Annotated in this window: 55 protein-coding genes (1 of these 55 running past the window's edge); 10 read left to right on the top strand and 45 right to left on the bottom strand. The window is 37.0% G+C overall.

Going from position 1 to position 57671, the window contains the following annotated elements; genetic code table 11:
- From cysT to PQ474_RS00260, 4 genes are all read left to right on the top strand, one after another.
- Positions 1-460, top strand: the 3' portion of a protein-coding gene (gene cysT / locus PQ474_RS00275; RefSeq protein WP_273839488.1) for a sulfate ABC transporter permease subunit CysT. The gene continues 389 nt to the left of window position 1, outside the view; 460 of the gene's 849 nt are visible here — the last part of the coding sequence; its start codon lies off the left edge, out of view; the stop codon is at positions 458-460.
- 11 nt (positions 461-471) lie between these two features.
- Positions 472-1377 carry a sulfate ABC transporter permease subunit CysW gene (gene cysW, locus PQ474_RS00270; protein WP_273839486.1) on the top strand — a complete coding sequence of 302 codons (906 nt, stop codon included), beginning with the start codon at positions 472-474 and terminating at the stop codon, positions 1375-1377.
- Positions 1374-2447, top strand: a complete 1074-nt coding sequence (locus PQ474_RS00265) for a sulfate/molybdate ABC transporter ATP-binding protein (protein ID WP_273839484.1) — start codon at positions 1374-1376, stop codon at positions 2445-2447. The genes cysW and PQ474_RS00265 overlap by 4 nt, the downstream gene beginning before the upstream one ends.
- A gap of 67 nt (positions 2448-2514) precedes the next feature.
- Positions 2515-2700 (top strand): YezD family protein, encoded by a 186-nt coding sequence (locus PQ474_RS00260; RefSeq protein ID WP_273839481.1) that lies wholly within the window; start codon positions 2515-2517, stop codon positions 2698-2700.
- Between the two features lie 200 nt (positions 2701-2900).
- Here PQ474_RS00260 and PQ474_RS00255 read toward each other — a convergent pair whose 3' ends face one another.
- Positions 2901-3302: a hypothetical protein gene (locus PQ474_RS00255; protein WP_273839480.1), complete on the bottom strand. Its 402-nt coding sequence runs from the start codon at positions 3300-3302 to the stop codon at positions 2901-2903.
- A gap of 287 nt (positions 3303-3589) precedes the next feature.
- Here PQ474_RS00255 and PQ474_RS00250 point away from each other — a divergent pair.
- A protein-coding gene (locus PQ474_RS00250) for an IS3 family transposase (RefSeq protein ID WP_273839478.1) occupies positions 3590-4926 on the top strand; the annotation gives its coding sequence in 2 pieces (ribosomal slippage) (positions 3590-3974 and positions 3974-4926; 1338 coding nt in all).
- A gap of 115 nt (positions 4927-5041) precedes the next feature.
- Here PQ474_RS00250 and PQ474_RS00245 read toward each other — a convergent pair.
- The 20 genes from PQ474_RS00245 to nikA all read right to left on the bottom strand — a co-directional run bounded on the left by PQ474_RS00245 (position 5042) and on the right by nikA (position 25979).
- Complete coding sequence (locus tag PQ474_RS00245; RefSeq protein WP_273839476.1) at positions 5042-5800, bottom strand: ATP-binding cassette domain-containing protein; 759 nt, start codon at positions 5798-5800, stop codon at positions 5042-5044.
- Positions 5801-5820: 20 nt separating this feature from the next.
- Positions 5821-6585 (bottom strand): ABC transporter permease subunit, encoded by a 765-nt coding sequence (locus tag PQ474_RS00240; protein ID WP_273839474.1) that lies wholly within the window; start codon positions 6583-6585, stop codon positions 5821-5823.
- 17 nt (positions 6586-6602) lie between these two features.
- The gene (gene ssuD, locus PQ474_RS00235) at positions 6603-7715 is read right to left on the bottom strand and encodes an FMNH2-dependent alkanesulfonate monooxygenase (RefSeq protein WP_273839472.1); all 1113 of its coding nucleotides are present in this window, start codon (positions 7713-7715) and stop codon (positions 6603-6605) included.
- 16 nt (positions 7716-7731) lie between these two features.
- Positions 7732-8724: a sulfonate ABC transporter substrate-binding protein gene (locus PQ474_RS00230; RefSeq protein WP_273839470.1), complete on the bottom strand. Its 993-nt coding sequence runs from the start codon at positions 8722-8724 to the stop codon at positions 7732-7734.
- 626 nt (positions 8725-9350) lie between these two features.
- Entirely contained in the window at positions 9351-10148 is a 798-nt protein-coding gene (locus PQ474_RS00225; protein ID WP_273840266.1) for an ABC transporter permease, read from the bottom strand.
- 17 nt (positions 10149-10165) lie between these two features.
- A complete protein-coding gene (locus PQ474_RS00220; protein WP_273839469.1) occupies positions 10166-10981 on the bottom strand; it encodes an ABC transporter ATP-binding protein in 816 nt (271 codons plus the stop codon).
- 23 nt (positions 10982-11004) lie between these two features.
- Positions 11005-12060: an ABC transporter substrate-binding protein gene (locus PQ474_RS00215; protein ID WP_273839467.1), complete on the bottom strand. Its 1056-nt coding sequence runs from the start codon at positions 12058-12060 to the stop codon at positions 11005-11007.
- 71 nt (positions 12061-12131) lie between these two features.
- Positions 12132-13493, bottom strand: coding sequence for an LLM class flavin-dependent oxidoreductase (locus PQ474_RS00210; protein WP_273839464.1), 1362 nt, complete (start codon positions 13491-13493; stop codon positions 12132-12134).
- 242 nt (positions 13494-13735) lie between these two features.
- Positions 13736-14272 (bottom strand): NADPH-dependent FMN reductase, encoded by a 537-nt coding sequence (gene ssuE, locus PQ474_RS00205; RefSeq protein ID WP_273839462.1) that lies wholly within the window; start codon positions 14270-14272, stop codon positions 13736-13738.
- Positions 14273-14794: 522 nt separating this feature from the next.
- Positions 14795-15271 carry a FixH family protein gene (locus tag PQ474_RS00200; RefSeq protein WP_273839460.1) on the bottom strand — a complete coding sequence of 159 codons (477 nt, stop codon included), beginning with the start codon at positions 15269-15271 and terminating at the stop codon, positions 14795-14797.
- 262 nt (positions 15272-15533) lie between these two features.
- Positions 15534-16910 (bottom strand): sensor histidine kinase, encoded by a 1377-nt coding sequence (locus tag PQ474_RS00195; RefSeq protein ID WP_273839458.1) that lies wholly within the window; start codon positions 16908-16910, stop codon positions 15534-15536.
- The gene (locus tag PQ474_RS00190; RefSeq protein WP_273839456.1) at positions 16907-17593 is read right to left on the bottom strand and encodes a response regulator transcription factor; all 687 of its coding nucleotides are present in this window, start codon (positions 17591-17593) and stop codon (positions 16907-16909) included. Before PQ474_RS00190 ends, PQ474_RS00195 begins: the two co-directional genes overlap by 4 nt.
- A gap of 3 nt (positions 17594-17596) precedes the next feature.
- A complete protein-coding gene (locus tag PQ474_RS00185) occupies positions 17597-18568 on the bottom strand; it encodes a hypothetical protein (protein ID WP_273839455.1) in 972 nt (323 codons plus the stop codon).
- A 204-nt stretch (positions 18569-18772) separates the two neighbouring features.
- Positions 18773-20128, bottom strand: a complete 1356-nt coding sequence (locus tag PQ474_RS00180) for an MATE family efflux transporter (protein WP_273839454.1) — start codon at positions 20126-20128, stop codon at positions 18773-18775.
- Between the two features lie 128 nt (positions 20129-20256).
- Positions 20257-20763, bottom strand: a complete 507-nt coding sequence (locus tag PQ474_RS00175) for a GNAT family N-acetyltransferase (RefSeq protein ID WP_273839452.1) — start codon at positions 20761-20763, stop codon at positions 20257-20259.
- Positions 20764-20956: 193 nt separating this feature from the next.
- Positions 20957-21727, bottom strand: a complete 771-nt coding sequence (locus PQ474_RS00170; protein WP_273839451.1) for an ABC transporter ATP-binding protein — start codon at positions 21725-21727, stop codon at positions 20957-20959.
- Positions 21724-22542 carry an ABC transporter ATP-binding protein gene (locus tag PQ474_RS00165; protein ID WP_273839449.1) on the bottom strand — a complete coding sequence of 273 codons (819 nt, stop codon included), beginning with the start codon at positions 22540-22542 and terminating at the stop codon, positions 21724-21726. The genes PQ474_RS00170 and PQ474_RS00165 overlap by 4 nt, the downstream gene beginning before the upstream one ends.
- The gene (nikC, locus tag PQ474_RS00160; protein WP_273839447.1) at positions 22539-23387 is read right to left on the bottom strand and encodes a nickel transporter permease; all 849 of its coding nucleotides are present in this window, start codon (positions 23385-23387) and stop codon (positions 22539-22541) included. The genes PQ474_RS00165 and nikC overlap by 4 nt, the downstream gene beginning before the upstream one ends.
- Positions 23387-24337, bottom strand: coding sequence for a nickel ABC transporter permease (gene nikB, locus PQ474_RS00155; RefSeq protein WP_273839445.1), 951 nt, complete (start codon positions 24335-24337; stop codon positions 23387-23389). The genes nikC and nikB overlap by 1 nt, the downstream gene beginning before the upstream one ends.
- 79 nt (positions 24338-24416) lie before the next feature.
- Positions 24417-25979, bottom strand: a complete 1563-nt coding sequence (gene nikA / locus PQ474_RS00150) for a nickel ABC transporter substrate-binding protein (protein ID WP_273839443.1) — start codon at positions 25977-25979, stop codon at positions 24417-24419.
- Between the two features lie 218 nt (positions 25980-26197).
- On the opposite strand from nikA, the gene rpsN reads away from it, so the two are divergent.
- Both rpsN and PQ474_RS00140 read left to right on the top strand, forming a co-directional pair.
- The gene (gene rpsN / locus PQ474_RS00145; protein WP_273839440.1) at positions 26198-26467 is read left to right on the top strand and encodes a 30S ribosomal protein S14; all 270 of its coding nucleotides are present in this window, start codon (positions 26198-26200) and stop codon (positions 26465-26467) included.
- Positions 26468-26483: 16 nt separating this feature from the next.
- On the top strand, positions 26484-27524 hold the full coding sequence (locus PQ474_RS00140) for a GTP-binding protein (RefSeq protein ID WP_273839439.1): 1041 nt from the start codon (positions 26484-26486) through the stop codon (positions 27522-27524).
- A gap of 120 nt (positions 27525-27644) precedes the next feature.
- Here PQ474_RS00140 and PQ474_RS00135 read toward each other — a convergent pair whose 3' ends face one another.
- From PQ474_RS00135 to PQ474_RS00115, 5 genes are all read right to left on the bottom strand, one after another.
- Positions 27645-28436, bottom strand: coding sequence for a TIGR03943 family putative permease subunit (locus tag PQ474_RS00135; RefSeq protein WP_273839437.1), 792 nt, complete (start codon positions 28434-28436; stop codon positions 27645-27647).
- 39 nt (positions 28437-28475) lie between these two features.
- On the bottom strand, positions 28476-29471 hold the full coding sequence (locus tag PQ474_RS00130; protein ID WP_390186131.1) for a permease: 996 nt from the start codon (positions 29469-29471) through the stop codon (positions 28476-28478).
- Positions 29472-29616: 145 nt separating this feature from the next.
- Positions 29617-30588 carry a CobW family GTP-binding protein gene (locus tag PQ474_RS00125; protein ID WP_273839435.1) on the bottom strand — a complete coding sequence of 324 codons (972 nt, stop codon included), beginning with the start codon at positions 30586-30588 and terminating at the stop codon, positions 29617-29619.
- Between the two features lie 121 nt (positions 30589-30709).
- Positions 30710-31243 carry a dCTP deaminase gene (dcd, locus tag PQ474_RS00120; protein ID WP_273839431.1) on the bottom strand — a complete coding sequence of 178 codons (534 nt, stop codon included), beginning with the start codon at positions 31241-31243 and terminating at the stop codon, positions 30710-30712.
- A gap of 19 nt (positions 31244-31262) precedes the next feature.
- A complete protein-coding gene (locus tag PQ474_RS00115; protein ID WP_273839428.1) occupies positions 31263-32462 on the bottom strand; it encodes a GTP-binding protein in 1200 nt (399 codons plus the stop codon).
- Positions 32463-32619: 157 nt separating this feature from the next.
- Here PQ474_RS00115 and PQ474_RS00110 point away from each other — a divergent pair, with 157 nt between their 5' ends.
- The gene (locus PQ474_RS00110; protein WP_273839424.1) at positions 32620-32961 is read left to right on the top strand and encodes a hypothetical protein; all 342 of its coding nucleotides are present in this window, start codon (positions 32620-32622) and stop codon (positions 32959-32961) included.
- A 367-nt stretch (positions 32962-33328) separates the two neighbouring features.
- Positions 33329-34510: a GTP-binding protein gene (locus PQ474_RS00105; protein ID WP_273839423.1), complete on the top strand. Its 1182-nt coding sequence runs from the start codon at positions 33329-33331 to the stop codon at positions 34508-34510.
- 273 nt (positions 34511-34783) lie between these two features.
- Here PQ474_RS00105 and PQ474_RS00100 read toward each other — a convergent pair whose 3' ends face one another.
- The 9 genes from PQ474_RS00100 to PQ474_RS00060 form a co-directional block, all read right to left on the bottom strand.
- Positions 34784-35173 carry a (2Fe-2S) ferredoxin domain-containing protein gene (locus tag PQ474_RS00100; protein ID WP_273839422.1) on the bottom strand — a complete coding sequence of 130 codons (390 nt, stop codon included), beginning with the start codon at positions 35171-35173 and terminating at the stop codon, positions 34784-34786.
- 63 nt (positions 35174-35236) lie between these two features.
- Positions 35237-35959: a class I SAM-dependent methyltransferase gene (locus PQ474_RS00095; RefSeq protein WP_273839419.1), complete on the bottom strand. Its 723-nt coding sequence runs from the start codon at positions 35957-35959 to the stop codon at positions 35237-35239.
- 62 nt (positions 35960-36021) lie between these two features.
- Positions 36022-37023 (bottom strand): ABC transporter substrate-binding protein, encoded by a 1002-nt coding sequence (locus PQ474_RS00090; RefSeq protein WP_337956287.1) that lies wholly within the window; start codon positions 37021-37023, stop codon positions 36022-36024.
- Positions 37024-37038: 15 nt separating this feature from the next.
- Positions 37039-38103 (bottom strand): methyltransferase domain-containing protein, encoded by a 1065-nt coding sequence (locus PQ474_RS00085; RefSeq protein ID WP_273839415.1) that lies wholly within the window; start codon positions 38101-38103, stop codon positions 37039-37041.
- Between the two features lie 56 nt (positions 38104-38159).
- The gene (locus PQ474_RS00080) at positions 38160-38933 is read right to left on the bottom strand and encodes an ABC transporter ATP-binding protein (protein WP_273839412.1); all 774 of its coding nucleotides are present in this window, start codon (positions 38931-38933) and stop codon (positions 38160-38162) included.
- Positions 38930-39925: a FecCD family ABC transporter permease gene (locus PQ474_RS00075; RefSeq protein WP_273840262.1), complete on the bottom strand. Its 996-nt coding sequence runs from the start codon at positions 39923-39925 to the stop codon at positions 38930-38932. The genes PQ474_RS00080 and PQ474_RS00075 overlap by 4 nt, the downstream gene beginning before the upstream one ends.
- 288 nt (positions 39926-40213) lie before the next feature.
- Positions 40214-41209: a CobW family GTP-binding protein gene (locus PQ474_RS00070; RefSeq protein WP_273839410.1), complete on the bottom strand. Its 996-nt coding sequence runs from the start codon at positions 41207-41209 to the stop codon at positions 40214-40216.
- 277 nt (positions 41210-41486) lie between these two features.
- Positions 41487-42644 carry a nucleoside recognition domain-containing protein gene (locus PQ474_RS00065; protein ID WP_273839408.1) on the bottom strand — a complete coding sequence of 386 codons (1158 nt, stop codon included), beginning with the start codon at positions 42642-42644 and terminating at the stop codon, positions 41487-41489.
- Positions 42628-43806, bottom strand: a complete 1179-nt coding sequence (locus PQ474_RS00060) for an NAD(P)/FAD-dependent oxidoreductase (RefSeq protein ID WP_273839406.1) — start codon at positions 43804-43806, stop codon at positions 42628-42630. The genes PQ474_RS00065 and PQ474_RS00060 overlap by 17 nt, the downstream gene beginning before the upstream one ends.
- A gap of 336 nt (positions 43807-44142) precedes the next feature.
- On the opposite strand from PQ474_RS00060, the gene PQ474_RS00055 reads away from it, so the two are divergent.
- Complete coding sequence (locus PQ474_RS00055; protein WP_273839404.1) at positions 44143-44496, top strand: hypothetical protein; 354 nt, start codon at positions 44143-44145, stop codon at positions 44494-44496.
- A 366-nt stretch (positions 44497-44862) separates the two neighbouring features.
- On the opposite strand, the gene PQ474_RS00050 is transcribed toward PQ474_RS00055, so the two are convergent.
- From PQ474_RS00050 to PQ474_RS00005, 10 genes are all read right to left on the bottom strand, one after another.
- Positions 44863-45831: a CobW family GTP-binding protein gene (locus PQ474_RS00050; protein WP_273839401.1), complete on the bottom strand. Its 969-nt coding sequence runs from the start codon at positions 45829-45831 to the stop codon at positions 44863-44865.
- Positions 45832-45841: 10 nt separating this feature from the next.
- Positions 45842-46357 carry a MogA/MoaB family molybdenum cofactor biosynthesis protein gene (locus tag PQ474_RS00045; RefSeq protein WP_273839400.1) on the bottom strand — a complete coding sequence of 172 codons (516 nt, stop codon included), beginning with the start codon at positions 46355-46357 and terminating at the stop codon, positions 45842-45844.
- A gap of 18 nt (positions 46358-46375) precedes the next feature.
- Complete coding sequence (gene sufU, locus PQ474_RS00040; RefSeq protein ID WP_273839398.1) at positions 46376-46828, bottom strand: Fe-S cluster assembly sulfur transfer protein SufU; 453 nt, start codon at positions 46826-46828, stop codon at positions 46376-46378.
- Positions 46829-47288: 460 nt separating this feature from the next.
- Positions 47289-49121 (bottom strand): IucA/IucC family protein, encoded by a 1833-nt coding sequence (locus PQ474_RS00035; protein WP_273839396.1) that lies wholly within the window; start codon positions 49119-49121, stop codon positions 47289-47291.
- A gap of 25 nt (positions 49122-49146) precedes the next feature.
- Positions 49147-50340, bottom strand: a complete 1194-nt coding sequence (locus PQ474_RS00030) for an MFS transporter (protein ID WP_273839395.1) — start codon at positions 50338-50340, stop codon at positions 49147-49149.
- The gene (locus tag PQ474_RS00025; RefSeq protein ID WP_273839393.1) at positions 50341-51705 is read right to left on the bottom strand and encodes a lysine N(6)-hydroxylase/L-ornithine N(5)-oxygenase family protein; all 1365 of its coding nucleotides are present in this window, start codon (positions 51703-51705) and stop codon (positions 50341-50343) included.
- Positions 51674-52252, bottom strand: a complete 579-nt coding sequence (locus PQ474_RS00020; protein WP_273839391.1) for a GNAT family N-acetyltransferase — start codon at positions 52250-52252, stop codon at positions 51674-51676. Before PQ474_RS00020 ends, PQ474_RS00025 begins: the two co-directional genes overlap by 32 nt.
- The gene (locus PQ474_RS00015) at positions 52239-54077 is read right to left on the bottom strand and encodes an IucA/IucC family protein (protein WP_273839390.1); all 1839 of its coding nucleotides are present in this window, start codon (positions 54075-54077) and stop codon (positions 52239-52241) included. The genes PQ474_RS00020 and PQ474_RS00015 overlap by 14 nt, the downstream gene beginning before the upstream one ends.
- A 15-nt stretch (positions 54078-54092) precedes the next feature.
- Positions 54093-55643: a pyridoxal phosphate-dependent decarboxylase family protein gene (locus PQ474_RS00010; protein ID WP_273839388.1), complete on the bottom strand. Its 1551-nt coding sequence runs from the start codon at positions 55641-55643 to the stop codon at positions 54093-54095.
- 2 nt (positions 55644-55645) lie between these two features.
- Entirely contained in the window at positions 55646-57022 is a 1377-nt protein-coding gene (locus PQ474_RS00005; protein WP_273839386.1) for an aspartate aminotransferase family protein, read from the bottom strand.
- Positions 57023-57671 lie beyond the last annotated feature (649 nt).

Genomic DNA, 57671 nt, shown 5'->3' with positions numbered 1-57671 from the left:
AGGTCAATACCTTACTATTCTTGGAATAAAAGTTGCTTTTACACCTTTAGGGATTGTAGTTGCTTTAACGTTTATAGGTCTACCCTTTGTTGTAAGAATGGTTCAACCTGTCTTACAGAATCTCGAAAAAGAAGTGGAAGAAGCTGCCGCTAGTCTTGGAGCTAATCGTTTGCAGACCTTTATGAAAGTGATATTACCGGAAATCATCCCTGCTTTAATGACCGGATTTGCACTGGCCTTTGCACGCGCACTTGGAGAATATGGTTCGGTTGTCTTTATATCAGGAAACATGCCGATGAGTACGGAGATCACCCCACTGTTAATCATGACAAAACTTGAACAATATGATTACGCCGGGGCTACTGCCATTGCGGCAGTCATGCTCATCGTTTCTTTTCTACTTTTATTAGTTATTAATTTATTACAATGGTGGGCAAATAAACGCCATATCAGAGATTAGGAGGTAATGTTATGGCTGGAAATGTCCCTCTCCAGACTGAAAAAGGCGTAAATGTATCGACCTCAAGACAAGCAACTACAGAATCTAGACTTGTTCGCTGGTCTTTAATAACGACCGCTTTATTGTTTTTATTATTTGTTCTTGTCTTACCTTTGGTAACCATTTTTGTCAAAGCGTTTGAACAAGGTGTAGCCGTTTATGTAGCTTCTGTTACAGAACCAGATGCGTTGTCGGCTATAAGATTAACGTTACTGGTCGTCGCTATTGTTGTCCCTCTTAACTTACTATTTGGTATTGCTGCTTCTTGGGCCATTGCCAAATTTGAATTTAAAGGAAAAAACATTTTACTAACCTTAATTGATCTACCATTTGCCGTATCTCCTGTTATTGCAGGATTAATTTTCGTTCTACTTTTCAGTGCTCATGGCTTGTTTGGTCCATGGCTACTTGAACATAATATTAAAATTATTTTTGCTGTTCCAGGAATTGTTCTTGCATCTATTTTTGTTACCCTACCCTTTGTTGCTCGTGAACTGATTCCACTTATGCAAGCACAAGGCACAGCTGAAGAAGAAGCTGCACTCACTCTAGGTGCAAGTGGTTGGAAGACTTTCTTTAGAATCACCCTTCCTAATATAAAATGGGGACTATTTTATGGCCTTATTCTTTGTAACGCCCGTACAATTGGGGAATTTGGAGCAGTTTCTGTTGTATCGGGACACATACGTGGTCTAACAAACACGATGCCTTTACATGTTGAAATTTTATATAACGAATATCAATTTGCAGCTTCATTTGCGGTTGCTTCCCTTATGTCGATATTAGCACTCATCACCTTAGTCTTAAAAAATATCATTGAATGGAAATCAGCCAAAGAAGCAAATGGTTCAAATATAAACGGAGGAGCTTCCTTATGAGTATTCAAATTCAAAAAGTCACTAAATCTTTCGGTTCCTTTACAGCGTTAAACAATATTAATTTGGATATTCCAACTGGTGAGCTAGTCGCACTTCTCGGACCATCTGGATCTGGCAAAACTTCTCTTCTGCGTATTATTGCTGGACTAGAGGTGGCTAATCAGGGATCGATTCTTTTTGGTAAAGAGGATATCACGAATTCTGATCCGAAAGAACGACAAGTAGGATTTGTTTTTCAACATTACGCCCTTTTTAAACATCTCACGGTTTTTGAGAATATCGCCTTTGGTTTAAAAGTACGTCCAAGAAAAACCCGTCCATCTAAAGAGCAAATCAAAGAGAAAGTTAATGAATTACTAAATCTTGTCAAAATGGAAGGTCTTGCAAATCGTTATCCTGCACAGTTATCTGGTGGACAAAGACAACGTATTGCACTAGCCCGAGCACTTGCTGTCGAACCTAAAGTACTTCTATTAGATGAACCATTTGGTGCATTAGATGCAAAAGTAAGAAAAGATTTAAGGCGTTGGCTTAGAAGATTACATGATGAATTTCATATAACAAGTGTCTTTGTTACACATGATCAGGAGGAAGCACTAGATGTTGCTGATCGGGTTGTCATAATGAATGATGGGAAAATAGAACAAATCGGGACACCTGAAGAGGTTTACGAAAACCCAGAGACACCTTTTGTTTATAACTTCTTAGGGAATGTTAATTTGTTTAAAGGTAGAATCCAAGACGGTATAGCAAAATTAGGCAATATAGAAATTGAGACACCTGAATTTAAAGACAGGAATCTTTCTGAAGCCGTAGGATATTATCGTCCGCACAATATCAATATTGAACACGAGCGTACAAGTACAGATGCTATTCCTGTCATTGTTAACCACATTCACATGGTAGGTCCTATCGTCAATCTCGAACTAAAAAAGCAAAATGATAATGATTTTATTGAAGCTGAAATTAGTAAGGAAACATTCGGGCAATTAAATTTAAAAGTTGGAGATCTAGCTTATGCAACTCCTACTAATGTAAAAGTGTTTCTACCGGAAGACTTTGCTATATAGGCCTTTATAATAAGAAAATTAAATACTGACGATGAAGATTATAAATACTTAAAAGGAGGAATTTGAAGTGGATCAAAATTTTGAAGCTAAAGTAACTGAAATTGTTCATGCTTTAAAAGATTTAGAATACGGAACAATCGTTATAACGGTACACGATTCTCAGATTACTCAAATTGATATTACGGAGAAAAAACGTTTCGGTACCCAAAAGAAAAATATTGTAACAAATCAAGGGAAATTTAAACGTCAATAACATCTTTAAGAACAAGGGGAATAGTCTGTGACTATCCCCTTGTTTCCATGTTTACTTTTTATTAGTAATAAGTATCAATTGCTAGAGTGATTTTCAACGGGGTCACCAAAGGCACCTATTGAATCGTTGAGTAAATTACTTTAACACCGGTATTAGCTTTAATAACTGCTTTTCTATTTCACTCTCTATCCAACTATCTTTTAATATTTGTTTCTTTTTTGTTCTAGTACATTTATTTTTTTACTCGTAGAACCTAATCTGGCAACAATTGGCGTTAAGCAACACTCCATCACACTTAAATGTGCTTGAGTGCCTCCAACCACCATTTGAACAACTGTTTTCTGCTCAAAAAAATTAGAAGGAAATTGTTCTAGCAGGTACTTAATCTTTGTATAAGAAATTTTTAATGGTGGTATTACTAGAATAATAACTTCAGTTTTTTGAAGTATATCAACTATTCTATCAATGTTTAGCTGTTGATGAAGGTTTATGTGTTGAACCATAAAGCCATTGGTATGAAAAACTCTTTGCACATGGCTTGCTGCTATAGTACACCTAGAATGTTTCAAAGGGAAATGAATTATGGCTATTCTTCTTTTCAAATGAACTCCTCCTCTTCATTATCTTTTTCAAATAGCCTCTATAAGGGAACTAATTAGTATTAACAATAGAATTAAAGACAGCCAAAATAATTTACTAGCATGTTTCATACATACCACCATCCCTTACTTTTTAAAGCTAAATTTTAGAATACCTTCTCGATAAAAAAGACTCCGGCGTTATAATGTGTACCCTATAGAGTAGACACTTTGAAAAAAGGACTACTTTATAGGGTTCTTTTTTATATACTTAATTCATCTAGAGAGAAAAACGGAATTGGGGAATTTTAATGACTAAAAATTATTTTACAGAAAAAGAAATGCACGACCTATTTGTAAATCCTAATGTAAAGACTGTAAGTGATAAAGCAATTACCTATACAGATGAGTTTAGGAGATTATTTATATCAGAGAGTGAAAAAGGAAAACTTCCACGTCTAATTTTTGAGGAGAACGGTTTTAATATTGAAGCTATAGGTTCAGACAGAATTAAAAAAACGGCTAATAGATGGCGAACTGCCTATAAAAAGTCTGGAGTATTGGGACTTAGTGACTCACGCTCAAACACAACTGGAAGGCCGCTTCAGAGAGAACTTACGCTACAAGACAAAAATCGCAGATTAGAAGCTCAAGTTCAATTGTTAAAAGCTGAGAATGAGTTATTAAAAAAGTTAGAAATGATCGAAAGGGGGCTGGGCTGAAACGAGTAGTAGGTGCTGTCGAAATGAAGTTTATTTTAATTCGTTCTATTATTGAAAAGTACAAGCTTCGAAAAATGGTCAGTTTTCTATGTGATATTTGTGGAGTTTCACGTTCTGGTTATTATAATTATTACTCGATAAAATCAAAAGAACGGAGAAAGGCATGGGAGAAACAAGATAAACTCCTTAAAAAGAATATATTAAAGGCATTTAACTTTAAAAATCGTAAAAAGGGTGCTCGTCAAATTAAAATGACTTTAATGGGTCAGTTCAACCTTAACTACAACTTAAAACGTATACGACGACTCATGAAGAAATACAATGTTTTTTGCGCAATTAGAAAAGCTAATCCATACCGAAGGATGGCAAAAGCAACAAAGAAACATACTGTTTTACCTAACTTACTCAACCGCCAATTCAAACAAAATGCACCTGGAAAAGTATTACTCACAGATATTACTTACTTATTCTATGGTAATGGTAAGAAAGCATATTTATCAACGATAAAAGATGGTTCAACAAATGAAATATTAGCGTATAACGTTTCTGATCGCATTACTTTAGATATCGCAACAGACACTTTATTAAAGCTAAAAAATAATAAAAAAGTGAAGTTTCCAGAGGGGGCCTTCATACACTCCGATCAAGGATTCCATTATACAAACCCACTCTTTCAAAGGATGGTTAAGAAATATGGTTTAGGTCAATCCATGTCCAGACGAGGAAACTGTTGGGATAACGCACCACAGGAATCATTTTTCGGGCACTTTAAAGATGAAGCATATATTAAACCTTGTGAAACATTGGCTGAACTAAAACGTGAAGTTAAGAGTATTATGACTTATTACAATAATTTTAGATACCAATGGAATTTAAAGAAGATGACACCTATTCAGTATAGGAATCATCTTCTCAATGTAGCATAGTCTTTTTTTAAAGTGTCCTTTACAAAGGGTACACATTACTAAAGCCAGAGTCTCTAGGGAACTAGTCGACAAAGAAATGACATAACAATGCGTCACTCAAATATTAAATTAACGTTTAACTAGTTACTTGCTTATTACCTACTTGATTATCTAGCTGGTTATGTTCTAACACTCTATTTAAAATGGTATCTAGTATTTTTGTGAAAGCAGTATTTGTTCGGCTACGAGGCCTTGGTAAATTCACTTTATAATCTAGATGAATTTTCCCGTCTTCTATGAGGATGATACGATCTGATAATGCAACAGCCTCTTCGATATCATGAGTCACAAGGATAGCAGTAAATGATTTTCGCAGCCATAATTGTTCAATTAGCCTTTGCATTTCTAATCTAGTCAGTGCATCTAAAGCTCCTAAAGGTTCATCTAATAATAACAAGGATGGAGAATGGACTAGGGCTCTAGCTAATGAAACGCGTTGCTGTTGACCTCCTGATAAGACGGAAGGCCATTCATCCTTTCGATCTTCAAGATAAACATTTTGAAGAGCTTTTAAGGCAAGTTCCTGCCAATCCCCTCCTAAACCTAACCCTACATTTTGTAGTACGGTTTTCCACGGAAGAAGACGACCATTTTGAAACATAATCCTAACATCTTCAGGAATGCCTTTTACTTTCATTTTATTAATCATAATGTTGCCTTCTTTAGGTTTCTCTAACCCAGCAACTAAGCGCAAAATTGTACTTTTTCCACAACCACTTTTACCGACAATTGAAATAAATTCACCTTTTTGAATATCTAATTGTATATTCTTCAGTACATGTTTTTCACCAAAAGATTTACTAACATGTTGCATTTGTACATAGGGCTGCTTCATTCTTCATTCATCTCCCCTATTTATTTTTGATAATTAGGATTCCACTTTAAAAATCTATATTCTAATACTTTTGCCATCCAATCTGATAGCTTTCCAAGCGCGGCATATAAAATGATACTTAAAACGACAATGTCAAGTTGCATAAATTCTCTAGCATCCATTGCTAAATAACCAATACCAGCACTAGCAGAAATGGTTTCTGCCACGATCAGTGTTACCCACATAATTCCGAGACCAAACCTCAATCCAACTAAAATAGAAGACAATGCACCAGGCAAAATTATTTGCAAAAACAATTGCCCATTTTTAAGCCCATAACTCTTTCCCATTTCAATTAATTCTGGATCAACTGATCGAATCCCGTGAAATGTGTTTAAATAAATAGGAAATAACACACCTAAGGCGATTAGAAAGATTTTCCCTTCTTCTCCAATCCCAAACCATAAAATGACTAAAGGAATGAGAGATAAATGTGGAATGTTTCGTATCATTTGAATCGTTGAGTCAAAAAGGGTCTCTGATATTTTTGAAATACCATTTACTACTCCAAAAACAAACCCGATTGCACCTCCAATTAATAGCCCTAGTAATGCCCTCTGGGAACTAACAAATATATGTTCAAAAAGCTCACCATTAGATAACAGTTTAATAGTCGCTAAGCCGATATCTGACGGTGCCGGTAAGAATCTATTTGAGATCACCCCAATCACAGAAAAAATTTGCCAACACACTAACAATGAAATAGGAAGGGCCCAAGGAGCCAGCTTAGAAAAAATAGTGTTCATTCAAATCTTCAACCTTTCTACCTTGCAGCAATTCCCCCAAATGGACTTAACCACTGCTTATCGTTTTGTTGATTTTCTTGTTTAATGTCAAGCTTCGGAAATAATAATTCAGCTACCTGATACGCTTCTTCTAAATGTGGATAACCAGATAAAATGAAAGTATCAATTCCTAACTTTTCATATTCTCTCATCCGTTTTGCCACGACATCAGCACTGCCAACTAATGCCGTTCCAGCTCCCCCGCGAACAAGACCTACTCCAGCCCATAAATTAGGACTAATTTCCAATCCATTCCTATTCCCCTTATTCAGAGCAGTCATTCGCTTTTGGCCGACAGAGTCAAATCTAGAGAATACTTTCTGAGCAGCCTCTATATCTCCCTCTGTCAACTCACTAATTAGTCTATCAGCTGCCAGCCAAGCTTCTTCCTCAGTTTCCCTGACAATAACATGCAATCTTATTCCAAATCGAACCGTTCTTCCGGTTTTCTTTGCAACCTGTTTTACTTTTTCAATTTTCTCAGCAACTTGTGCAGGCGGTTCTCCCCATGTTAAAAACACATCAATATGCTGTGCTGTTACATTGATTGCCGCATCTGATGAACCTCCTATATAAAGTGGAGGGTACGGTTTTTGAATGGGTGGAAAAGCAATTTCACTTCCTACAAACTGAAAATGTTCTCCTTTAAAGTCACTTATCTTGCCACTCATAATCTCTCTCCAAACATGTAGAAACTCATCTGTTAGTTTATAGCGTTGATCATGCGGTAAATGAAGTCCATCTCCAGCTAATTCAACCGGATCTCCACCGGTAACAACATTAATTAAGAGTCGGCCGTTCGATAGACGGTCTAATGTAGCGGCCATCCTTGCTGCTACAGATGGGGAGATGAGACCAGGTCGAACTGCAACTAAGAATTTCATTCGTTCAGTAACAGAAATAAGAGATGAAGCTGTCACCCATGAATCTTCACAACTGACTCCTGTTGGTAAAAGAGCACCGTAATATCCTAAATGATCAACAGCTTGTGCAATTTGTTTTAGATAGGAAAAAGTAACTGGTCTGCCTCCTTTTGTCGAACCTAAATATCGCCCATCTCCATGAGTTGGAATAAACCATAAAATTTTCATTTACATCCCTCTTCTCTTATTTGTTTTCAATCACTGCATCATAAATATTTATTTCACTTGGAATTAAATCCAAGTTGTAAAATGTATCACCAATTGATTGTTGATCAAGTAATACTTCTTCTGTCACACGGCTTATTCCAAATTCTCTTCTTTCTAGAACTTTTTCCAGGATTGGTGCTTCTATGCTTACTTCTGGAGATAAAAATGCTGCAGCTTCACCAATATTTTCAGAAACCCATTGGTCAACCGAGTCAAGCTCCTCCAATATAATGGAAATAATTTCATCATTTACTTCAGCAAACGTTCTTTCGGCTAATAAAAATTCTCTATTTGCAACTAAGCCTTCGCCATCACGAAGGATTCTTGCTTCTAACTCAACCTCTGCTGATGCAAAAAACGGATCCCAAATTACCCACGCATCTACATCTCCACGATCAAAAGCTATTCTAGCATCACCAGGTGGAAGGTAAGTAACTTCAATGTCGTCTAGTTGCAATCCAGCATCTTGAATTGCTTTCACTAAAAGATAATGTACATTCGAACCCCTATTCAAAACCACTTTCTTTCCTTTCAAATCTTCTATTGACTTAATCGGTGAATTTTTTTGAACGAGAATTGCTTCTCCTTTAGGAGAGGCCGGACCATTTGCGATATAAACAATCGGTGCTCCTGCAGCTTGAGCAAAAATAGGAGGAGCTTCTCCTGTATGTCCAAAATCAATACTTCCAACATTTAATGCTTCTAGTAGTTGTGGTCCCGCTGGAAATTCAATCCATTCTATTGCAATTCCTTGATCTTTTAACCTTTCATCTAAATTCCCTTCAGCTTTTAGAATGTTTAGTGTGCCAAATTTTTGATATCCTATATGGACCGTTTCTATATTTGAATGGTCTGCTCGTGCTTCGATATTAGACCCTGAACTCCCTGTCTCTTTTTGTGCGGCACACCCTGTTATTAATGCAACATTTGAAATGAAAACAAGGAATATTATTTTTCTAAATAGATTCATTATAAAAACCTCCAGTTTAATGTTTTAATCTAAAAAAGACACTTCTCCACATACAAGGAAAAGTGCCTTCGGTTATCCGATCAGCAATGTGTATTTTTCTAACTAACTTCTATAACCTATAATTCATATCAATATACTATGATATATACAAAAAAAGTTACATCAATATTTTCTTAGCGTTTTTTCATATAATGATATCTCCTTTCAACCAAATACCCCAATATTTAGATAGGTTTTTATTTAATTTCAAAAAAAACTTTCATCCAATTCATATAAAAAGTTGAATGAAAGTCTCTAGTTATCTAGTCGACAATTATGATTATTTAATTAAACCAATAGAAATACTAGGTATTACACACAAAAATATATTTTTCCTTTGTTGGCACGATATTTTCGATCTTAAATAATAAAAGTATTTATTTATATGAATAATAAAGGCTAATTAAAAAGATGTCAATACTTTTTCTGATAATTAAATCAACTTCATTGAAGAATTCCAAATATATAGCAAGGTTATACATGAGAACTTGTCTTTAGGACCAGAAAAGAAACCAAGAGATGTGAATAACCTCTTGGCATAAGCTGAACTATAATGAACCCCAAATCCAATTCCTAATTTCCAATCACTACTGACCCACTTTCCATCGAGACAATCGTCTCTCTAACCTTAGAAGTAAGTAATTCACAAGCATTCCGATTGCAGAAATTGTTAATATCCCTGCGTACATATATGGAATCTGAAAGCTATGTTGAGAGTTAATAATCAAAAAACCCAACCCTGCTTTAGCACCAATCATCTCAGCAGCTATTAGAACCAAAATGGACGAAGCCGCGGGCAATATGACCTTTATAAAAAGTTTTATCGGAGTAATTGCCATTGATTTTGCTGATTTAATCAATAAAGGGTCCACATTTCGAACCGCACTAATGGTACTTATTAAAATCGGAAAAGTGCAAGCGTATATGACTACTGCTATTTTAGAGGCTTCACCTATACCTAATAATAAAATAAATACAGGTAAAATGGCCAATGCTGCTGTATTGCGAAAAGCTTCCAGTAAAGGATTAGCAAGATCTGAAAATAGTTTGAACCAACCTATCATAATTCCTAATGGTATTGCGGAAAGCACCGCTATTGTAAAGCCTATGATTGAACGAGCTAAGCTTGCCGTTATATGTTGAGCAAGTTGACCAGATAATATTAACTCATACCACCCGGTAGCTACTTGGGAGAAAGGAGGAAAGAAGGCAACCTCCACTAACCCGAATCTAGGTATTAATTCCCATGCGAGTAAGAGCAATATAATTGAGATTGTTTTAGTTAGTAATGTCGAAATCCATTTAGTGCTTTTTATGAAGAAAACCTCTGCGGATATACGCTCACGTTTTCTTATCATTTGAATCGTCCCTTCTGTTCGTGCCATCATTCATTCCCCCCTTATTAAATAATTTGCTTTTCATTATTTTGCGCTTTATCAACTTCTTCACGAAGTAGTGACCATATTTTATGACGATAAACACCAAATTCTGGTAAAGAACGGATGTCTTGTTTATAATCTAAAGCATTTAAAGGAATTTCTATAACTTCTTTAATTCGTCCTGGACTTGACGTCATAACAGCCACTCGTTGTCCAAGATAAACAGCTTCGTCGATGCCATGTGTGATAAAAACAATAGTCTTCCCTGTTTTTTTCCAAATGCCCAATAGTTCACTTTGTAATGTCTCTCGTGTTTGCGCATCTAGTGCAGCAAACGGTTCATCCATCATTAACACTTCGGGATTATACGCTAAACTTCTTGCAATCGCGATTCGCTGTTTCATTCCTCCCGAAAGTTCATGAGGAAAGCGATCTTCAAATCCATCTAACCCAACTAGTGATATATACTCTCTTGCAATTTGGATTCGTTCTTTTTTGGAGTAGCCTTTTAATTCTAAACCGAACGTAACGTTCCCTAAGGCTGTCAACCAAGGAAATAAAGCGTACTGTTGGAAAACAATTCCTCGATCTAATTCCGGTCCAGAAAGAGGGTTACCATCTAGTTTTATTACTCCACTATTTGCAGTTGTAAGTCCAGCTAACAAATCTAATAAAGTAGATTTTCCGCAACCGCTAGGTCCCACTATCACAAAAAACTCTCCTGCTTTAATATCAAGATTAATGTTGTCAACAGCAGTAAATTGCTTGATAGTTGCGCTCTTTCCTTTTTTACCCGGGAACGTTTTTGTTACATCCTGTATACTTATTTTTGTAGTCATCCCTTCAACCTCCCACTAACAAATTAGTTATTATATGGATTAAACTCATTTGTATAAATATCTTCAACTGAAAGTTTCCCAGGGTCTAAGAATCCATCTTCCTCAAGCCACTCAATCCAAACTTGAAATTCTGATTCTAGAATTAGTCCACCTTGTCCTTCTATTCCGACACTTTTCCAATATTGAACTAATTCTGTATCCTCATTTCGGCTCCGCTTCTCTATTATGCTTTTCATACGTTCTCTAACATCTTCAACTGGAGTTTCTCTTGCCCATTCAATGGCTTTTGCCATACCTTCAACAAATTTCGCAACGGTATTGGGATTATTCTTAATAAAATCATCTCGAAATACTAGGCTACCTGCGGTAAAAGAGCCAAATAAATCTGTATCTTTAAATAACGGATGAATGCCCCCTCGTTCTAAAGCCTTTTCCTTAATCACTCCTCCAAGAGTCGTAGCATCTAATTGACCTGAACGTAAGGATTGTTCTCCGTTTGCTGGCGGTATTACTACTAAAGAAACCTCATTTACTTCTTCTTTTGTTAACCCTTCCCTTCGTAAATATTCTACAATTGCAAATTCATGATGAGCTCCTAACGTATTCACTCCGATTTGCTTTCCAATTAAGTCTTTCGCTCCTTTAATAGGGCTATCGTCAAGGACGTAGTATCCATTCCACGTTTGATCATCTGAACCATAATATCCAATAAGAGCCGTAATTGGTGCACCTGCTTCCACTAGCTTTACAATCGCTCCATTAAATGCACCTCCAAAATCAATATTTCCAGTAACAGTAGCTTGAATGTTTTCAGGACCACTTGTTGAATTCCCTGTCCATTCTAATTTAAGTGGTTCTAAATAACCTAAATCTTCCGCTAGTTCCCAAAAAGAAACTTGACCTGCTGTACCGGAATAGCGGAGTACTTTTGTTTCAAACGCATCACCGCTTACATGATCTTGCGTTTTGCTAGAATCTACCTCTTTCGTTTCGGTTTGATTTGCTGAGTTGCACCCTATTAGTAGAAAAAGGAACATGATTGAATAAACAATTAGTGAAGAGTTACGAATGTTTCGCATGCTATAGCCTCCAATTTGTCATTTTAATTAATCCGACTAAATAAACTTATTTAGTCGGATTAATAAATTTATTAACTCAATTTTCCTACTTTCGTATTAACTAGTAAAGTAGATGTAGGACGGTTTAAGCCAAGATGTTCCCTAAGAGTATTCCCCGTATATTCTTTCCGAAATAACCCTCGTTTTTGCAGTTCGGGTATAACAAGCTCAACAAAGTCTTCTAATCCACCTGGTAAATAAGGAGGCATAATATTGAAGCCATCTGCTGCACCATTTTCAAACCATTCCTGTAACTGATCTGCAATTTGAACTGGTGTACCTTTTATTTCTCGGTGTCCTCTTGCTCCAGCAATTTGCTGGTATAATTGACGAATGGTTAACTGTTCTCGCTCTGCTAAATCTTTTAATAATTTAAATCTACTTTTTCCTCCATTTATATTTTTTATATTTGGTAAATCAGGTAGTGGCCCATCTACAGGGAATGCAGAAAGATCAAAACTGATTAAAGCCGAAAGCAAAGCAACACCTGATTTTTCTGGGATTAACTCGCGGAGCAATTGTTGCTTGTTGCTAGCTTCCTCTTCTGTCCGTCCAATAATAGGAAACACACCTGGCATTATTTTTAATTCATCTTTAGAACGACCATATTTTACTAATCTTGTTTTTATATCTTGATAAAATGCTTGAGCTTCCTCTAATGTTTGCCAAGCTGTAAAAATAACTTCTGCTGTTTTTGCTGCTAATTCTCTCCCAGCTTCTGATGAACCTGCTTGGATTATTACAGGATGCCCCTGAATAGGCCTTGATACGTTTAAAGGGCCTCTAACCGAAAAAAATTTCCCTTTGTGATTCACTTCATGTACTTTACTTGGATCAGCAAACCTTCCTGTGGTTCGATTAATTTGAAGTGCATCATCCTCCCAACTATCCCAAAGTTTTCTAACTACATCTACAAACTCTTCCGCCCTTTCGTATCTTGATTCATGCTCCGGGTGCTTACTTTTGTTAAAATTTTGAGCTTCAGCATCCCTTGAAGATGTAACGACATTCCAAGCTGCACGACCTCCACTTAGATGATCTAAAGAAGCAAATTTTCGTGCAACATGAAATGGTTCGTTATAAGTAGTGGACACAGTTGCTGTTAGCCCGACTTTGTTCGTAACAGCCGAGATGGCAGATAATAAGGTAAGTGGATCAGGACGAACCGTAACTGTTTGCTCAATCGTGGACTCGTGATGATCATTGACGGCATACCCATCTGCAAAAAAGATCATATCAAATTTCCCTTTTTCAGCCGTTTCTGCTAATCGTTTATATAGGTCAAATTGTTGTACTTGTTCGGCAGCACTTTCCGGATGTCTCCAAGAAGCAACATGATGTCCAGGAATCATAAAAAATGCACCAAGTTTCATTTCACGCTTATTGTCTCCCATCACATACCACTCCTAATTCTTTTTGATTTTGATTTTTTGTATAATTACCTTCTTTATTTAAACTTTCAAGGTAATTCTTCACCCCCTTAACAAAGTATAAGACCCCTTCTAAACAAGGGGCCTTTGGTCGTCCAAACGGCAACTAAATTGATCATAAAGAGGCCTTATCTGGAATAGATAGGGCCTCTAGTGAACTAGTCGGTCAAGTATTTTTTGTTTTCTTTTAGATAAAATAACTTTAATCAAAAATTAATCTGTATCTCCTTGATTAACTCAACCAGAGCCTGATTAATCCTTTCTTGTGTTTGATCCTCAAACTCTATGATTCCATTTATGTTATATTGAACATTTGAATCTAAAGAATACACACCATTCAATACTCTTTTTGAACCTAATGTAGCTAAAACTGGTTTAAAGCTATAATCTATCGTCAGAAAATGAGCCAATGTACCGCCTAATACAAGTGGGAGGACAACTTTATCTTCAAGCCCTTTTTGAGGAAGTAAATCTAGAAAAGTTTTTAAAACTCCTGTAAAGGAAGCCTTATAGACTTGACTTGCAACAATAACTGCATCTGCTTCTTCAATCTGCTTAATTGCAGTTAGTATAGCTTCGCTAGTAAAGCGCGCAAAGATTAAATCCTCAGCTGGAATATCAATAACATTCAATATTTCTACATCATTACCATTCTCCCTTAAAAACTCTTCAGCATAATGAAGGATTCCATTTAATCTTGAAGATTTAGATGGGCTCCCAGAAACTATGATTACCTTTGACATATAACTCCCCCTATTTTTAACAAATAAATGCCTGTGCTTTATAAAGTTACATTACAGCTTCCTTATTTCAAGAATTTTAAATAACTTCCTTCGTTTAGATAATCTGTTAGCTTAATGGCATAATGGCTCCTTCCATTTTTAGCAAACAAAAAGGATATAGAAAAGACAAAGGGAAACTCCCTCGACTTCTATATCCTTTGGTTAACCAATCGGTTTTTTGAATATTTTATTAATTGTATTTCATTTAAAGTATTCCTATAAGTCAAGTCCGAATTTAAAAAATCTTTGAATACAAAAAAAGTTCCGATCCTTTTTAAGATCTTTAGATAACATTTAAACAAGATAAGTCTAAGGCTGTTAGCGAACTGCTAATATAATTCTTAAATTAAACAGGAATCTAAGAATAAATTTTTTTGATGCAAAAATTTTGCCTGTAAAAAAATTAAGTCTGTGCCTAAGTATAAGTTCAGACCAAATTCCTTCCACTATTTATTTCGTTCATCATTGCTTTGAATTTATTAATTAATGCCCAGAGTGGCCACCCGATTCCATTTCTTCAACATCGTCCTCATCCTCCAACGCCTCTAGTTCTGCTTCAGACACATCACCAACAATCATTTGTTTCGTTGGCATGATATGCATGTCACGAGCTGTTACATGCGTTTGAACATAATAGACTCCGTCTTCTATAAACGTATGTGTAACCTGATAAATTCCTTCTCCTTGGAGAGCAGCCTCTATCATCTCACCTTCATCTCGTCCTGCGTGTTTCCATATTTCAAATTCCACTTCCTGTGCATCTTCAATATTCTCTTTTCCTTGAGTTACTTTTACCTCTAGCACGACTTCTTCTTGAGGCAAGATCCTCTCTGGAGTGAAAATGTCAACTGTGATAATTTCTGATACTCCATCCATTTTATCAGTGCTTTGCGTATTGCCCATGCAAGCCGTTAACACAAAAAGGACCATTGCCATTGTTAGTAATACTGTTTGCTTCATCCTATTTTCTCCTTTAAGTTCGATTCCCTATCCAGTTTACTGCCCTTTAATATACTTATTGTGAAAGCAACTTTCACCTTTTCCCTCTATTTTTCTTACTATATATATCTCTCCTTTACTTCTTATCTACTTTCTTCTTTTCTAGCTTAAACAGTAATTGTGAAAGGCTAGTGAAAAATCAAAAATCCCTCTATTTTTCATACGAAAAAAGGTGATTTATTAGTTATATTGCCTTTAAATCACCCTTTCTTATAAATATAGATTAGATTGTTTTAATTCTGATCTTCGCACTCGTACCTTGTCCAACCTTGGAATATAGTTCAAACACTCCATCATGCTTGTTAATGATCTGTGATACAATAGCTAGTCCAAGTCCAGTTCCTCCGCTGTTGCGTGTCCTTGCTTTATTCACACGATAAAAACGCTCTTTCACTGCTTTGAGATCTTTTTCAGGAATACCGATGCCTTCGTCTGCAATAATGAGTTCGCTCCAACCATGATCTGTTGTCAATGCAATACTGATTTGCTTATTCGCTGGAGTGTATCTTATCGCATTGTCTAACAGATTACGAATGACCTGTTCAAGGCGGTCACGATCGCCATAGATGATACTTTCTTCGTCCATATTCTGGACCAATCGAATGTCTTTCTGTGTGACAATTAATTCAAACGACTCAATCACTTCACTTATGAGTTGCGCAAATGCGATTGGTTCCCTTTGTATTGGATAAGAATCTCCCTCAAGTTGTGCCAAGTCAAGCAAGTCATTCACAAGACGTTCTAACCGATTTGATTCTTTTTGAATAATCGCAAGTCCCTTTTTCTGCTCGATTACCCCTTCTTCCATGGCTTCTGCGTAGCCCTTCATATAACTTAAAGGAGTTCTAAGCTCGTGAGACACATTCGCAAGGAACTCCCGTCTCTTATCCTCAACTTTTTCTAATGATGTTGAAAGACTATTAAATGAGTGTGCCAACTGACCCAATTCATCGCTTCTGTTAGCATGTATTCTCTTTGAAAAGTCTCCTTCTGCCATTAACGTTGATATTTGTTTCATATCACTTAATGGTTGAACAACATCGTTAATGACTTTCTTACTAATTAAGATAATTACTAAAATCACAACAATTAACGAAAAGATTAAAACCACTCGTATTTGTAGAAACGGTTCATAGACTTCCGATAAAGGCATTGAAAGTAATACCGCCCCCGACAAATGATCATTTTGAAATAATGGAACGGCTACCCCAAGTATATCTTGCCCAAAATGAGGATGCGGGCGAACCATCACGACGGTTTCTCCCTCCAGCAACAGTTGTCTTTCTTCAAACGTAATCATATTTTCATTGGAATATGGTTCAAACGGTATCCCGCTTCCTAATTGCATTGGATCGTCGGAAAAGAGAACATTTGAAGCAATCGTTTGCTTAGACCAATCCAAACGTTCAAAAAAAGCTTCTTCGCCCCTACGATGAAATTCAGCCAGATGCTCTCCTTCTGTCACTAATAATTCAATTTGTTTTTCTACGTAAAGTTCATCGTATAAAAATAAAGTGAGAAAGATGGCCCCTACGATAATGGTCAATAACATACAAAAGATTGCGATCCAAACTTTTTTCTTGATGGACCAATTTTTCATGAGTTTGCCTCAAATTTATACCCTACTCCCCAAACCGTCTTAATAAACCGTTCAGCAGACTTCAGTTTTAATCGCAATGTTTTAATATGAGTATCTACAGTTCGTAACGTTCCCATTTGTGAATCCATTCCCCATATTCGTTCGTGGAGATGCTCTCTAGAAAAAACTCGGCCATGATGCTCCATTAAAAAGAGTAATAAATCATACTCTTTTCTCGTCACATTAATGGGCTCTCGGTTTATATAGATCATCCGCCCAATCTTGTCTAGCTCTAATTCGAATATTCTTAGCCTATTTGTTGGGGCTTGTAATCCTTGAGACCTTCTAAGCGTTGCCTCTACTCGAGCTATAAGCTCCCTAGGACTAAATGGTTTGACAATATAATCATCCGCACCCATTTTTAATCCTTTAATTTTATCTTCTTCCCCGCTTCTTGCCGTTAGCATGATAATGGGTACTTGTGAAACTTCTCTTATTTTTTCACAGGCAATGAACCCGTCCATCTCATCCATCATGACATCTAATACGACTAAGTCAATCAAATATGTTTCCATGAGCTGTAGGGCTTCAAGGCCGCTTTGAGCTGTTAAGACATTATAAGATTCTTTTTCTAAAAACGAAGTTACAAGTTCGAGTAATTCCGTTTCATCATCAACGACTAATATATGACGAGTATTGTTCATCCTCTAATCCTCCAACAATATGATTGCATACGGACCAGTTGCAACCGGTACTTCCTCTATTAATTCAAAGGAGTGTCTATCGATAATAGAAAGAGAGTTGCCATCGAGATTGGTCACAAATAACCTGTCCTCATTTCCAGTTACAAAATTCGGATTTTGTCCAACTTCAATAACATCTTCCACTTCGTTTGTCTCTTTGTTGACCTTATATAACCCATGATCACCGTGGCATAATACATAGAAATAAGGCGAGTTACGATCCCCAAAGAAGTCAATCGGCATTAACCCAACCTCAATCTCATTAACTTCCCTTCCTGTGTTAGGATCGTAGGCCAAAATACGTTTATTTAACTCTCCGAATGAACCATGACCGCCAATCCAAAGGTTTTCACCGTCATAGTACATGCCAGATGGACGCTCTAGGACCGGAAACGTTTGTAATGTTGTTTGCAACTTTAGGTCAGTAACCGTAACATGATTACGCTCACCGCTAAGAACAAACAATTCATCAAACCCAAACTCCAAATCAGTTGGATAGGAGTCAACCTCTATACTCTGAACCAACTCTTCTCTTTTCATATCTATTTGATGTACTTGGTCATTCACAATATCTGTAACAAATAGATTTCTTGATGTTTGATCATATTGTATCGCAGTAAGTCCTTGATTTAATTTTAGAAAAGGTGAAACACTCCTCTTTTCTATATTATAGAGAAGAAGGGAGTCCTCACTTTGACTTGTAGCCACAATAGTGCCGTTCTCAATGCTTACCATCTCTGTAATCAGAAAATGACTATCTTCTGAACCTAGCACCTGATTTTGGACGACATCTAAAAAGGTTATCTCTTGCTTTTTTACATGAGCTACGATAGCCATTGGCTGATCGGTTTTAGGTACATTAAAAGATTGGGTATTGTTGCACCCACTTATCATAAAAGTAAAGCATACTAAAATAACAAAGCTGCAACGTTTCATTCGTTTCTCCTTTTTTCACCAACAGAACTTTAATTGTACAAAACGATCTTAGCATGATCATGTGAAATCTTTTTGAAGTTTAGCGATTTATCATTCATTTTCTCCTTGTTTTTATCCATTTATTTATGCATAGCTTCAATAAGTTTACAACTTAAACAACAAAAACAGACGCTCCTGTTTTAGATATGCGTCTGTATATTGAGTTTATTGTTTATTATTGAATTTTGTACGGGTTAACCTCGGTACAAATAACGATAAAAAGAAGGAACGCGCAAAACTGAATACGACAAAAGAAAACCAAACCCCATGATTTTGATAATTAGGTACAAATAACCAAATAGCAAGCAAAAAGACGATTAATGCGAGGATCATAGAGTCTCTAATAGATCTGGCTTCTGTAGCACCTGAAAAAATTCCGTCTAATTGCAAGCCCCAAAATCCAACAATAGGAAAAACCATCATCCAGATTAATAGTTCTATTGCCTCTTCTTTTACTGCCATGATGGTTGTAAATAATCCAACAATATTGTCACCAAATAAAAGGATAAATAAAAATAATACGATTGCGGCAATGAAGCCCCATTGTGCTGATAGGGAAAATGCACGTTGATAAAGAGATAGATTTCTACCTCCTATCGCCCTTCCGACAACGATACTCGATGCATTTGCAAATCCTCCAAACAAATAAGCCATGATATAATGGATTTGTAGTAAAATAGCATTGGCTGCTAATGTAACTTCCCCCATACTAGCACCCTTTGCCGTAAAGATCACGGTCATTGTAAGTAGACATATTGTCCGTAGAAATAAATCTCGATTGACCTTCAACATCTTTATAAGAGGTTCAGTTTCTATTAACATTTGTAGTTTCATGTGTGATATTTTAACTCTATTTGTCCGAAAAATGATCCATGCCCCGAATAGTACAGCACTGATTTCAGATATGAGTGTTGCATAAGCAACCCCTGCAACTCCCATTCCCAAGCCTAGAACAAAAACAATATCTAAAATAATATTTAAGACATTCATCAAAATTTGAGTTACTAAGGCTAATCGAACCTTTCCCAATCCCATAAGCCAACCAATCATCACATAGCTTAGTAGAATAAATGGTGCCCCCCAAATTCGAATAGAGAAATAGGTTGCAGCAAATGTCGATACCGCTTCAGTTCCTCCGATTAAAGATAATGCAATTTGTAAAATAGGTTGCTGGATCATGATGAACAACAAGCCAAATAACACGGCCAAAATCATCGGTCGTAGAAAGGATAATTGCATTTCTTTTTGATTATTTGCTCCTTCTGCTTGTGCAGTAAAGCCACTTGTACTAACCCTGAGAAAACCAAGCAGCCAGTACATTGTATTAAAAATAACAGCCCCAATCGCCACTCCACCAATCGAAGCTGGGTCAGGAATTCGCCCCACAACTGCTGTATCAACTGCTCCCAATATCGGAGTCGAGATACCGGAAATAACAAGTGGTATGGCTAGTGCTAAGTATTGCCTATGACTTAAGGTCAAAGCACCTTTCATTTCTATAGAAGCGGTTGCTGCCTTCATCCTTATCTCCTTTTACGATTCTTACGTTCGATTCTAGACTACTGTTCGTATTGCTAGTAGAACATTCTTTCACTCGCTGCTCGTTCACATTCAAGTAGCTATCCTCGCATTTTTCTAATTTGCTCTCTTTACAAAAGCTGATTAACCTCTTGCTCCATGTGTACAGTCTGAAGACTTCCCCGCTCATCAAGTATTATTTGAAAACCTTTCTTCCTCCAAAAAGTTAAACCACCAGGTAAAAAACGATGAGTATGGAGATACATGGTCTTATAATTTTTTTGTTTACAATAGTCAACCGTTCTCTCAAAAAGTAAGGAACCTATACCTTGTTGTCTTACATGCTGATCTACATAACACTTTATAATTTCACAAGTTGTCGCTAACTGATAACGATCTTTCAAGGAAACAATGCGCCCATCATAAGGTCTAACAGCAATGGTTCCTACTACTTTATCATTCAAGAATGCTGCCATAATTGTTGCATCACGTCGATTAATAAACAACTTCTCCATGTCATCAAGATCATTTCTAGATGCCTTACTTAACGGAAAAGGATAGACCTCCTGCATCGTTGCAAGTATAAAGGTTGAGACTGCATTGATGTCTTCTGTTTTTACTTCTCGAATGTTAATCATAAGTTCTCCTTCATTTTTCTGCAAATATGATTTATATTACTGTATCAATTACAATTGGCGGTTCAACTACATTATAAGAGTTTAACACAAGATTAATAGAAACCATTACGCTTATCAGCCCAACATTTAAAGGAAAGGGATATTTCTTAAAATTTCTTTTGGTAGGTCATCTTCACACTCACTGACTGTAATGTTACTCGATTGAAGCTGCTCTAATCAAGGCTTTTGTATAGGAATGACGATCCTTATGATAAAGTTCTGCCAGCTGAAACTGATCGACAATGGAACCGTTCCTAAGAACAATCACTTTTTCACATAAAAATGTAACAGCCCTTATATCATGAGAGATAAAAATAATCGTCATGTTCGTTTTTTTTTGAAGATCCTTCAGGAGACGCAAAATTTGAACTTGAACCGTAACATCTAAGCTTGCTGTAGGTTCGTCACAAACAAGAAGGGATGGTTCAATGCTTAAAGCTCTAGCGATACTCACTCGCTGCTTTTGCCCTCCACTTAATTCTCCTGGATAGCGATCGACCATTTGTTTGTCTAAACCCACTAATGCTAAAAGCTCTTCTGCCATTTCTTTTCTTGAAAGTCCTTCTGCCGTTAGAAAAGAAGGGGTAACTTCCTTAAAGTTATCTAGAGGTTCAAGTATACTTTTCCATATCGGCAGCTTTGGGTTCAGCGTACTAGTCGAATCTTGGAAGATCATTTGAACACTCTTTCGGTATTGACGTAACAGGGCTCTTTTTTTCGGGGCTATCGGTTTCCCATTAAAAGTAAGATTGCCTTCATTATAGGGTTCTAATCCTAAAAGCACTCTTGCTAAAGTACTTTTCCCACTACCACTTTCGCCTACTATCCCTAGGCATTCTCCCGCTTTTACACGAAAAGATATGTTATCCAAAGCAGAAATGCCCTTAGAATACTGTTTTGATAGACACTCTACAATTACACTCATATCGAAACCACTCTTTCATTTCGTACGGATTGTTCTTCAGGTAGGGAAAGCAAACAAGAACATAGTTTTTTTGTATATGGGTGCTTATGATGACAGCGAATCTGTTCGGGTAAACCTTCTTCAACGATTTCACCTTGATGCATCACATACATGCGATCCGTTCGCTTATAAGCTTGGGCTAAATCATGAGTAATCATCAGGACAGCACAACCCGTTTCCTGCCGAATTTGATTGATATAATTTAATACTTTCTCTCCATTCATCACGTCTAACGCTGTTGTGATCTCATCACATATAAGCAAAGAAGGCCTTAGTACTAAAGCCATTGCAATAGCAGCACGCTGAACCTGTCCACCACTTAAATGAAACGGATAACTTTGGTAAACTCGCTCAGCATCTAGACCCATCTCCTCAAGAGCATTAGTTGCCATGTTCTTTGCTTCTTTTTTTCCAACCACATGATGGGTACGAATCGTCTCAACCATTTGCTTTCCAATCCTAATAAATGGGGTAAAGCTCCCCCTGTAATCTTGAAAAATCATGCCGATTTCTTTCCCAAGAAGTTTACGGTGTTCTTTTGATGAGAGCTTTATCAGATCATCGTTCTTATAAAAAATCTGACCTCTTACATTCATTTCTGACGGAAGAAGACCCATAATGGCTTTAACTGTTAAGCTTTTCCCGCTTCCACTTTCTCCAATTAAACCAACAATCTCACCCTTTTGTATCTCTACATTTACGTTTCTCAAAAGCGGCTTTTCTCCACCTTTATTTTCAATATACAAGTTCTGGATAGAAATAAGGGGCTTGCTCACAAATAATCCCTCCCTTTTCTAATATCAAAATAACTTTTCAATCCATCTCCTAGTAAGTTACAACATAGAACAGTTAACATGATTGCAAGCCCCGGGAAAATCATCAATGAAGGGATCACTTGAAAATATCCTCGACCATCGTTAAGCATCGCTCCCCATTCTGGGATAGGTGGTTGCGCTCCAAGACCGATATAGGACATTGCTGATATAAGTAAAATCACTTTCCCTACATCAATTGCTGCCATTACAATAATGTCTGGCATCACCTGTGGTAACAAATGCATACGGATCGTTTTAAAAGAATTAGAATGAGACACCTTTGAAACTAGTACATACTCTTTTTCTTTTTCTACAAGGACCAAACCTCGGACAACCCGCGCATAGACAATCCACCTCACTAAAACAATGGCAATGATGATATTCGTTAAGCTAGGGCCTAGCATTCCAGCGATTGCAATCGCTAAAATAAAATCAGGAAAAGCTAAAATTCCATCTATGATTCTCATAAAAATAGCATCGATTCTCCCACCAATGAAACCAGAAATGAGCCCGATTGGAACGCCAATACATATAGCCATTACTATGGCAAACAGTCCGAGTCCAATCGTTAGTTTAGCCCCATATGCAATTCTTGAAAAAACATCTCGACCTAATTGATCCGTTCCAAGAAAGTGAACAGACGATGCCCCTTGCAATCTGTTTCCCATATCAATTTGAAAAGGATCATGAGAAACGAATGTACCTCCAAGAAACGTCATACATGCAAGAAGCATGGCAAGGAACATGCCAATAACTAGATTAGGATTACGGAGAATTCGAGATGTTTTCATCAATGCTACTTCCATTACACTAACTCCTTTCCTTGCTTGATTTGAGGATTAATCACCAAATACAGTAAATCTACAATAAGATTTGTGATCACTACTAAGAAACCGACAATAAGGATATAACCTTGAATGACCGGATAATCACGTTGCATAACCGCATTCACAATCAGTTCCCCCATCCCTGGCCAGGAAAAGAGAATTTCAATAACCGTTATTCCTCCGAGAAGACTACCTATACTTAATCCAAACATAGTAACTAGTGGGATCAAGCTTCCTCTAAGGGCATGAAAAAGAAGAATACGACTCTTTAGCAGCCCTCTTGCTTTTGCAGCTTCAATGTACGAGCTTTGCAACGTAGAGATGAGTCTTTCTCGCAAAAGTCGAATATACATAGGAGCCATGGCGACACCAAGAGTTATAGAAGGCAAAACAAAATGAGCTAACGTACCTTTACCCATTACCGGTAGAAGGTTAAGCTGTAAGGAAAAAAAGTAGATTAATAACAACCCAAGCCAAAAGCTTGGAATAGAAGCTCCCACCATTGCAATCCATCTACTTAAATAATCAGGCCAACGATCTTCATATACAGCTCCTAACGTCCCAAGTGGAACTGAAATGAGAAAGAGTACAATCAAGCCTCCTATCGATAAAGCAATTGTCGCAGGCAATCTGCTTAAAATCATATCGAGCACAGGCCTTTTAGCGATGATGGATTCTCCTAGATCAAATTGTGCAACACTCCAAATCCATCGACTATATTGCACTAAGACTGGTTGATCAAATCCATATTCTTTCATTAACCTTTCCTCTTCAGCTGTCGTTGCTATCACATCATCTACCTTTAAAATAGTTCTAATAGGATCACCCGGAGTCAATTTCATTAATAAAAAAGTCACAAAAGAAAGGATTAAAACCATTATGACTAATTGGACCATTCTGGAACCAATTATAGACAAAACTTTCCGCATATTACTCACCTCCCAAACATCGATTGATAAAAAGATAACAAGAAAAGTGAAAGTATCTTAAGACACTTTCACCTTTCTACTATTCTACATCCATTTTATTTGTAATTAAGTAGTATTCTTCAGACCCTGGACTCCAGTTCTTTACTCGTTCGTTGACTCCTACAATAATATGAGGATATAAAATAAACGATTGTGGAACCTCATCTTGAATGATAGCCACAGCTTGCTTTTGCAGATCAACACGCTCTTTTAGATCAGCTGTCACATTTAGTTGTTTCGTTATTTCATTTAGTTCTGGAATATCGATTTGTCCTGGATTTAATGAACCCTCTGGTAAATAGGCAACATTTAAGAAATAGCCGCCATCTCCTCGAGGTGCCGTTAAATTAGAGTACGTCACTAGATCCCATTCTTCCTGTTGATCCCATAAATAACTATCAATGTTCTCAACCGTTACAATATTAATCTCAATTCCTAGACTTGCAGCTTCTGCTTGCAAGTATTGTGCCATTAATGGAAGTTCTGGTCGTCCCTGAAAAGTTGCCAATGTTAACTCAAGGACCTCTCCCTCTTTTTCTAACTTCCCATCGTCATTCATCTCGTATCCTGCTTCCTTCAGTAAAACCTCAGCTTGTTCTGGATCATAACTTTCTGGCTCTTCTTCACTTGCGAATGCAAAATCAGGATGGAACGGCCCATTGGCAGCCGTTGCATGTCCATTCATAATCTCACTTACTGTTACAGGACGATTAACAAGAAAATCTAGTGCCTTTCGAACTCTTACATCTTGTAGTGCTGGCTTTGCCTGATTATAAAGAAGGAAATGAACACGTAAGCTTGAAATTGATTCAACACGAAGGTTTTCACTATTTTCGATTGGATCTAACGCCTCAGGAGGCAAATGATAAGCAATGTCTGCTTCACCTGATTGAAGAGCAAGGGCCCTGACATTCCCATCAGAGTTAAACTTTATTGTCACCTCATCAATATTCGCCACTCCGTCCCAGTAATCTTCGTATCTTTCCAGCTTAATCTCTGCTTCCGCTGTAAAGTCAACCACTTGGAAAGGACCTGTTGCGATTGGTTGTTCACTAATATTTTCTACATCCGCCTTTATAATAGAAGTATTTGTATGTACTAGCTCAGAAAGAAATGCTGGATACTCTTCTGTAGTTATAAAGGTAATTTGTTGTCCGTTTGCTTCCATAGATTCAATTTTTAAGTTCGTTACAATCGCATCATTTACATTCATTACACGCTCAAACGAAGCTTTTACAGCTTCCCCATCAACGGGAGTTCCGTCGTGGAATGTAACACCCTCTTGAATGTTAAATGTCCATGTTTTCTCATCGTTTTGTTCCCATGATTCTGCTAACCATGGCTGGATTTGCAAATCTTCATCAATTTTCACTAATGTTTCTGCAATACCTGCACGAACACCCATCCAGTCCTGATGAGGATCGATCGTTTTAGAGGCAAAACTGAATAACATTGTTAAAGACTTATCTTCTATTTCTGAAGACTCAGTTGTACCCTCTTCCTGCATAGCAGGTGTAGAACCTTCACTTTGATTATTACAACCTGTCATTAAAATGAGAACAAAGACAAAAAGCATTTGAATAATGGCATTCTTTTTTATCATGATTTATTTTACTCCTTTTCCCGAAAAGTCATCACAAATCGAAATAGTTATTATTTGCACTTATAAACTATACTTAAAACTATTAGCAATCGTCAATAACAAATCGTAATATTTACGAATTATTTTCAGGTGAAAACTTTACTTCATAGATGATTTCCTCTATCATATAAATCGTAATGATTTTGATTATCATGTGATTAGAAAGGTGGTTGTCATAAATGGCAAAAAAATCAAAGGTTGCAAAGGAAAAGAAAAGACAAGAGCTTGTTGCACGTTATGCTGAAAGAAGAAGAGAACTAAAAGAAAAGGGGGACTACGTAGCACTCAGTAAGCTTCCAAGGGATTCTGCGCCTAGCCGATTAACAAGAAGATGCGAGCTAACAGGCAGACCACGTGGTGTTCTGCGTAAATTTAAACTCTCAAGGATTGCTTTTAGGGAGCTGGCTCATAAGGGGCAGGTTCCGGGTGTAAAAAAATCAAGTTGGTAAAAGGGATGTGTGAAGATTGGAAAAACAAAAACCTCTAACAGTCGTAACAGGCTTCTCTTTAAAAGACAAATGTGATGTAATTAGAAGAATTCAAGGAAATAAGAAAAAAAACATTAAGGTGATCCTCTTTCGTCCTACAGATGTTAAGTTAGTCATCCATTCAGAAGATCCCTTTCCTCTTACACACTTTATTAGTGAAGCTGTTCATCATGTAGAGATAAATACAATACCCAATCTGATCACTGCACTAGAAGAGGAATCTTGTAACCATCATTTAGACGAGATTATTTTAGATATTCATCCAATCTCAGATCAACATTCTCTCTTTGAAAGCTTAACTTCTCAAAATGGAAACTACAATTGGTTCATTAAGTCCCATATTCATGTTATTGATGCAAGAGATTTTTGGTTTTCTTATTACTCTGAACATGGGATCACTATCAGTGAAATTGATTCTAACCTTACACTAGAGTATACATTTGGTGAAACACTCATTAATCAGTTAGAGCTGGCTGAAATGATTTATTTGTCTAATACAGAACAGCTTTCACATGAACGACTGGGTGAATTAATGGTGTTCATACAAAACTTACAACCGAAAGCTTTAGTAAGTAAGTTGAACGATATGAACTGGAGAAACGAGGATAAAAAGACTGCTTTTGACATGAAAGCAGCCTGCCACCTCTATGTTGATCAAATCAATCTTTTCACTTCGAGGAGTAACATGAAAGTCATAGGACAATATGGCATTGAAACTTTTGTATATCAGAGCTTTTCGCCAGTGGACTTTAGCCGTTTAGAACAATTTTTTACTAAGCTTCCCAGTGAAGTCTTCCGCATGAAAGGAAGATGTTATAATCCCTTTACGCAAGAACTCTATTCCATTTCCCAAGTCGGCTCGTCCATACAAGTTGACACAACGAATATATACTCTGAAAATTTGACGAATACGTTGACTGAGTTGCTATTCATTGGTTCTGAATTAAATCAAGAAGAAATTGAAACAATGCTAAATGACTGTTTACAAATTCAATATGATAACAGGATAGCTTACTAGAGGTTGTTCAAAAAGGTAGTTTTTTTTCGAGGTCGCTGAAAAAGGTACGGTTTTCACCTTTTATCAGTGGCCTTCTTTTTTTACCTTTTTGAACAACTTCTTTCAACACGCACGATTACGTTATGGATACACATAGGGATCCATAGGAGATTCAATTTCTTCCCAACTGCTAACGGTAATAATCGGAATGAGCTTGCTATTACTCTTTTTGACATTTAATACTCCTTTTACACGGATCCATGTATTCTCTTGAATCCCGAAAGAGACTCCTTTTTCAATAACTAGTCCAGCTGCATGAGCGTCTGCAACACAATGGGTTACAAGAAATCTAGTAATAACAGTTAGTTTATTAGAAAGAGAGTCATCCTCTAGTATAAAGCCCTCTACTATAATTGGTTTTCCTACAAAATTTTCGGGATAGCTAGTAACTGTACTTATGTAGCTTGCAAAATTCTCATTATCAAATTCGAGTACAGGTTTCTTTAACATTTCTTGTACTCTTTTATCCATTTGATGAAGAAATAGTTCATCATGTCCTTCTAAGTGACCATGATCATGAGTTGAGTAGCTAATCCCTCGCTTAAGCGCTTCTGCTGCACCGAAATCTTTATACGGAAGAAGAAATCCTGTTAGTAATGGCATGATGATTAAGCCGTAAGTCAATAGCGTTTTTACCGTTATTCCTCCCTCATCATCTTCATGGCTACATCCCCAAGGTCCACACTCACTATGATCGAACTTAGAAGATGTAAAAATACGAGGCACTTGTATAAAAAATAAAAATAGAAAGATAACGGACGCTATTTGACTGAAGTAGAGATAATTGGGGTTTATAAATCGATTAATCTCCCCCGTCTCATGCAAAATGAAAATAAATACAGCAAACAGTAATAAAATGATTGCCTTAACCATTTGTCTCACTTGAATATGTATGATCGCGACTCCCTCCTCTTATATCCATGGATGAACGAAAAGTAAGATTCCAAGCACAGTACCAGTAATGATGATCATCAGAATCATGACAAAGCGTATGTTAAACACAGCCATCATCATAATCGTATTTTTCAAATCTAGCATTGGACCATAAATTAAGAATCCAAGTAGTGATGTTTGTGGAAAAAGATGACGGAATGAAGCTGCAATAAATGCATCTGCCTCTGAACACAACGACAATAAATATGCAAGCCCCATCATAACAAGTGTCGAAGCTACGATCCCCTCTCCTAAACCAAGAATCGACTTAGTCGAAATGTACGTTTGAACAAATGCTGCTAAAATCGCACCCATGATTAAAAACTTGCCCATATCAAAAAATTCATCGATTGCGTGTTCAAACATTTTTTTTATTCGTATACTAAAAGGTTGCTTAGGGATTGCTAAATGATCATTTTTTATATCCTTACTTCTTTTTAACTGATTGTTCTTAAAAAGAACACAGATGAAACCTGAAATGATGATCGCTATCGCTAGTCCTAAACCCATTCTTAACATAGCCATTCTCAGATCTTCACCAAAAGCCATATAGGTAGAGAAAACAACAATCGGATTAATTAATGGACCTGTAAGAAGAAAACCAACACCAGCGAAAAGAGGAACTCCTTTTGCGATTAAACGACGAACGATTGGGACGATTCCACATTCACAAGCTGGGAATAAAGCTCCTATGAAGCAACTTGCCAGAACTGCAAATAATTTATTCTTAGGAATTAGCTTCTTCAGATGTTCTTCTGTTACAAATACTTGAATGATACCAGCGATAAAAACACCTATTAATACAAATGGAATGGCTTCAATTAAAATACTTAAAAAGATCATATTAAACGTTAATAATGATTCTGGGAGCAATAGATTGCTTATTGTAAACCGGTCATTAAATGATATGACTAAAACTGCCATTCCAAGTAGAATAAAACCTACGATCTCTGTAAAATTTTTTTGTATCCGCATAAAGTTAAACAGTCCTCCAACTTTTTTGTTTACCTATTCATATGCGGACAAGAGGTCTTCATGAACACAAATAATAATTATTACGATTTACTTACGAAAATAAAAACAAAGCAACTGTATCAGAAGTTGCTTTGTTCGGTAGTCATTAAAATGTACTTGCTTTCTGAACAAGGCTTCCCCATTCCTTGTTGATTTCATCTTCATTTAGATCCATACCGATCAACACTATGTAATGGTCACCGTTATAAGTCGAACGTTCCCAACTTACTCGTTTCATAACATGTTGCATAAGATATGTACCGTCTTCAAGATTTAAATAGCCTTTGGCTCGCAGAAGGTTATTTTTCCACTTTTTTAAGAACTTTTCAATTTCTAACGAATTTGTAGTAGAAGAAAGTGGCAATGTAATGCTTTTAATTTTGGAATAGGAGTTATGGGTATGCTCGTGATGATGACCTTCTTGTTTAGGACTTTTTATTCTTACTTTCACTCTTACCGAAGAAGATTTTAAGTGGGTAAATAAAGAAGCTAATTCAATGTTACTAAATGTTGAAAACGAAATGTTAGACGTTGGATTTTGTTTAATTAGAAGCTTATTTATCTTTTGCTTTTTTGATTCAGAAACTAGATCCGTTTTATTAACGATTAGTAAATCAGCAACTTCTATTTGCCTTCTCGTCGTTCTTACAAGCTCACGATCTGATTCAAACACACTATTATAGGAAAGAATATGTTCTGCATCAATTAATGTAATCACTTTTTCTAAATATACTTGATTGATAAGCTCCGGCTCCGTTAAAGAATCGGCTACCTCTTCTGGATTGGCAACACCAGTCAACTCAATGAAGATTACATCAGGTTTTAAACGAAGCAATTTTTCCATAGATTGAACGACTTCACTTTTTTTATTGCAGCAAATGCATCCATCTAATAACTTTTCGATCATTTGACTTTTGCCCAACAGAATTCTGCCATCTGTATCCGTCTTTCCAATTTCATTCATTAAAACAGCTGTTTTAAGATTTCTGTCTACAGACTCCTTTAGTAGACGCTCTAACAGAGTCGTCTTACCACTCCCTAAAAATCCACTTAAAACAAACACAGGTATTTTAGACAATTTTATTCCCCCTATCATTTACTCCTCTAATCTTATTGGCCTCAAATCGTTATTATTCTTATTTGCGTATTGTTTTTGTAAAAAAATAGAACTCGTTGCATCGAGTTCCATTTTCCAAACGTCACATTATATCTTTAAATATTTCGCTTGATGTTGCTCCTCTTTGATTAAGATATTTGCCTTTGTAAGGTTCAGCTTCTTCGTTGACCTCAGCAAAAACAAGCTGACAGATCCTACGCCCCACTGTTAATTCTATTGGTAGACGATTCGCATTAAAGAGCTCTAGGGTGATTTCCCCTTTAAACCCTGGATCAACCCACCCTGCGTTTTGAATAAATAATCCAAGCCTTCCTATTGAACTTCTTCCTTCCACAAAAGCAGTAACATTATTAGGTAAGCTAATCGTTTCGACTGTCGTTGCTAAGATAAAAGTTTGAGGTGGCAGAATCATTTTCTCATTGCTCGGTGTAATTCTTTGATAAGCAACAGGCTCATTAAGAGTGATCAAACTTTCATTGTAATCATCAATCGTTACAAAATGACTCCCTAATCGTAAGTCAACAGAAGCTGGTTGAATCTGTTCATTCGTAAGAGGAGAGATTTCAAGCTCTTTATTATTTATTTTTGATAAAATACTTCTTCCAGACAAAATCAATTTTAATCCCTACTTCCTCTTATGCCTTTTGCAAATTCCACTCAAACGGATCCTCCAACGATTTCCAATCTGTTGTGAATTCAGTATCCGTTAAGAGACAACCATCCAATTCCTTCGTTATTTCATCTTTGTCTAGATCAGTTCCTATGAAAACTAGTTTGGTATGCCTGTCACCAAATTCTACATCCCAATCTTCAAGCAAATGAGGATTATCCCTTAGTATTTTCTTTTGCTCAGCAGACGGAAGACTTGCTACCCAATAAGAAATAGGTTCAATTGTAACCGAAGGCCCTGCTTGTGACATTAATAGTGCTAGGTTATTTCTTGTTGAACACCATGCAATTCCTTTTGCCCTGACAATATTACTAGGCATTGAATGGACCCAATTTTGAAAACGAACCGAGTGAAATGGTTCTCTTCTCATGTACACAAAAGAGGAAATCCCATACTCTTCTGTCTCAGGTGTATGTTGTTCATGCCCCTGGGTTAACTCACGAATCCATCCTGCTGAGTTGCTCGCTTCTTCAAAGTTGAATAAATGTGTATTCAAAATTTCTTTTGGATCAACCTTTGCATGTATGGATCGAATCAGTTTTGCTTTTGGTTGCAATGTCCTTAGCACTTGTTCTAATTTTTGTAATTCTTCTTCCGATACTAGATCACATTTGTTCAAAATAAGTACATCACAAAATTCAATTTGATCAATTAGCAAGTCAGCAATTTCTCTTTGATCATCTTCACCTAATGATTCTTTTCGATCTAACAAGCTCTCTCCTGAGCGGAAGTCGTGCCAAAAACGATTCGCATCCACGACCGTCACCATCGTATCCAAACGGCAGAATTTTGTTAAATCTATATTTAACTCCTCATCTATATATGAAAAGGTTTGGGCAACCGGAGTAGGTTCACTAATACCAGTTGATTCAATCACAATATAATCAATATTCCCTGCTAGAGCTAACTTCTCGACTTCAATTAACAAATCTTCTCTAAGCGTGCAACAAATACATCCGTTAGACATTTCGACTAATTTTTCTTCCGTTCTAGATAATTCCCCGCCTTGTTTAACTAGTTCCGCATCAATATTTACCTCACTCATGTCATTGACAATAACTGCCACTTTAAGTCCTTCACGGTTTTTCAAAATTTGATTGAGTAATGTCGTTTTACCTGAACCAAGGTAGCCACTTAAAACGGTTACGGGAATGGTTTTATTCATAAAGTACCTCCTACATTTCGTAAATCGTAATGATTACTATTTTCATATTTTAACCGTCCTGTTAACATTTGTCAAAATGTTTTCACGATGTTTTAATCCACAATTTTAAGGACAATATATGTAAATAGAATGTACCCTAAATAAAGGAGGTAAAAATATGCGACACGAACATCATACTCACGAACAACACCCACATAAACATAGTGTAGCTTGTGGTCATACAAAAATTAAACATGATGATCACATCGATTATGTACACAATGGTCATCTTCATCACGAACACAATGGACACTGGGATGAATGCAAAATCCCGGTAACCGAAACCAACCCAAATGAGTGTGCTCCAATGAATTGCGGTTGTACTCACGAGGAAGATTGTGGTCATGAACTAGTTCCTCATGGCGATCATATGGACTATTTGGTAAATGGACGATTGCATCACGTTCATGGCGATCATTGTGACGACCATGGCCCTGTAGAATTGGTAAGTGTTCAATAGATAGTAGAACCCCTTCCATGGAAGGGGTTCTACCTGTCTTCATTTCTTCATTCGTGTACATTGCTAATTTTAATTTCTTATCTTTCCCTCCAAAACTTATATCCATTAGCTGCAGTAATGCTACTCTTTAACTCCTAACACTTCTAAATTTATTAAGAATAGATTGGAAAAATAGGACCTGCTATTTACAAATAGCATAAAGAACGCTAGAATTTAAATCGTAATAATTACTATTTATAAACCGATAGTGAATGAACGAATACATTCAACTTTCTGACTCTGTTCAAAAAGGGAAAAATCACCCCTTTTTGAACAGACTCTATAAGAGTGTTTAAATGGTTTTATAGATGATGAGGAGGATTTATTAATGAAAAAAGTACCTGTTACTGTTTTAAGTGGATATCTAGGTTCTGGCAAAACCACTTTATTAAACCACATCTTAACCAACCGTGAAGGATTAAAAGTGGCTGTAATCGTAAATGATATGAGCGAAGTTAATATTGATGCAACGCTTGTAAAAAATAATGGTTTTTCTAGAACGGAGGAAAAATTAGTTGAGCTTCAAAACGGCTGTATTTGCTGTACTCTGCGTGAAGATCTAATGCAGGAGGTTGAACGAATTGTTGATGCCGGTAATATCGATTATATTGTCATTGAATCTTCTGGAATAAGCGAGCCTGTCCCTGTTGCCCAAACATTTACGTATATTGATGAAGAAGTTGGGATCGATTTAACTCAAAAATGTAAGCTCGATACAATGGTGACCGTTGTTGATGCGAACCGCTTTTGGGAGGACTATGCATCAGGTGAATCGCTGCTTGACCGTAAAGAAGGTACAGATGAATCCGATACGCGTGAAATTTCAGATCTTCTTGTTGATCAGATTGAATTTGCCGATGTGATTGTTCTTAATAAAGTTGAAATGTTAGAAGAAATTGATAAGAACGAATTAATTGGTTTCATGAAAAAATTAAATGCGGATGCCGACATCATTCCTACTTCATTCTCTACGGTTGAATTATCTGCTATTTTAAATACGGGGAAATTCGACTTCGAAAAAGTCAGTCAATCGGCTGGTTGGATCAAGGAATTAAATGAAGAACACACACCAGAAACGGAAGAATACGGTATCTCTTCGTTCGTCTACCGCAGTAGGAAGCCATTTCATCCAGAACGACTTATGAATTGGATGGAAAATTGGCCTGTTGATGTTGTTCGAGCAAAAGGTTTCATTTGGCTCGCCTCACGAAATCAGGTGGCAGGTTTAATTTCGCAATCTGGCTCGACTGTAACCATTCAAGGAGCTGGAGAATGGGTTGCAGCCTACTCGGAAGAAGAAAAACAACAAACATTACTCGAAGAACCAGAGCTTTTAGAAAAATGGGATCCCGAATTCGGTGATCGAATGACAGAGCTAGTCTTAATTGGGATTGATATGGATCATGAAGAAATAAGAGAATCGCTTAATGAATGCTTATTAACAGATAAAGAAATGGAAGCCGATTGGACAACATTTGCTGATCCCCTTCCGGAATATGTTGAAGCATAAATATAATAGTTTACTACTATAGCAAAGGGCAGTTAAGAGATTCCTTCCTAACTGCCCTTTTTTCTATATTCTTTCATTCAAGTTGAAGTATGAACTTCAACCTTTATTTAAAGGCTTCTCCGATTCTTTTATTGTTAGCTATTACGCTTTTGATATAGTGCGTAAGTGATTCAAACGAGAAATCTTACATATGAATAAAATTATTCTTAAAAACATATTAGGTTGTTCAAAAAAAAGACTCTTTTTTTTGAACAACCTCTAATGATGATATTATCATTTTTTTGAAACTCTCTTTACTATTTCTCTATCTTTTTCAACTCCTAGCACCGTTCCTTCAGTTGGTTCAAAGTATCTTCCATTATATGAATGACTAACCTTATCCTCCAATGAATTTCCTCTCATTAGCGCTTCAACAAAACGAGGAGCATCCTCACTAGACATTTCTTTATACCAGTGACCGTCAGGATAGGTAATCAGGACGCATTTATCTTGACAGCGTCCATTACAAAGCGTTCTTGATGTATGTATCACAGGGTCTAAACCTTTAGCTGCTATCTCCCCCCTAATACCTTGAGTTAATTCTTCTGCCCCTGCTTTATTACAGCTACTTCCATTACAAATAAGAATGTGATGCTCTGTATCAGTTAAATTCCATGTAGCCATTTCTTCAACTCCTTTCTGCTTTTATAAATAAGTGACATAGACGATAATAGTTATTATTACGATTTATTTCTTGCAAATATACAGCAATCTAGGCGAATTTTGATCATATTTACTGCCATCATAGTTACCAAACAAATGCATGATTTTTAGATTATTATTCTCTAACATTTCACTAATTCTGTTCTCTGAATATAGTTTCACTCGTTCTTCGTAATGACGAGTTGAATCGTTATCTTTAACGACTATTCGTTTAACAACAGCGTCATTATCAATGTTTCTATAATGATTGATGGCTGTATGGTCAATTGTTTGCTGTGAAAAAGGAACTAAATTTTCCCTAGTAAATGATGGATTTAAATAATCAAATAAAAAATATCCACCTTCCTTTAAAGAAGAATATACCCGTGTAAAAACACGCTCATTATCTTGATCATCTTCAAAGTAACCAAAACTTGTAAAAAGATTAACAACGATATCAAATTCATTATTAAATGTTATATTTCTCATATCAGACCTAATATATTTTATACCTAAGGTTTGAGACTGAGTCTTCGCCTCTTCTAACAGAGTATTTGATAAATCGATTCCAGTCACGTTCAATCCTCTTTTTGCAAACCAGCGGCTATGTCTCCCAGCACCACAACAAAGGTCTAGCACTTTCTGATCTTTCTTGTATGGAATAAAATTCATTATATTACTTAGCTCTAAATGTGCGTTTTCTTCATTTCGATGTTTATAGATCATTAAATAATCTTCTTGGAAGTGATCTTCATACCAAAGCCCCACAATTATTCTCTTCCTTTCTCATTTCGACACGTTTACGGTTTAATAATAGGTTCTATCTGTTCTTATTTGTATAAACCACTTACTAAAATATCAAGAGCAGATGGAACTCGGATCCCTTCAGCTGCTGCAGACAGTGGCATAATAATGAAGTGCTCTTCCTTTATTGCTGTGACATCTGATAATCCAGGATGATTCAACAATTGCTCTTTTTTATCTTCTGCTGTTGTTTCACCATAATTAACAATTACAATTACTTCTGGATCTCGGTCCACCACTTCTTCCCAGCTTACTTCTCCCCAGTTGCTATCAATATCATTAAAAATATTATTACCGCCAGCCATTGTAATGATGGTATTCAAAAAGTTTTGCCCTACAGTAAATGGTGCCGTATCTCCACTATCAAATACAAATACACGTACAGGCTCTATCCCCTCAGGAATCGTTGTTTGAATATTCTCTATTTCTGTTTCCATCTTGTTGATAAGTTTTTCACCTCGTTCGACAACATTAAAAATTTTAGCGATGTTACGGATATCTTGATAAATATGGTTAATAGTTGGTCCAATGACAGTTGATGATTCATGCAAATAGGCGTTAATACCGAATTGCTGTAGCTGCTCAACTGTCCCTATATTATCTTCGCGGAAAGCACTACTCCAACCAGCATAAGCAAAGTCAGGTTCTTCTTCTAAAAATACTTCCTGGGATGGGGATTGGTCAGATAAAACTAAGATCTGTTCGTAAGCTTCCTTAAATTCTGGTAAAATCTCGTCATCAAGATAGGCTGTACCTACCATATATTCTTCTAAACCAAGAGCCAGCATGACTTCTGTCACATGTTGATTTAATGTGACAGCACGTTGGGGGATATCTGTAAAAACGAGTACATTGTCATTATTTTCAATTTCTACAAGCCCATAGGCTTCTTGTTCCTTTTCTCCTTTTTCTACGGTATTCTTTTCTTCTTGCTGATTATTTAAATTGGTTTCTTTAGTAGAACCACAAGCTGATAATAATACTAGAATCAAGCAAAAAATAAGTCCTAATTGAAATTTCTTTATCATTTTCATACCTCTTTTTTATTTTATTGTTGCTAATATTGTCCATTTAGCTGATTGACTATTATGATTAAAGCTTTTTACACCAAATGGATATCCGCCCTCATTCCACCTATCCTCTTGATAGGGATACAGAAGTCCGGCATTTATTTCGGCTTCTTTTTCTTCCAGCATTTCTTCTTTATATAAGTACGTTAGAGTATCATTTAATTCAGATACCTTCATGGATTCCCATAAGTTAGTAGTAAATTGGTAGTTTTCAATAATTTCAGTAATATAAAACCCATCTAGCATCAACAAATATACAAGCTCTCGAGGTGTAATAATACTAAGTTCTCGTTCGACCCGGTATTGAGATTGAAGTGTACCTTTACGATAGCTCTCATAGGTAGCTGTGTAGTGAAAAAGTTGACGCTGTATAGATGTCACGCCTTCTACCGTAAAATAAATCATTTTATGATCAGTCAGTTGCTTTCGTTGTCTTACTTTCCAGGCAGGTTCATTTGGTGGAAGAACCAAATCAATAGCGACAAGTCCATCCTTTTTCAGATGCTTACGAATCACAGCTAAGAGATCTTTTTGTTCTGCTACTGTTGTAAAATGCTGAAAGAATCCGTCAGATAATAGAATATGACTATAACTTTTATTTAAATCAAGTGTAGTTACATCCTCTTCTAAAAAAGTCACTTCTCTTTTCAGACGGTTTGCTTTTTTTCTTGCAACATCCAACATCTCAGAACTCCAATCAACTCCGGTAACAGGAATATTGTATTTGGCCAACTCTAAAGCAATCCTTCCAGTACCTACACCTAGCTCTAAAACATAGGGGGGCTCTTCTGATCGCAATATCCAATTTCTGTAAAGATCCTGTCCACCTTTTCCAACAAATAAATCATAGTATTCTGCTTCAAGCCCCGTATATTTAGAGTTAGCTGCTCTTACGTGCCGTTCTCCTTGAAGCCCACACCTTTGGCATAAAGAACCAGCTAAAGCTGAGTAAGGAGTTTCTGCTGGAATACCATTTTTACAATCCCCATGCCATTCATTATATTGGAAGCCACAATATGTACATTTATAATTTGCCATTTATTCTCCTTTCTCTTACTTACAAGTGTGCTACAATGGTGAGAATGTTGATTCGTTCAAAACATTCCGTCAGATATAAAAAGAATTTGTGGTTTTCCAGTTTTAGGGTGGTGCGTAACTGTGCAATCTACTTGAAAAACTTCTTTCAGCATTGACTTAGTAATTACTTCTTCTGGTGAACCATACCTTACTACTTTTCCATCTTTGACAACATATAAAGCATCACAATAGGCTGCAGCTAAATTCAAATCATGGAGTGCAGCTAGAACACTCACATTTAAATTTCGAACGATATCAAGCATGTGAAGCTGATGATGAATATCAAGGTGGTTCGTTGGTTCATCTAATATAAGAAATGGTGCCTCTTGAACAAGGGCTCTAGCAATAAAAACCCGCTGCTTTTCTCCTCCAGATAGCGTAGAAAAACCTCTATCTGTAAATTGCTCCAATCCAACCTTCACTAAAGAAGATCTAACGAGAGCTACATCTTCAGCTGTATCACGCTCTAACAATCGCTTATAAGGGCTCCTCCCCATTAATACGATTTCACTTACTGTAAAATCAAAAGGAACAGACCCTTCTTGACTAACAACTGCCATACTTTTAGAAAATTCTTTATAAGAGAGCTTAAAAATATCACGTTCATCTAAAGAAAGAAGTCCCCCATGTGGACGGAAAATTCGATAGATTGTTTTTAATAATGTCGACTTCCCACTCCCATTAGGGCCTATCACGCCAACGAATTGTCCAGAGTAGACATGGATACTAATATCTTCAATAATTTTTTTTTGTTCAATCGTCGTCGTTAGTTGTTCAACTGTTAAATTCATTTTCCTTCACCTCCCCCAAAAGAATAGGAACTGCGCCTAAGAAGCCAAATGAAAAAAGGCCCTCCACACAATGCAGTAACAATTCCAATTGGTAACTCTTGTGGTGCAACGACTATACGTGATAGAACATCCGCCCAAATGAGAAAAATAGCACCTACAAGAGCACTTATTGGTAAGACTCTGCGATGTTCCGAGCCAATAAGCAAACGAACAATATGAGGTACCATTAACCCAATAAAACCAATTGCTCCACTTACTGCCACTAATACTCCTGTTAGTAATGCCGTTAAGAGGATAAGCATTTTTTTAAAGACATCGATATTTAACCCGAGATTAGAAGCTGTTTGATCACCCATTAAGAGCAGGTTGAGTGGCCTTGCTAAAAAAAGAAGTAAACCAATCCCAATAAATAAACATAAAAATGGAATAGATAATTGCTCCCACTTAGCCCCTGCCAAGCTTCCCATCATCCAAAATAACGCGTCGCGCATCCCTTCCTCACGAGGTGCTGAAATAACGATATAACTTGTAATAGCAGAAAGCATCATCGATATGGCAATACCTGATAATAAAAGCCTAACCGTTGAAATTCTCCCATTCACTTGGGCTAAAATAAAAACGAGGAAAACGGACAAAAGAGCGCCTAGAAAAGCAGCAATGGAAAGAGCATATTGGCCAAATACTTTAAACGCTCCAAAAATGATTACTAGCGTAGCACCAACAGAAGCCCCTGATGATACCCCTAAAATAAACGGATCGGCTAGGGAATTTCGAACCAATGCTTGAATAGCGACACCCACCACGGCTAAACCCGCACCAACAATCGCCCCTAATATGACTCTAGGAAAACGAATTTCCCAAATAATTTGTTCCTGAGCTCTTGACCAATCAGATAGAATTAAATTTTCAAAAACAGGAATTTTTGAAAAAGCAATTTTCCAAACTGTCATTGGAGAAATAGAAACAGGTCCAAGCATAATAGAGGTAGTCATTGAGAAAAGTAAGACAACAACAAGATTCACGAATAGAATTCGATAAATTGTCTCCTTATTTTTCTCTGTTCCTTTTACTTTAGAGGGCTGTTCAATTATATCGGCTTTTGCTAAGCTTCCCATCTGCAAAACACCTCCCTTATAAAGTTAAATATTTTTAAACACGTTATTTAGAAAAAAAGATTAGGATAAGTCTCAAAGCGTAATAATTACGATTTGGAAATTATGATATTTCCACAAGTTCAATATTTTGTAAGACACTATATTTTTAACTTCCTCTCATTTATATTATTCCGAAATACATTGATTGAACTTCTCTTGAAACCATTTTTCATCCAATTCCTTACCGATAACGACCATTTCACTTACTCGTTTTTCATTAGACTTCCACATACGATCTGCATTGCCAGCAAACATCATATGAACACCTTGAAACACAACTCTCTTTTCTAGATTTTCAATATGAAAGATCCCTTTATAACGGTACATATTCGGGCCAAGATTTTGAATAACGGTGTCCATCCACTTTTCAACTTTTGCTAAGTTAAGTGGTTTTTCTGACCTCATCACAATGGCTTTAACGCCGTCATCATGGTGGTGGTGATGGTCCTCATTTAGAAAGTTAGGTGCTATTTCCAGTTTTTTATCAATATCGAATGAATAGATGTTAAGAATCTTCTCAATATCAATATGCCCATATTCACCCTGCTGAAATTGAGCAGATGGATTCATCCTTCTTAATCTGTTTTTCAAGCTGTCCAGCTCTTCTTCACTAACTAAATCTACTTTATTCAAAAGAAGTACATCTGCAAAAGCTACTTGTTCTTGTGCTTCCTGAGAGCGGTCAAGCTGCTCATGGGCATGGTAACAATCCACCACTGTCACAATCGAATCTAAATGGTAGTATTCAGAAAGAGCAGGATCAACAAAAAAGGTTTGGGCAACAGGACCGGGATCTGCTAAACCGGTTGTTTCAATAATGACTCGGTCAAAATTAAACTGCTTTTGACCTTTACGATTCATTCGTTTGTCTTTTAAATCGTGAAGAATTCGAAGCAAGTCACCACGAACGGTACAACAAATACAACCATTATTCATTTCAAAAATTTCTTCATCTGCACCCACAACTAATTTATTGTCGATACCAACTTCACCGAATTCATTGACAATCACGGCAACCTTCTTCCCATGGTTTCCTGTTAAAATATAATTTAATAATGTTGTTTTTCCCGCACCAAGAAATCCTGTTAAGACCGTTACAGGAACTTTTTTCCTTTTACTCATAATGTTAGACACCTTCTTTTCATTTAGTAGTGTAACGATATAAATACCCTTACTGTTTTGAAGTTTTGTCAAAAAGCTCACCAGTCTTCATCAAACAAACCATTCCTCTGTTCGATGATCTTCCCATAAAATAATTGCAACTCCAATATGTTGACCAATAACTACTCCGTTTTCCCCTTGGGCATTTACTAACATCATTCCTTAATAAATTTTCATTTTTACAAACCACAGTTTAATTAATATTATGTATCTTAAAGAATTTAGGCGTTTCTCCTATTCAATAATTTCCAACAAAAATTCGCCAAACTATGACTAAAAGTAAAGAAGAAACGACAGATGTTACCGCTTGTTTTGAGGCAATTTGAAAAGCGATAGACTTACTTACATCTTTAGCAATAGCAAAAAGCGTTACAAGACAAGCCGACAACGTTGATGCTAAATAAATAAGAATAAACAATTCCATTGAAGTTAGATCTAAAAGCAGTTGTCCATTTCTTTCGTTAAAGAGTAAAATTCCATCTTTTCTAAGAATGGAAAAAAGAATACCTAGACTTGCTTCTGCTGGTAAAGAGAAAAAGGCTAAAACAGGCCCGACCTTATTTGAGAGCACGTTAAGTATTTTAAAATGATGAAGCGTTGCAGCAGTCATACAAATGACTAAAAAGATAGGCATAGCCTGATAAAAAAATTGTTTAATCGCATCGCGGACATTGGCCAGAATGACAACGGGATTCCCCCATCTAAGGGATTGATCCTTCATTGGAAAATAACTCTCATGTTGTTGTTGCGGATACCATAATTTTGTATGAATGATCCCCATAACTGCTAGAATGATAATATACGGAAAAAACAACCAAGGCTTCCCTGCCACACTGAATAAAGACAAGGTTGCCCCAACTTGATAACTACAAGCTGAACTAAATGAAATCATTGAAAGGCATTGCTTCCTTGTACATGAAGAACATCCTTTACTTTGATAAACAGCTACAACATTGCATCCGTATCCAGTTACGATCGGAATCATATCTCGTCCCGTAAGACCGATTTTCCTAAGCAAAGGATCCACCGCAACAGTAAGTTTGTCTTTTAAACCCATATTAGTCGTAATTCCAATGGAGATACTAATAAAGACCACAACAGGGAAAGCCCAGACAAATGAATACATTCCTAACGTTAACAATCCAAATGGACCAACTACGATTTCCGCTATTATCATTGGAGCCTGCAGAAACCATTCTTCTACCTGAAGAATAAAATAGGTCTCAACAATAGGTTCAAAAAAGGTTGCAATTAGGAACGCTCCATACACAGGTAAGCCATACACTACGAGAATAATAAGTAAGCTACCTATCAACCACAAACCACCTTTAATGGATGTATTTGTATTTATTTCTTGCTTCTCTAGTTCCATCATCGCTTTAACAAATACACTCATTTCCACAGCATGACAAATCATCTAGGTACATATTTGACTGTCGGTAAAACTCAATCAACTCGGCACTAACCTTTATTCCTAGCCGATCGCAGATCTCTTTTGCGACAACAGCAAATCGCTGTCTAAACTTATAAATAAAACAAAAAATCACTTTTTCATGACGGACTTGAGGTCCTATTAAAAACAACCCTTCTGAAACCGTTGATTCATCAACCTCATTCAACTCAATTTCATTTTCTTCATCCCAATAGAAATGCTCTAAAATAAGTGAAAGACTATTTTTAAAACCTGTTGCCAAAATCGGCTGAGTAGAACTTTCCAGTTTTTCTCCATTGGAAAGATGGATTTGATAGTCTTCCTCTTCTTTTTCTACCTTTATCACTTCTGCATTTCCTCTTAAAACTAGTTGATCGGAATCCTGAAATTCAGCAAGACGATCACACGTAAAAGGAGACAATGAAATACTTGGGTCAGGGTTATAACGAGTCCAAGTATCCTCTCTAGCCAATACTGTTACATCCTTCTCTAGATGGCTAAGATGAATAGCGGAATCCATTCCGCTTTCATAACCCCCAATAATGAAAAACTCATCTCCTACTAAGTCCTCCCAAGAGTGAACTTTACTATTATGAAGACATAGTTCTCCACCTTCGAATGGTTGTAAATTAGGATACTGGAATTCTCCACCTGCCCATATCACATATTGACCATTTATTTCTGCTTTGTTTGTATCTAGACGAAATCCCCCTGATGTTTTATCTATATTTTTCACATCAATGCCTAATTCAATTGGTAGTTCAAAATGACTAGCAACCGCTTGAAGATACTTGGCATATTCCTCACCACTTAAATGCTCTGATTGAAACGTAAATCCAGGAGAAGTCTCTGGCACAATAGCATTTAAATCAAGGAGACCAAATCCATGACCAGGAAATGATGGTGTTAATAACCTCATTTCTTTAGGCCATCTTTTAAAAGTACTTCCAACTGAATTTCTTTCTAAAATACAATAATTATGTAGACCCATTTGTTTCAAAATGACGGCAATACCAATTCCTGCTGGACCTGCCCCAACGATGACAACATCGTATTCTTTTTCCACTGTTCTTACCACTCCTCTTTCAATAGCTCCCTCATAATTCGTAATGATTACGATTATCATATATTCTATCCTTTGAATGTTCAGTTGTCAAAACTTTATTCATTTCAACGTATTTTAAAATGGCTGTTAAGTACTTCTTTTAAGACGATCGACAGTGGGGTTCTTGTTGTTGAACGCCTAGCATGTGGAGCCATTGCTCTTCTTCGAGTAAGGTTTCATATTTCATTGAAACTCATCCTGTACTCGCTCAAATTTCAACCTTTCCTATCTTTAAAAAAATCTTATACATGGGCTTTCATCAAGAAAAAGCGAATAGGATTTCTAAACTTATCTAAAGAAAGTGTAACACCCATCTTCTAGATGAATATCATGGTATTCGAAAGGAGATGAAGCAAAATGAATATGTATCAAAGTGATTTAAGAAATGTACATGACCAATGCAAAAACTATCAGTCTTATCATGTTACGTTAACGATGACGGATGGGCGAACAATGGATGGAATTATTGATAACGTTACGATGGATCATGTTTCCGTGTTAGTTGGGGAGGATGTCATGGACCGAGAAGAGGAGACAGAATCCGACACTCGGTATTATGGCGGTTTTGGAGGTTATGGTGTTCCTAGGAGAAGGTTTCGACGCTTTCGACGCTTTGATTTTCCACTAGCTACAATAGCTGCACTAGCCCTATTACCATACATTGCTCCACCACCTGCGTATCCATATTATCCGTACTATCCTTACTATTGATCTGAGGTTGCTTGTGTCTGTTGATTTGTGTCAATATCAGTCGCACTTGATTGCATAAAAACGATGCTATCGGTCTAAGGAGTTTCAGAGGTGCAAACAAGTGACTCACATGATCAATTGCATGGTTTTAACAAAGAAAACCCTCATACAATTTCTTTCATATCAAGATTTAACTCAATTAAGCAGTAAAGTCAGAGAGGTAGAAATAAATATTTCCACCTCTCTTAATCTGCATCGTATGTGAATTGCTATATATTTTAAATGATTATTTATGCAAAACCATTGAGATTGCGAAGGATTTCACTTAATTAACGAAGCAAAAGCAGTAATAAAAAGGGAACATAATCACCAAAAAAAAGACAACTCTTAAAGAGTCATCTTCGTTTGGCTTTGCTGCAAATGACTTATTCCCTGTTCAATCGACTCCCGCTCTAAATTTTCTCCAATACATACGAGCACAGGTTGAAGTGGTTTTTCAGTTGGATATCGTTCAAGAATAAGGTCCCCATAGGCATAATTAAACAAAAAGAGTCCAGGAGTCTCTGTCAAATATATAAAGCCTTTTGCCCGGTAAAGTTGCCCTTGAATTCTTTCTAACCAATGCGTAAATTGAATTCTATCAATTGGTTGATTGACAGGAACTGAGAATGTTCTTACATGTAAATGATGGTGAACATGAGATTCGTGATGATCGTTTTCCAAAAGTTTAGTAGCGGTTTCCATTTGTTGTTGACCTTCTCCATATAATAATGAAGGATGTATTTTGCCAAATTGAACGCTTGAAATAATTGCCTTAGCATTAACCTGCCCAATGCTCTCCCTTATTAACTCAAGCTCAGTCTGACTCACTTGATCTATTTTATTTATGAGGATCATATCCGCATACTTAACCTGTTCCGCTAACAGCTTTTTCAACTTAATGCTTAATCTGTTTTCATGCCACTGTTTCGCATTCACAACCGTTAAAATAGCTTTCATCACTACTTTATTAGCTAGTTTCGGATGTGTACACGCATCCATAATTTCTAACGGATGAGCTACCCCAGTTGCTTCTATATAAATAGCATCTAAATCATATTCTTCTAAAATTGAGTTCAATTGTAAGCTCAACTCTCCTTGAATCGTACAACAAATACATCCATTCAGCATTTCTTTCAGCGGGATATCAGCAGGAATAATTGAAGAATCTATACTAATATCACCTAACTCATTCATTAATACTCCAATGCGTCTACCAACTTTTTTTTCCAATTGGATTAATTCCTTTAATAACGTACTTTTCCCACTTCCCAAGAAGCCACTTAAAATAAAAATTTCTACCGGTTTATTTTCCATTAGCTGTTTCCTATTTTAAATCCTTTCTAATTTCTCTTATTACATGTGCTAATTCAGAACTAATCAATTTACTCATGGCCAATTTCACTGCACCGCTTGAACCTGGCATAGCAAAAATAGCTGTGTGTTTACTGACGCCTGCAATAGCACGACTTAGCATAGCTGCGGCTCCAATATCTTCTGTGTAGCTAAGCATTCTAAATAATTCTCCAAAACCAACAATCTCTTTATCGAGCAATTCTTTCACTGTTTCAATTGTAACGTCCCTGTCCGCTATTCCCGTTCCACCATTTAACAAGATTGCATGAATCTCAGGGGCTAGAATGCCCTTTTGAATCGCCTCACTAATTGCTTGTTTTTCATCTCTTACAATCTCATAATCTAGGATTACATGCCCCTGTTTTTCTAAAAATTCCCGAATTAACATGCCACTTTTATCCGTCTCTGCCGTACGAGTATCGCTTACGGTTATAATTTTACAATTGACTTGTTTCGGTGCTTCTTTTTTATGTTCCATTACACTCATTAATAGACTCTCCTTTTACTAGTAATCTTTATTTACATGATAAGTCTCTGTATCTTTCATGACCTTATCAAGAGCTTGCCAACACATCAAAGCGCAATTATGGCGTGCTCTTAGTTTGTGTACTCCCTGTAAGGATAAGGCATCTCCTAAATCAATAAGATCATTTGATTGCTCACCTTCTCTTATTAACTTTTCAAACTCACTTCTAATCGTTGCAACGGCAGCCAAATCCTTTTTCTTAATTAACTCTGTCATCATCGATGAGGAAGCCATACTAATACTACAGCCCTCTCCTTCAAAAGAAACATTTTCTATTAGATCTCCTTCGAGCTGTATATATAGAGTCATTACATCTCCACAGGTTGGGTTTTTATAATGAACTTTACGTATTTCATTTCCATCAAGTTGCCCGTAATTTTTTTTGTATTTAGCATGATCCATTACAACTTTTCGGTATAGGTCATCTAGCATTACATTATTTCCCTCCTTTCTATCTATCATTTATGATTACACAAATAAGAATCATTACGATTTATTTAATATTTTAAATGACCTAACCAAGATAATCAAATATAAAAACAAAAAAAGTGACTCTGATCAATCTGAGTCACCTTTCTGTTTCAACATTTGAACGTATCACTTCTCTATTTATCTAACATAAAACACCTTACTCAGAATCTAAGCAGAAGCGGCTTATGACTTTTTTCTTTGAGATCCGTACTCGGTTCGAACCAGTGACCTCTACCTGTCAAAATTAAAAGAACTATGTTTATTTAAATCAAGGTTTTTGGCAAATTCGTATTGAGTATATTATACGCCACTAGGACTAACACCACTATCCTAGCGCTAGTTACTTTTAAAATGTGTTTATGGATGATTGCTACAATTTGAATGAAATTGCAACATTTCACTATGTTTACCTGCTCAATAGTCAGCTTTTTACTTTTTCTTTAACCGATACGAGATACAACGGATTTTGAACTTTACCAAATTCAGATGCATGCGGACGATCGTCATCATCTTCATACCCATAATCAATCATACGGTTACGATTTAAACATAGCTTTGTATAAGCTGGTTTTAGTAAGTCAAACAGACGAAACCTATCCTCTAATTGTGGGAAACGTTTTTGATAATCGATAATCGTTTTTCTAAGCAAGAGCCAAAAACGTTCCTCTTCATAATGATAATATGTGTCTAGAATATCAGTTAAGTAACGGAAATGGCAGACAAATAGACCGGTGAAAATAAATTGACATAACCCTTCTGCTTCTTCACTACGAAGCACAGGCTTTAATTCCTCGGGTAAACTTAGTAGTTCAGGCAGCGGCTCTTCACTAACATTTACATCATCTACAAAATCTTTCATAGCTAGACGATGTGGGACATAATCCTTTAACACTACTACTGTGTTTTGCCCGTGCGGTGAAAAGACCGTTCCATATTTATAGAGATAATGTAATAGTGGTGGCATTGTCACGTTAAATAGCTTATCGATCCATTCATCAACCGTTAAACCAGATCGTTCAATTAATGAAGCTACAAAAGGTTTTCCAGCATTGTCTACATAAAGAAGGGAAGCCAACGTAATCGCATGCTCTTCTTCCTCTAAAAGTGAATAAATGCTTTCACGCCAAATGCTGCCTAACATTTCAAGATATTGATAAGGGGCACCATCTAGCTTTGAATAATAGGGGTGCTCATAATTCATACTCGCTATTTCTCCCGGTAAGATAATTCGACACTCATCTCGTAGGAAAGAATCCTGGTCACGGATGCTATGAATATATTCTGTAATAATCGGTGCAACAACGGTTCGTTCCCCAGGTAGTCCACGATATACTAACGTATTTAAAATACTCATTGGTAATTTCACGTGGTGTTTCTCTTTAGCACTTGTATTAACAAAGGTACGGATTGACTGCTGCGGAAGGTATTCATCCTCACCCGCTCCAAGAGGCACGATCCTTTTTTGAGCAATATCTCCAGGAAAATATTGAATAATCATGTTGTTCCATTGCCATTCATGTATCGGTAAAAAGAAATACGCTGATGCCTCTAGTCCTTCGCTCTTTAAATGCTCTACGAACAGCTCAAATTGTAGATTCCCTAACTCTGCTCGAAGCAACGTTTCATAATTTAAATCAGAAACAGCATGAAACGTTGCATAATCCTTATGAACAGCTACCCATAATAATTTCACTTGTTTTTTTTGTTCTGGTGAATAAGTGAGGTAATCTTGATAATCAAAGCCAATTCGTCCTTTATTATATGTAATCCACGGATGTCCTTCCATTTCTCCTTCTAGCTCTCCATAGTCCATATCGATTAACTCATCTACACGTTTCGTTTTCTTTTCCTGTAAAATATGGGCATCGGCTAGCAATGTGTTGTTGTATTCTTTGATGAGGTGCCCGGTTGTCAGAGGTTTCATTCCAACTGTTTGCTGAATATCGAGAATAAATTGAAGGGGATTGTTAGCTTTTTCCCACTTTCCATTTCTCCTGCAACGAATTGAATCGGGGTAAATTCGATAACTATCCATTAAACGTTTTTTTGCTTCAAATAGATAGCTAATTTCTTGTCCACTGTCTTCCTGAAGGAGAAGTTGATAGATGGTTAATCCACCTGCTTCTTCAATAACTTCTGGGTGTATGATCTCCTCATACATAAATTCTGAGATCATTTTTGTTAGTAAGTTCAAACCGACTTCATTCCAAATTTCAGCTGTCAATATTTCTTGTACATAGTTTCCATTTTCCATGATTCCACTCTCCTTATGTATTCATTTAACCGACTTCTTTTACATCTGTTTTCTGATCCTGTGGCTTTGTATCTTTAAAAAGAGTTAAACGTGCGACAATCAGGGTCAGTAAACAAATCGCTCCAGCAAAAATTAATGGTGCCGCTAAGTTATATGACATAACTGACATTGAAGCAAGCAACGGAGCGAAGAGTAACCCTGCATTTTGAAACGATGAGGCCATTGTATAAACCTGCATATGATTGCTACTTTTATTAAATAAGTAAAGTTCGAGTGCTGATTGGGAAATTGCAAGAAAGAAACCGTAAAAAACCCTTCCGATCGATAACACTATAAAGCTATTAGTAACTCCTTGTAAAATGAGACTAATAGATAAGACGCCTAGTGCTATCGCAAAAACAAATGGGACTTTTTCCTGTGAATAAACTTTCCGAATGACTGGATAAGCAATCATTGCCATCGCACTTGGAACCATAAATAAAATACTACTTTCAACGATAGAAAGCTGAAAATCATTAATTGTATACGTTGTAAAATACGGGCGAATCATATTATTCGCTGTATGAAAAGCAAAAATGATTAAACCAATCCAAAAAACAAAATAGACCTGCTTACTAGTCGAGTGAACTGACTCTCTATCTAACACGATTTTTTTCCTTGATGAAAGCTTTCGTAATGTGAGGAAGCAAATAAGCCATAGAATAACCTCCACTCCAGCCAGTCCGTAAAATAAGAGCAAAGGGTCATCAAGTCGGATGATCCATGCCCCAGATAACGTCCCTAGGATGATCGCTCCGTGAAAGATCATATGGTACGCTCCAACAACAGCAGAACGTTTCCCCTCCCCATTTAATTCAATCAGCAAAGGATAAACAAGAAAGAAGCTGCTCTTTCCGATTAATAGTAAAATCGTAAACAATAAAAATTGCTGTGTATCCTGCGATCCTGCCATTCCTACCAGCATCACAGCGGAAACCCATTGTCCAACATACAACAAGTGTTTCACTTCAAAGTATTTGGAAAGCAGCCCCCAAATTGGAACTGCTACGACAACCGTTAATCGTGCAATAAAAATATAAAAAGCTGTATATTCCAAATCTTCAATTCCAAACACCTTATTAAAAAACTGAGGATAAAAGGGAGACAGTGCAACATCCGCATACACGAAATAGAAAATCAAGAAAAATAACACTGTCTGAGTTGTCTTAAATGAAGACATTTAGTTAACCCCAAATTGCTGAAATGCATTTCGCTTGCGAACAGGATAGACTTCCCGATTAACAAGTTGATTGATGATCATTGCATTCCGGTAAGCTCCTAATCCTAAATCCGGAGCCCCCACTCCATGGGTATGCATCTCCCCATTTTGAACAAAGATCTTATTGGCTATATCGTCCGATAGCTTAAGCTGGTAGTTTTCCTCAACACAATACCTCCCTTTTTCATCCCACTCGATCAGCGATTTCAAATTCGAAATAAATTTTGGAATAGGATGCTGATAACCAGTTGCTGCTATGACAACCTCACTTTCATGGATAAAATCTTGCTCCTGTTCCCATTGTCTGCATCGTAATTGATGCTTTCTGTTTGCACCCGGTTCAATCTCCTTTACAGCTGCTACTTCGGTTTTAGCAAGCAAACGAGCAGGTGGCTCCTGCCCTCCGACTGAATACTCATAGAGAACATCGTAAATATCAGCTATCGTCTTCGCACTTATTCCCTTATATAACAAGTCCATTTTCGGAAGCTGCACGTCCTTTTTTTCCTGAGACAATCTGTAAAAGTAATTCGTATAGTCTGGTGAAAAATGCTCCAAGCCAAGCTTTGAGTACTCCATTGGGAAGAAGCCTTTTGATCGTGTAAACCAATCTAATTGATAGTTATACATAGGCTGTTCCTTCAATAGTTCTAAAAAGACCTCGGCCGCACTTTGTCCTGATCCTACAACAGTAATAGAATCGGCCTTACGTAATCGCTCTCGCTTTTGTAAAAATTGGGCAGAATGAAAAAGAGTATCTTTTGAATGACCTAACATACTATCTGGGATAAAAGGTGTACTCCCAATCCCAAGGACAAGATGCTTGGAATAATAGTAGGTTACATCCCCTGTTTCGATGTCCTCTGTTTCTATTTTGAAGTAACCATTTTGGCAGTTTAGCTCTCCTTCATACCAGCTCACTTCAGCAAAATCAGTCTCCCACTCAATTGTTGTCACTCTCTTACCAAAGCTGCAGTTTCTGACTTGTTCAGATACCCATTTGCAATAATGATTGTACTCTCTTCTTGGAATATGAAATCGTTCAAGAAAGTAAAATTTATACAACCGTTCATGTTCGTGCAAGTAATTGAGAAAACTAAACCGACTTTTCGGGTTAGCCATCGTAACAACGTCTGCTAAAAATGGGACTTGGAGTGTCGTTTCCTCGATCAGAAGCCCTCCGTGCCACTCAAAATGAGGCTTTTGCTCAAAAAATAGTGCCTTTACTTCCGTGCTCTCTTCCATTAAAGCTGCTAAACCTAAATTAAAAGGACCAATCCCGACACCAATGACATCAAACATTTTGTTGTTGTATGAAGTTGACATCCTTCCACCTCCTTAAAAAGGTTGTACGCTCACAAAACATGAGCAAGCCCCGTTTATCAGGAAGGTCTACTTCCTTTTGTGCTTCAAAGCCGCATTTCTCAAAAATATGAATCATTTTTTCATTACGAATATCGGGCTCAGCGACAATTTTACTAGTCTCCTCATGCCGAAATCCAAAGGCAGTCATTGCTCGAAGTAATGGTAAGGATAACCCTTTTCCTAAAAATTTCTCAGGGCCAAACAACAGGTGAATCCCTTGGTCTCCGTTGTCAGCCTCATAGTAATTTGCAATGATATCATCCTTAGCCCAATAGCATTCCCAGTAGCTCATCGGCTCACCATTAACATGACCTATGTATAAAGTCTGATGACGATCAGCTAATAGCTTTTGTAAATGCGCCTTATATACAGGCAGAGGAAAGTTTTGCTTCCAAAATGGAATGACATGGGCTTGATGATGCCAATGATGCAAACGCTCCAAATCCTCCTCTAATTGGACTTGGCGAAATGTAATTTCATAACCAGTCTGCTCATCAAAAAGTTTCACTCTTCACCAACTCCTTCTGGACCAATGGATTATCGATTTCAACATACACCGATTGCGTTTCAAGAGAGCCTGTCAACTCATCCATGTCATGAAAACGAGTGAGTAAGTTTGCTTTGCACGGAAGTTTCTCGTACGTTAGCAAGCTTTGAATAAATTGTGATGAGTTTTTCTTTGGGATCTCAATCCGAGCAAGGGCTTCCTTAATTTTCTGTAATAGTTTCCTTTCATCGATCAGCCCCCCGACTCCAAACGCATTCACTAGGCCGAGTAAATGATTGAAGTAAAAATAATAGCGTAAACGCTCATCCGCAATCACATCCGAACAAACAGTATTGCTTTTTTCGCTAATTCCTGGCAATAGCTGATTAAGTTGCTCATGATAAGACTCACAAAAATAGTAGCCTTGATTATCTCGGTAAAAGAAACGATCAGGATACCCATCTTTTAACTGAATGACACTATTTTGCTGATGTGCCTCAAGTGCAACTCCATAGGTTAAGAAAAGCCAGATAATCGGCTGGAGGGATCGATCAAGATAGCGCCCGAACCAATCCAAGCTCACCTCTTCAGTCGAGCGCCCTTCCTTCTTTGCTAATTGTTTAATCATTTCTGCTAGTCTCGATGTTTGTCCGTTAATTGAATCGTGACATAATGAAGCAATAGGAGTGGCATTATCAGCATCCTCTAAATAAAATGGATTCTCTCTTAAAATCACTTCAAAGCCAGATTCTTTTTCCCCATCAAGTGTAACCGTCATAAAGGCTGGATCACATATTACTTGAAAGTCCGGATGATTGTTTCGTAGATCGTCACCAATCTTTCCATCTAGTAGTTTCTTAACCTCTACTCCTCGTTCAAGCTCCATGTTTTTATTAGCACGGACCGAATTTGTGATTTTTACATTTAAAGAAAACTTAAACATATACCTTTCTTCTGGATGATACACGGTCCGCACGGAGGATGTTGGATAAAAAGACCGACCATGGTTTCCAACACTTTCAATTAATCCTTGCTTCATCAGTATTTGTATTTTCGGTTTCCGCGTTAAAAATTCAGCCTGCCACGGGTGTATCGGAAGTAGAGCATACTCGTCTGCTTGACAATACTTAGATTTAAAGTCACTTGTCACTTCAGGATCCTCTAGCAATTGTTTCTTTACAAGATTAACAGCTGTATCTTCAAGGGCTGAGCGATGATAAACAATCGATGTATGAACGCGGAAATAATGTAATTGAAAATGCCCCTTTAGCTCTGGTGAATAAAGAGGAACATCCCATTCAGCAATTCCCTGACGACTTTTTGGTGTTGGATGTAATAAATGCCCAAAAATCAATGCTTGCTCTGCTTCAATGAAACTCATATCAGGCTGATAGAGGCGATCGCTCTCTTTCATGCGTGCTTGAATAAATTGTTCGATGCTTTGGCAGCTTAAAATGACTCGCATCATCAGCTCGTCTTGATTGCCTGTTCCACTTGAAGCAAACCCTGCTTTCACATTTAGCTCTTTAATGATCAGACTTGTAAGCGTTATGTAATCAAGTTCAAGCAGGTCGTTATTCTCAGCTGAAAGAGAATAGAAGAGCGGATACGAAAAAATATGGCGTCCAGTTATCGACCAATACGAAAGTGGTATATATAAGTGAATGCCTTGATTTTTCAATTCACAATCAATGAGTTGCTTTACTTCTGGACGATCGGCTAGTCTATATGCCAAGTAATCAGCTGCCATGTTTTTTTCAATTAGCTTATATTCTTCCGTTTCTCTCAAATAACAATTTAAAAAACTTTGAATCGTTGCTTGCTCTGCAATGTCTTTCGAATTCATTTTATCGGTCCTCTCCTATTTACGTTCTTCTTTTTGGATCAATTCTTTCATTTGACTTACGATCACTTTAATATCCTCCACCGTTGTTCGCGGGTTTAGCAATGTCAATTTCAAGTAAACCAATTTGTTTACTCGGGTTCTTGCCAATACGGCGTGCCCTTGTTCCAATAGTTTGGTACGAATTAAACCATTCACTCTATTTAACCATTCTGAATCGTTTAAATTATCTTTTCTTTGAGGACAATACCGAAAGACAACCGCATTGATTTCAGGCTGATTCATTAGCTCAAAATCAGGATCTTCTCCGAGGATTGTTGCCGTTTCTTGAGCTAAATCGATCGTATAATCAATCATGTCAGCAAATGTTTTTCTACCAAGAGCATGGAAAGAAACAAAAAGTTTTAATGCATCGAACCGTCTAGTCGTTTGAATCGACTTTGTTACTAAGTTAGGAATGCCCGTCTCTTCATCGTCCTCAGGGTTTAAATAATCTGCATTTAGTTTAATAAAATCAAAGTTGGTTCGTTCCTTTACAAGAAAAGCTCCACAACTAATCGGCTGGTAAAATAACTTGTGAAAATCAACGGTGATTGAGTCCGCAAGATCCATTCCGTGTAACTTATGTTGGTGACGCTCACTTAGCATAAGTGCTCCCCCGTAAGCGGCATCAACGTGGAACCACATGTCAATCTGTTTGGCACGTGCTGCTAGCTCAACTAGTGGATCAATACTGCCAAAGTCTGTTGTTCCTGCTGTTGCTACTAAGGCAAATGGGAGTAACCCCTGTTCACTTACCTCCTTTAAGCAACGATCTAGGCTGTCCGTGCACATACCATGCTTACTATCTGTTTCGATCGGTATGACCGCCTGCTCTCCTAATCCAAGTAAAAATGCAGATTGACGAACGGTAAAATGCGCATCCTTGGAACATAAAATTCGTAGTTTACTAGCCTCTACTGGCAGCCCGTTTTTCTGAGCATCCCAATGAAGCTGTTTTTTAAAATAGCGATCTCGAGCCAGTAATAATCCCATGAAATTAGATTGTGTCCCACCACTTGTAAACACCCCGTCTGCTCGTTTCCTTCTGAAAAATAGATCGCTTAACCAACGGACCATTTTTTCTTCAAGGACAGTAGCAGAGGCACTTTGGTCCCATGAATCCATTGATTGATTCGTTCCACTTATCAACACTTCCGCTGCAAGAGCCGAACTTAAAGGCGGACAATGAAGATGGGCAAGGCATGTAGGGTTCGAGACAACAATTGAATGCTTTAAGATCGTTTCGCCAATATTTTGGAATAATGTTTTAATTGATGATCCATCCTCAGGTAGCGTTTCCTTAAACGTTTCATCAAGCAATTTCACGAATTCTTCATGCGGCAATCCGCTGTATGGCTTTTCATTCCTAGAATACTGATCAACGAAAGCCTCTTGTGCCCATTTCATTGCCTTATCATAGTAATCGATGCTTTCCGCTTCCCCATGTAAAAAGTATCGATCAAACCTATTTTTATGTTTAACTGGTTGCATCGCTTGTTCTAGAAGACCTACTTGACTCAATGTCATTCTTACACCTCCTGCTCTTGTATTAGATGCCCTTTAATCAATGCTTCAGCATGCTTAACCGCATCTAAAAAGATTGTACTAACGGTATCTATTTCCGCAGCTGTTATAATCAAAGGTGGTAAGAAACGAACGACGCTGCTGTGACGACCACCAAGCTCAAGGATCAATCCGCGTTTGAAGCACTCTTGCTGAATCTGGCTCGCTAATTCTGGATAAGCCGGCTGATTGCCAACTTTATTTGCTTGATATTCTTTATTAACAATTTCAACTCCGATCATCAAACCACGCCCTCTTACGTCACCAATGCAATTCGTTTGAGCTTGAATTTCTTGTAATTGTTTCATCAAACGAGAACCCACTTCTTCTGCATGTTCCGCCAACGCATTTTCTTTTACAAATTTAATTGTTGCTGTTCCAGCTGCAAAGGCTATTTGATTACCACGGAAAGTTCCTGCATGTGCTCCTGGATTCCATTTATCTAAATCTTCATGATAGACAACAACAGCTAAAGGAAGAGATCCTCCAATCGCTTTTGAGAGAACGACTACATCTGGTGTAATTCCTGCATGTTCGAATGCAAAAAGTTTTCCTGTACGACCTAAACCTGTCTGAATTTCATCAACGATCAGCGGGATCCCTTTTTCCTTTGTGATTCTCCTCATCTCCCGCACCCACCTATCTGGGGCCGGAATCGCTCCACCTTCTCCCTGAACAATTTCCATGATCATTCCTGCAGGAGGAACAATTCCACTTTCAGGATCACTTAAAAGCTGTTCAATATACGTCTGGCCGATTTCATATCCTTCATGATTACCAACCCCAAACGGGCAGCGATACTCATAGGGGAATGGAAGAAAATGAACATCAGGCATTAAGCCAGGTATTTGTTTCTTCGGCCCTAGATTGCCCATCAAACTAAGCGAACCATGGGTCATACCGTGATAACCACCGTGAAAAGATAACATGCTTCGGTTGCCCGTTGCCGTTTTTACTAGCTTCAAGGCAGCTTCTACAGCATCTGACCCAGACGGACCACAAAATTGAATACGAGCTTTTCTAGCAAACTCTTCTGGAAGACTATGAAACACTTCTTGAACGAACTCTTCTTTGACTGGTGTTGTTAAATCTAATGTATGTAATGGTAGGTTATCATCCAACACTTTTCTAATAGCTTCTGTTACTACCGGATGGTTATGTCCTAGCGCCAAAGTTCCAGCCCCAGCTAAGCAGTCGATAAACACGTTTCCTTCTACATCCTTCACATAAATTCCATTTGCTTCAGCAATCGCAATGGGAAGACGACGTGGATAAGAACGAGCATTGGATTCACGCTTGGCTTGAGTCTCAAGATATTCATCATTAGTTGAATAGAATTTCATAATATCCCCACTTTCTTCATTTATTTTTCTGAGTGCCCTGGGTTAAAACTTTTATAACCACTATCAATTACGAGGGAAATTTTTAAGACTTAAAATACAAAGTTGGTACTGTATCTAAACCTTTGTTATCCATACTTAACTTTAGTTAATATTCGAATTACTACAGATAATGAAAATCATTATCACTTAACCCTCTTGTGCATCTTATTAAAAATGATAATCATTGTCAATTAGATTTGAATAAAATAGTATAATTGTAATACTTTTACTAGGCTGCTTGTTCCACACTTTCCTTTATTTAAGAGTTTGGTTGCGGTACTAACAACACAGTATCCAAATAAATTTATTATAATAAGAAGTGTATTTAACCGTGTTATCAAGCCAAATAAGATACTTCTTTTCTTCATTAGTGCCTCTCCTTGATGGAAGTCACCACAACGTTATTTTTACTTTTAATACCTTTGATAAACGATTAAAAGAGCGTGTTTTGAAATTAGATTAATCAAAACACGCTCTCATTAGATTTTATTTAATTATCTTTTATCACTAGAGTTGCATTAATCTAATCCAACTCTTAAGAATACTCAAAATGTTCAATTATTTTATTTTTTGCATAAAAAAAGTCCTTTATAATGGATAAGTCAGGTGG

The sequence above is a fragment of the Halalkalibacter alkalisediminis genome, from assembly GCF_028610705.1.
Lineage (GTDB): Bacteria > Bacillota > Bacilli > Bacillales > Bacillaceae_D > Halalkalibacter > Halalkalibacter alkalisediminis.
The sequence above is the reverse complement of the archived record's forward strand: the minus strand, read 5'-3'. Positions and strand labels throughout refer to the sequence as shown.

Bases quoted from the DNA above. Each gene is read 5' to 3' on its own strand.
- cysW (WP_273839486.1), top strand. From the start codon at position 472: ATGGCTGGAAATGTCCCTCTCCAGACTGAAAAAGGCGTAAATGTATCG.
- PQ474_RS00265 (WP_273839484.1), top strand. From the start codon at position 1,374: ATGAGTATTCAAATTCAAAAAGTCACTAAATCTTTCGGTTCCTTTACA.
- PQ474_RS00245 (WP_273839476.1), bottom strand. From the start codon at position 5,800: ATGAAGCAGCCCTATGTACAAATGCAACATGTTAGTAAATCTTTTGGT.
- PQ474_RS00240 (WP_273839474.1), bottom strand. From the start codon at position 6,585: ATGAACACTATTTTTTCTAAGCTGGCTCCTTGGGCCCTTCCTATTTCA.
- ssuD (WP_273839472.1), bottom strand. From the start codon at position 7,715: ATGAAAATTTTATGGTTTATTCCAACTCATGGAGATGGGCGATATTTA.
- PQ474_RS00230 (WP_273839470.1), bottom strand. From the start codon at position 8,724: ATGAATCTATTTAGAAAAATAATATTCCTTGTTTTCATTTCAAATGTT.
- PQ474_RS00225 (WP_273840266.1), bottom strand. From the start codon at position 10,148: ATGGCACGAACAGAAGGGACGATTCAAATGATAAGAAAACGTGAGCGT.
- PQ474_RS00220 (WP_273839469.1), bottom strand. From the start codon at position 10,981: ATGACTACAAAAATAAGTATACAGGATGTAACAAAAACGTTCCCGGGT.
- PQ474_RS00215 (WP_273839467.1), bottom strand. From the start codon at position 12,060: ATGCGAAACATTCGTAACTCTTCACTAATTGTTTATTCAATCATGTTC.
- PQ474_RS00210 (WP_273839464.1), bottom strand. From the start codon at position 13,493: ATGGGAGACAATAAGCGTGAAATGAAACTTGGTGCATTTTTTATGATT.
- ssuE (WP_273839462.1), bottom strand. From the start codon at position 14,272: ATGTCAAAGGTAATCATAGTTTCTGGGAGCCCATCTAAATCTTCAAGA.
- PQ474_RS00200 (WP_273839460.1), bottom strand. From the start codon at position 15,271: ATGAAGCAAACAGTATTACTAACAATGGCAATGGTCCTTTTTGTGTTA.
- PQ474_RS00195 (WP_273839458.1), bottom strand. From the start codon at position 16,910: ATGAAAAATTGGTCCATCAAGAAAAAAGTTTGGATCGCAATCTTTTGT.
- PQ474_RS00190 (WP_273839456.1), bottom strand. From the start codon at position 17,593: ATGAACAATACTCGTCATATATTAGTCGTTGATGATGAAACGGAATTA.
- PQ474_RS00185 (WP_273839455.1), bottom strand. From the start codon at position 18,568: ATGAAACGTTGCAGCTTTGTTATTTTAGTATGCTTTACTTTTATGATA.
- PQ474_RS00180 (WP_273839454.1), bottom strand. From the start codon at position 20,128: ATGAAGGCAGCAACCGCTTCTATAGAAATGAAAGGTGCTTTGACCTTA.
- PQ474_RS00175 (WP_273839452.1), bottom strand. From the start codon at position 20,763: ATGATTAACATTCGAGAAGTAAAAACAGAAGACATCAATGCAGTCTCA.
- PQ474_RS00170 (WP_273839451.1), bottom strand. From the start codon at position 21,727: ATGAGTGTAATTGTAGAGTGTCTATCAAAACAGTATTCTAAGGGCATT.
- nikC (WP_273839447.1), bottom strand. From the start codon at position 23,387: ATGGAAGTAGCATTGATGAAAACATCTCGAATTCTCCGTAATCCTAAT.
- nikB (WP_273839445.1), bottom strand. From the start codon at position 24,337: ATGCGGAAAGTTTTGTCTATAATTGGTTCCAGAATGGTCCAATTAGTC.
- nikA (WP_273839443.1), bottom strand. From the start codon at position 25,979: ATGATAAAAAAGAATGCCATTATTCAAATGCTTTTTGTCTTTGTTCTC.
- rpsN (WP_273839440.1), top strand. From the start codon at position 26,198: ATGGCAAAAAAATCAAAGGTTGCAAAGGAAAAGAAAAGACAAGAGCTT.
- PQ474_RS00135 (WP_273839437.1), bottom strand. From the start codon at position 28,436: ATGGTTAAGGCAATCATTTTATTACTGTTTGCTGTATTTATTTTCATT.
- PQ474_RS00130 (WP_390186131.1), bottom strand. From the start codon at position 29,471: ATGCGGATACAAAAAAATTTTACAGAGATCGTAGGTTTTATTCTACTT.
- PQ474_RS00115 (WP_273839428.1), bottom strand. From the start codon at position 32,462: ATGAATAAAACCATTCCCGTAACCGTTTTAAGTGGCTACCTTGGTTCA.
- PQ474_RS00110 (WP_273839424.1), top strand. From the start codon at position 32,620: ATGCGACACGAACATCATACTCACGAACAACACCCACATAAACATAGT.
- PQ474_RS00105 (WP_273839423.1), top strand. From the start codon at position 33,329: ATGAAAAAAGTACCTGTTACTGTTTTAAGTGGATATCTAGGTTCTGGC.
- PQ474_RS00100 (WP_273839422.1), bottom strand. From the start codon at position 35,173: ATGGCTACATGGAATTTAACTGATACAGAGCATCACATTCTTATTTGT.
- PQ474_RS00090 (WP_337956287.1), bottom strand. From the start codon at position 37,023: ATGATAAAGAAATTTCAATTAGGACTTATTTTTTGCTTGATTCTAGTA.
- PQ474_RS00085 (WP_273839415.1), bottom strand. From the start codon at position 38,103: ATGGCAAATTATAAATGTACATATTGTGGCTTCCAATATAATGAATGG.
- PQ474_RS00080 (WP_273839412.1), bottom strand. From the start codon at position 38,933: ATGAATTTAACAGTTGAACAACTAACGACGACGATTGAACAAAAAAAA.
- PQ474_RS00075 (WP_273840262.1), bottom strand. From the start codon at position 39,925: ATGACTACCTCTATTATGCTTGGACCTGTTTCTATTTCTCCAATGACA.
- PQ474_RS00070 (WP_273839410.1), bottom strand. From the start codon at position 41,209: ATGAGTAAAAGGAAAAAAGTTCCTGTAACGGTCTTAACAGGATTTCTT.
- PQ474_RS00065 (WP_273839408.1), bottom strand. From the start codon at position 42,644: ATGAGTGTATTTGTTAAAGCGATGATGGAACTAGAGAAGCAAGAAATA.
- PQ474_RS00060 (WP_273839406.1), bottom strand. From the start codon at position 43,806: ATGATAATCGTAATCATTACGAATTATGAGGGAGCTATTGAAAGAGGA.
- PQ474_RS00055 (WP_273839404.1), top strand. From the start codon at position 44,143: ATGAATATGTATCAAAGTGATTTAAGAAATGTACATGACCAATGCAAA.
- PQ474_RS00050 (WP_273839401.1), bottom strand. From the start codon at position 45,831: ATGGAAAATAAACCGGTAGAAATTTTTATTTTAAGTGGCTTCTTGGGA.
- PQ474_RS00045 (WP_273839400.1), bottom strand. From the start codon at position 46,357: ATGAGTGTAATGGAACATAAAAAAGAAGCACCGAAACAAGTCAATTGT.
- sufU (WP_273839398.1), bottom strand. From the start codon at position 46,828: ATGCTAGATGACCTATACCGAAAAGTTGTAATGGATCATGCTAAATAC.
- PQ474_RS00035 (WP_273839396.1), bottom strand. From the start codon at position 49,121: ATGGAAAATGGAAACTATGTACAAGAAATATTGACAGCTGAAATTTGG.
- PQ474_RS00030 (WP_273839395.1), bottom strand. From the start codon at position 50,340: ATGTCTTCATTTAAGACAACTCAGACAGTGTTATTTTTCTTGATTTTC.
- PQ474_RS00025 (WP_273839393.1), bottom strand. From the start codon at position 51,705: ATGTCAACTTCATACAACAACAAAATGTTTGATGTCATTGGTGTCGGG.
- PQ474_RS00015 (WP_273839390.1), bottom strand. From the start codon at position 54,077: ATGAATTCGAAAGACATTGCAGAGCAAGCAACGATTCAAAGTTTTTTA.
- PQ474_RS00010 (WP_273839388.1), bottom strand. From the start codon at position 55,643: ATGACATTGAGTCAAGTAGGTCTTCTAGAACAAGCGATGCAACCAGTT.
- PQ474_RS00005 (WP_273839386.1), bottom strand. From the start codon at position 57,022: ATGAAATTCTATTCAACTAATGATGAATATCTTGAGACTCAAGCCAAG.